Genomic DNA, 57,671 nt, shown 5'->3' with positions numbered 1-57,671 from the left:
TATAAATCAGCCGTCTCCCGAAAACGAAAATATGCCAAATGATGGCATCTACGCTCTTTTTGCCGATCAGCAACATACATTATGGATAGGCACTTCAAGTGAGGGTGTTTTAAAGTACGACAAAAATCTTAATGTTTTCCCCTCTTTTAAATCCTCACCCACTAATGCGCCATCGGCAAAAAATATCATCAGGGGTTTAGTACCCGATAGTAAGGGCAAGCTTTACTTAGCCACAGATGCAGGTTTGGTATACTTCAACCCGGCAACTGGTACCGGCATTACCTACTTCCATGATAGTTCGGCAAAAAACAGTCTGGTAAGTAACTACACCTCGTGTATTTTAATGACCAAAGCAAAGGATGCCCTATGGATAGGCACCTATAGCAATGGAGTTGACCGCTACGATCTTAAATCGAAGCTATTCAACCATTTTACAATGGGAAATAAGCCAACCGATATCAACAGCACCGCCGTTTATACTTTACTTGAGGATCGTAGCGGCAACATTTGGATGGGCACTTATCAGGGAGGCGTAAATACTTATGATGCAAAAACCAAAACAATAAAAAAATGGATTAATAACCCCAAAGATCCAAACTCGATAGCCGACAACTCGATACAAGCGCTGTACGAAAGCCATGATGGCCATATTTGGGTAGGAGGTTATTCAAACGGAATAAGTATCTATGACCCGGCCACCAGCAGGTTTTCAAGGCTGAACATTGAAAACAGCAAACTTACCAGTAATGTAATAAGTTATTTTTATGAAGATAACGAGCACATGTGGATAGGTACTATGGAAGGCGGTTTGAATTGCTATGATTTTAAAATAAAGAAAATAACTGCGTACACTGAAGATAATGGACTGATAAACAATACAGTAAATTACATAACTGCCGATAGCAAGGGATTTTTGTGGATTACTACCTTAAAGGGTATTACACGGTTTGATCCGGCTACAAAAACTTTCAGAAATTTTGGCGAACATAATGGGATCAAAAGCATGGAGTTTGGCTTGTCGAGCGGGGCCAGGCTGGCCGATGGCCGCATTGCAGTTGGCAGCATAAATGGTTTTAATATAATTGACCCGACTAAACTAAGTTTTAATAATAATGTTCCTGTTGTACGGATAACTGGCTTTAATTTATTTAACAAGCCCGCTCGCTTACCTGTATCAAACCCCGCTTTGAAACAAAACAGCTTTTCGGCCGGTCAAATCAAACTCGAGTATTTTCAGTCAGTATTCACTTTTGAATTCGCGGCACTTGATTATACAATTTCGCAGGAAAATAAATACGCCTACAAACTGGAAGGATTTGATCCCGAATGGCGATATATTGGAAATAAGCATACCGTTACTTATACCAATCTTGACCCTGGAACCTATACTTTTTTAGTTAAAGCATCCAATAACGATGGCGTATGGAACGATACTCCAACCACAGTTAAGGTAATAATTGTGCCTCCATTCTGGAAAACATGGTGGTTCCGCACAATGGCAACTATACTTATTTTGGGAGGGGTTTACATTGCGTATAAGCTAAGGGTTAATTTTTTTAATGCGAAAAAACACGAGCTCGAAAAATTAGTTGATGAGCGTACTGCACAGATAAGTAAACAAACCAGCGATTTAAAAACCTTAAACGAAGAGTTACAGGTGCAGGCCGAACAATACCAGGCTCAATCAGCAGAACTGCAATCGCAGTCGGAAGAATTAATTGACCAACGCGAAAAGGAACAAAAAGCCCGTGAAGAGGCTGAGAAGGCCAATATGGCCAAAAGTACTTTCCTGGCCACCATGAGTCATGAAATTCGTACCCCAATGAATGGTGTATTGGGCATGGCCTCGTTACTTTCAGATACGCGGTTGGATTCCGAACAAAGGGAATATACCGAAGCCATATTAAACAGCGGCGAATCGCTATTAACTGTTATTAACGATATCCTCGATTTCTCGAAAATCGAATCGGGCAACCTGCAGCTCGATCCACACAACTTTAATCTTAGAAAATGTATTGAAGATGTATTTGACTTGTTTGCATCAAAAACTGCAAGGGCCGGAATCGACCTGATTTATCAAATTGACGACGGGGTACCGCCCGATATTTTTGCCGATGGTTTGCGCTTGCGGCAAATTTTGATAAACCTGGTTGGCAACGCAATAAAATTTACCCACAAAGGCGAAGTATTTGTGTATGTAACCTCAACAGTATCTGACAACGATACTTTACAACTAATGTTAGGAATAAGAGACACCGGAATCGGAATTTCTGAAGACCAGCTTGGCAATTTATTTAAAGCATTTAACCAAATAGACTCATCAGTAACACGTAAATATGGTGGTAGCGGGCTTGGCCTGGTTATAAGTGAGCGTTTGACCAAATTAATGGGCGGTCAAATCACCGTTCAAAGTAAAAAAGGGATAGGGAGTACCTTTACCTTTAGCATTAACTGTAAAAAAGGTATTCAATTATCCCAGGCTACAACATTGCCAGATGGTAAGATAGCTGAAGGAAAAAAAATGTTGGTTGTTGATGATAATGAAACAAATTTAAGGATATTAAAAACGCTCCTCGAAAAATGGAAAATTGATGTAACAGCCGTATCCTCCGGACAAGAGGCATTATCAGTATTATCAGATACCAAGAATATCGACGTGGTTATAACCGATATGCAAATGCCCGATATGGATGGTATAACCCTGGCTAACCGTATAAAAGCATTAAGTGTTTTAAGCCCGATAATATTATTGAGCTCCATTGGCAACGACAGCAAAAAAAATTACCCACACCTGTTTACATCTGTACTTGCAAAACCAGTTAAGCAACAGCATTTTTATAACATTGTTGAAGCAGTGTTAAAAAATGAAGCAGTAGCCGGCGCCGAAAAGAAAACGAGTTTGTTATCAGAAAAGTTCGCGTTGGATTACCCCTTCAGAATGCTTGTCGCCGAAGACAACTTAATGAATCAAAAGCTCATCATCCGCGTATTAAACAAACTGGGCTACCAGCCTCATTTGGCAAATGATGGCCGGCAAGTGTTACACATGATAGCACAAGAGCACTACGAACTCATTTTAATGGATATCCAAATGCCTAATATCGACGGACTTGAAGCCACAAAGCTTATCAGGAAAAAATATGGCGCCAAACCCATTATAATTGCGCTTACCGCCAATGCGCTTAGCGAGGATAAAGACAATTGTTTTAAAGTCGGAATGGATGGATATTTATCTAAACCTATCAACATCGAACTTTTATTGGCTGTCTTGATAGACGCTTATAATAAAAACAAAAGGTAAAAGCCACTCCTGAAGCTACCTGATATTTTTTCGGATACGGCTTAACGACGTTGGCGTAACCCCTATAAATGAAGCCAGGTATTTTTGCGGAATTTTTTGCAAATATGGCGGTTTTGATAACAGCTGAAGGTAACGTTCCTCTGCCGAGTCTCTTTGCAGCGCGGTAAACCTGTCAATAAGGTTAAGTACGGCATCTTCCCAAAAGTTGCGCATCATTTCCTGCGTTTTGGGATGTGTTTGGTATAGTTTTAACAATTCGGCTTTGGGCAAGTACATCACTTCGCTATCTTCAATTGCCTGCAAAAAATACACCGAAGGTTTCTCGCTTATAAAGCTATAAATATCAATAGCCGATGAATTTTTAAAAGCAAACCAAACGGATATCTCTACATCGCCGGTAAGGTAAAACAAACGCAGACATCCCTCCTGAACAAAAACAAGATCGCTGCAAATATCGCCCTCCTTTAAAAGAAACTCATTTTTGCATACCTGTCTTTTTTTAAAACGGCCAACAATATCATCCAGTTCGGCATCTTCCAACTTTACATAGTTATTGATAAAGTTTTTTAGTTCTGTACTCATGTTCACAATAAAAGTTGGTCTAAGTTCAGCAATTCTGCTGTAGAATTAACGTTGCCTGATAAATTATTGCAGGCAAAAAGCAGATGCTATAAATCGCTACCAATTATCGTGATGATCTACCCTTAATATCCTTTTTACCAATTCCATGCTAAGCGGCTTCTTAACATATTCTTTCACTATGGCATTCCCAAGCGCACGGTCAATATCGTGCCTGAACCGTGACGAAGAGACCATAATAATTTCACTATTGCTTCCATCGCCCAACTTTAAACGGTGGTATTCGTCAAGAAACTTCCAGCCGTCCATTACCGGCATTGCAATATCTAAAAATATAAACCTGGGTAGCTTACCCGAGCTTTGTTTGATGCTTAGCAATTGTTCTATGGCTTCCTGTCCGTTTAAACAAATAGTAATTTCCGCGTCTTTGGCTGCTTTTTTAATAAGGGTTTCGGCAATAAAATTATTAACCGCATCGTCATCAATGATCAGCACATTGGTGGTTTGATTATAATTCATTCAAATACAACAAATTAAAATAAAATTGTTTTATATTTTTTCAAATTTCCGGTTCAATTGTCGCTATTTCATAATTTACCTTTTCGTGTCGCAGGGCTTCCCTTAATTTGTCGATAAAATAAATTAGGTAAATTGCCAAAAAATTGACAGATAGTTTAAAAGATAAATCGTCAGATGCGATGGAAAACAACCATTTTGATATTATCCCAAAATCAACACCAAAATTAAGGCCGCTACTCACAGTACCGGAACCATAACTTAACGTCAGTTCAACCGCAGCACCGGCATTATATTGGTATGCATAACCAATAAAAACAAAACTTACAATTTGCGGTACCTGGTTTAGGATGGATAAGCTTAGCCCCCTGCTATATTGTGCGCCCAGGAGTAATTTTCCGCAATAGATAGAGAAACTGTACAATGCGAATGCAAGTAAAAAAAGCAACGCAATCACCCAGGTAATTTGCTCTGTTTTTGATAATATCCAAAAGGTTACCAACACGCCGGCTATACCACCCACAATTTGATACCAGCCCAATAACTCAAGCCGGGTTTTGCGTTGTTTTGATATAAAATCGGGAATCATAATAAGGTTTGTTATATTTATTAAATATAGCATTTAATACTAAATTAAATGTGCCATTTGTTCCTGATACTCTTCGGCCCCCAACCTTTATTAAATATAAAAAGCATAATCAATTTATGCAATGCCGTGTTACAGGTATCATCAGCCGGTTTCAGGCCAAAGTTATTGTCAGTCAGTATTTTTGCAACGCCATTAACGATAATTTTCACGGCGCATACTGCTAAATCGCTTTTAAAATCCCGAGATATCATTAAATTTGGAGTAACCTATTGCTAATATCAACGTATACAAATTTTGTATATAAACCCGGTGCCAGGGGGCAGTTTTCTTAATTCAACACAGCATATTAACAACGTTCTATGTACAGGCCATGCCATAAGCTTAAACATATTATCAGTGCTTTACTTTTAATTTGCATTATAATACCGTTTAGCAGCTATGCTCAAAACGAGAGTCTTAAATTTTTGCATGTAGGCACTGCCGAAGGACTATCGCAAATAAACGTAAACTGCATTTTTCAGGATAGCCGGGGTTTTATGTGGATAGCTACCCGAAACGGCCTTAACAGGTATGATGGTTATCGTTTTATCACTTACCGATACGATGACAAGGACAGCAGATCATTAAGCAACAATACGATATCCGATATTGCCGAAGATAGTAGCGGCAATATGTGGCTGGCCACCCAGGGCGGCTTAAATATGTACCAGCGCTCAACCGGACATTTTATAAGGTACCTGCATGACATTAGCCGCCCAAATAGCATTAATGATAACATTATTAACCGTTTACTTTTTGATAATGGCAATTTATGGATAGCAACCCAAAACGGCGGGCTCGACCGCTATAATTTAAAAACCAATACTTTTTACCACTTTCAGCACAGTGATAAAGATGCCGGCAGTTTGAGCGAGGATAATGTACGTACTGTTTACAAAGATTCGGAAAAACGCATCTGGATAGGAACAGGCGGCGGAGGTTTAAACCTTTACAATCCTAAAACAAACAATTTTATTCATTTCCCTTATTATGACCCAGCAACAAAAACTATATTGGGTAAAATTATCCCTTGTATATTCGAAGATAAATTTCATAACCTATGGCTTGGCAGCCAGGGCGATGGCCTATTTTTGTTTGATAGTGCCCATAAAACTTTTAAACGTTTTGTGCAGGACAAAAGCCGCACAGGTGGCATTTCATCCAATACTATTTATGCCTTAAACAGCGATGCAGCAGGCAATCTGTGGGTTGGCACCGAAAACGGTGGCCTATGCGTATTAAATAACCAAACAGGCAAATTCAGCACTTACGAGCACGACGAGGTAGATAATAACAGTATTAATGGCAACTCTGTATACGGGATCTGCCGCGACCGGACGGGCAACATGTGGGTTGGCGCTTTTGGTGGGGGTATTAACCTGTCAAAAAAATCAACATCAAGCTTTACATTATACCGGCATAACAGCCACCCGCAAAGCCTTTCAAATAATTACGTACTTGATTTGGCCGAGGATAAAGATCATAAAATTTGGATTGGCACCGATGGCGGCGGCCTAAATAAGTTTGACCCGGCAACTAAAACGTTTAAGAACTATAAACAAGCAGCTGATGGAACAAACAGCATAACAGGTAACTATGTACTTACAGTTAAACCAGATTATGAAGGGAAGCTTTGGATAGGTACCTGGGGCGATGGGCTTAGTGTATATGATCCTAAAACAAATGTTTTTACCAACTACAAACATGACGATGCCAAGCCACAGGGAATTGGCGGCAACAATATTTATTACATTTTACATACCCGCGACCGGAAGACCTGGTTAGCTACCTTTAACGATGGGTTAGACTGTTACGACCACAACACCAAAATATTTACTCATTACCGTTTTAACGTAAACGATCTCAAAGGAATAAGCAGTCCAAGGCCCTATGTAATGTTTGAAGATAAAAAAGGCAACCTTTGGATTGGCACTTCCGACGGCGGTTTAGACCTTTTTAACCGCACTACAAATACTTTTACGCGCTTTGTTCATGACGAAAAAACAAACAGTATAAGCAATAATGGTGTAACCGATATTTTTGAAGACGATAAAGGCCGGCTATGGCTGGCTACCCTTTCGGGTTTCAACCTGTTTGATCCGTTGCACAACCACTTTACTACGTTTACAAAAAAAGACGGTTTACCCAGCGATATTATATACGGCATAAGGGCCGACGATACCGGTAACCTCTGGATAAGCAGTAACGGCGGGCTATCTAAGTTTAATCCCGAAAATAAAACCTTTTATAACTATACAACAGAAGATGGCTTGCAGGGCGACGAATATAAGCCTCACTCGGCCTTAAAAACAGATGATAAAACCCTTTATTTTGGCGGCATTAACGGGTTTAATTGTTTTTCGCCTGGCAAAGTATTAAAACAGGCCGGTTTTGCTCCCCTGGTTATCACGTCTTTTCAATTGTTTAACAAACCGCTTACCATTGCCACAAATGCCCAGGACCCATCGCCGTTAAAAAATGACATTACTGATACCCGCAACCTTACTTTATCCTACAAACAATCAGTGTTTTCATTTGAGTTTGCAGCACTTGATTATGCATCGGCAGATAGAAAGCAGTATGCTTATTATTTAGACGGCTTTGATAAAGAATGGAATTATATAGGCAACCATAATACAGCCTTATATACCAACCTTGGGCCTGGCACTTATCATGTACGGTTAAAATATCGTAATAGCCAGGGTTTATGGTCGCCGGTAACAACTCCGCTTCAGATAACTATTATACCACCCTTTTGGCTTACCTGGTGGTTTGATACGCTTGCCGTTATAGCATTTGCGGGCGCCATTTATGCCTTTTTCAGGTACAGAACGCATACAATAAGGCAACAAAAAGAATACCTTGAAATGCAGGTAAAGGAACGTACTGAAAGCATTACACAACTTACTATAGAAGAAAGAAGATCGCGCGAAGCGGCAGAGAAGGCCCGGGAGGAGGCAGAAAACGCCAACAAAGCCAAAAGTATCTTTTTAGCTACCATGAGCCATGAAATTCGTACCCCCATGAACGGTGTGATAGGCATGGCAACCTTACTGGCCAATACCGACCTTACCACGGAGCAGGCCGAATACACCGAAACTATTAAACACTCGGGCGACGCCCTGTTGACAGTAATTAACGACATCCTCGATTTCTCTAAAATCGAATCGGGCAACATGGAGCTGGAAGAGCATGACTTTAACATCAGAGATTGCGTGGAAAGCGTACTCGACCTTTTTGCCGATAAAGCGTCGAAATTAAACATCGACCTTATTTACCAGATAGCGCCCGGCGTACCAGAGCATATCATTGCCGATTCGATGCGCCTGAGGCAAGTATTGATAAACCTGGTAGGCAACGCAATTAAGTTTACCACCGAAGGCGAAATATTCATTGATGTAGAAAGGCTTTCGGGAGACGACGAGGATTTTAACTTGTCATTCACTGTCCGCGATACGGGCATCGGGATATCTGAAGATAAATTGTCGCGCCTTTTTAAAGCCTTTTCGCAGGTAGATTCAAGTACAACACGCAAGTACGGCGGTACCGGGCTTGGGTTGGTTATCAGCGAAAAACTGATTCACTTGATGGGCGGCCAGATTAAAGTAAGCAGCCAGGTTGCACATGGCACCACATTTAGCTTTAACATAAAAACCAGGGTGGGCATAAAAACCAATTCAAGCAATTTTAACCTGGATACCGCCAACCTTGAAAATAAGCAGGTATTGGTGGTGGATGACAATGCCACCAATCGCAATATTATGGAAAACCAGCTAAAGCATTGGAAATTTGTTCCTGTAATAGCCAGCTCCGGCGATGAGGCTTTAGCCATTTTAGAGGCCAACAATCAAATTGAACTTGTTATTACAGATATGCACATGCCGCAGATGGATGGCGCCCAACTGGCACGCAAAATAAAGGCAGCCCACCCCTCTCTGCCGCTGATTTTACTAAGCTCTATTGATAAACAAACCAAACGCGAGTTTGACCTGTTTAATGTAATATTAACCAAACCGGCCAAGCACAATATATTGCTTAAACACATTATCGATCAGCTTAAAAGTGATAAAGCTGTCGCCGCCGATCAAAAACCTGCAAAGGATGGCCTGTCAAGAGAATTGGCTATTAAATACCCCTTAAATATTTTGATAGCCGAAGACAATGCGATAAACCAAAAGGTAGCCAAACAGATACTCAATAAAATGGGCTATCAGCCCGATATTGCAGTAAACGGCCGGGAAGCTGTTGACGCGGTAGCAGCCAGGCCGTACGACGTTATCCTGATGGACATCCAGATGCCCGAAATGGACGGGCTGGAAGCTACCCGCCACATCAGGAAAAACATGGCCATACAGCCTATTATTATAGCCATGACGGCCAATGCGATGGTAGAAGACAAGGAAGCCTGCCTGCAAGCCGGCATGAACGATTACCTGAGCAAACCCATGAAGCTTGCCGAAATTATTGGTATGCTGGAAAAGTATGGAAAACTGGTGAATGCAGGAGGATAAACTTCACCTCATTTTTTTTCTTAGTATTTATTCCTCGATTCGTGGTAAAAAAGTTTTACCTTTTGTCTCATATTGAGTTACATCTAAAACTCTATAAATCAATATAAAACAAACCATTATGGCTTTACCCAATATCTTTTCGCAGCCCGTCGCTGATGGTATTATCGAAAGGATTAACACCCTTACCCCAGCCACCACTCCACAATGGGGTAAAATGAATGTATCGCAAATGCTTGCGCATTGCTGTGTATCGTACGAAATGGTTTACGAGCAGGAAAAACACCCCAAACCTAATGGCTTTATGAAGCTGATCCTGAAGTTGCTGGTAAAAAATAAGGTGGTAAGCGAAGTACCCTACAAACATAATGGGCCTACCGCCCCGGCCTTTATCATCACCACCGAAAGAGATTTTGAGACCGAAAAAGCAAGGCTGATTGGGTATATCCAAAAAACACAGCAACTGGGCGAAAAGGAGTTCGACGGAAAAATGTCACATTCATTTGGGCCGCTAAAGGTTGAGGAATGGAATAATATGTTTTATAAACATGTAAACCATCACTTAACCCAGTTTGGGAGTTAAGTAAAAAACGATAAAGCACTAATGTTTAACCCCATAAGGAGAAACAGAAATATAGGCACCTCAAAACAAGGGTATGGAAGTAACAATAAATTAAAAATCCCATATCCATGCTCAGTATCAAAAAGTTTTTTTGAACGGCTGGATATCTATACCAAAGTGACCAGGTTAATAAATGGGCACGAATTTATTTTTGTGGTTGAGGCAACAAGAGAACCCTGCAGACACGCTTGCTCTATAATCGACATAGAAAAAATCATTGAGCATATTCCTGTTTTTGATTATGGGAAATTAAAGCTGATTATTCTGAGGCAACCCAAAAGAAAAGAAGAAATAATTTCGCCTGTATGGGGCAGGCTAATTTATTCGTATGAATTTGAGGGCGACTATCATCCAGCTATAATAATTGAAGCAGCTAATTACGAAAAAAAAATAACCTGGAGTAAGAGTTTAACCGCTGATGACCGACAGGAACTCGATCGTCTAAAAGCTGATGGCCACCTGTTTTTAGAAGGCAAAACAAACTACACAGCTATCTTAGATATAGTTAATGTTAGAACCACCCAATTGTACCGCACCCTGCCACATGAATTTGGACATTACGTACATTATTTGGAAATAGTTGAACGCCCCGGAAACGATGAGGAAGATTACGAAGAATGGGGCAAACGCGATGACGTGTATCACAAAATCTCGAAAAACCAGAAAGAAAGCTACGCACATAGGTACGCAGATAAACTATTAAAAAAGCTTACAGCCGAAAAAATAGCACCATTTGATCTGCGGCCCTATCATCCGTCTACCCAAACCCCGTCCCTTTAATTAAAAAGGGACGGAATTATACTCAACCTGGTGGGCTTCCCAAAGCGCCGGTACTTCCAGTTGTAATAAACCAAATCAATTTACTACAGTCATACCTTTAAGTTTAACAACCAAGGCAACCTACCTATATTGTAAAACGTATTTTACATACCTGCCTGTAATAAACACGGGGGCATCTATTAATGTAAAAAGAAATAATATGAAAAAGATCACGTATTCGTTAATCGTCTTGCTGGTAATCAGCCTTTCGGCATTTGCCCTATCGCTTGTTACTTATAAAGTTAAAAGCCCTTATGAGGTTAAATTTGAGGGCGGCCGTATCAGCGGAAAATTTGAAACGTTAAAGGCCAATATCCAGTTTGACAAAGCCGACCCCGGGCAATCAAAAATTTCGGCATCTATTGATGTAGAAAGTATTGCTACCGGTTTCTTTATCAAAAACAATCACGCCAAAGATGCCCTGGATGCCGACAATCATCCCACCATAACCTTTACCTCAACGGCGGTTAGCAAAAGCGGTAACGCTTACCAGGCTGTAGGTAACCTGAATATGAAGGGTGTTACCAAACCAGTTACCATTCATTTTACTTTTGATGATAAAGGAAACGAAGGCCTTTTTAAAGGCAGCTTTAAAGTAAAACCAAAGGATTTTAATATCACCCGCAACGGATCACCGGAGGAGTTGACTATTAGTTTAACGGTGCCAGTTACCAAGGGCTAAATAGCAAGTACACAGCAACGGTGCCACGTTATATTTAATTATAGCGTGGCTTTTTTGTTTTGAGCCGGCTACATTTGTTGTGGAGTTGAATAACCAATAAACTTTTTGACCAGACACCCAAGGATAGGCGGAATGGCGAAGCCTTAATGAATATCTTTTTAAAACAATTATATTTATGAAGAATTTGTTAAAACGGGTAATGAGTTAGATACTGATCTGGACAGATGACTTTATGTGTTAAAGAATATGAGCCAACTGGACAAGATACCAGCATATCTGCGTAAACCCATATTTGAAAAATTATTCAGCATTGCAGAATATATAAGCCTGACAAAGGAGGAAAAAACGATGTACGATAGCAGCTTAAAATACAAATGGGACAATAAAAATGTGATGGATTACGCTGTATCAACTGCTGAGGCCAGGGGTGAGGCGAAAGGTATGGAGAAAGGTGAATATAAAAAGGCCTTAGATATTGCCCGTGAAATGAAAAAAGATGGTCTACCACTTGCCCAAATCTCAAAGTTTACTAAACTTTCTGTTGAAGAAATAGAAAAGCTTTAAATATCCACACTAAAAAAGGGGAGCGACAAAATCATCGCTCCCCTTTAGTTTAGCTTTCTGCTTTAAGCCTTAAGCTTTTGGCTTACAACCCAAAGCCATAAGCTAAACGCAAAGCCACCAGGCCTGTGTGATAATCCTTCATGTAAAAATCCTCATACCGCGCACTCAGGTCCCAGTGTTTGTTTGCGTACCCTATTCGTCCGGCCAGGTCGCGCCTGTGAAATGGCGCCCATCCCTGCCCATCTTCTAATTTTTCCCATGCTAAACCGCCCTCAACGCCAACATAAAGGTTGGGCATAAAAAACTGTTTAACACCTATTTTAACCGGAATTTCGCCGTAGCTATCAAATTTCTTGCCGGTATTTGGGTTTGTTTTCGAAAAAAAATGATAACCGCCGGCAGCAAATGTCGCCGCGAAATTATTGGTAATACCATATTGAAACTGGCCCGTTGCCCCCAATACAAAGCTACTGCCCTTGCGCGATATACCGGTTGGCAAACCTGTTTCGGCTCCCAGGCTAAAGGTAAATTGTTTAGCTGCAACTGTTTGAGCCTGTGCATTTGTTGTAAAAAATATAGCTGAGGCAATAATTGAAACGGCTATTAATTTTGATAGAACTTTCATTTGACGTGGTTTTAGTAAATAATCATTTACATGTATTACTGCCACTTTTACAAATACGTTGCCTGTAGTTCCCAATTTTTTTTCCATGGCTAAATCATATAAAGTAAAATCAGGATTTTTTATACCGTTTATATTTCTTAACGGGTACAATTACTGGCGGCTAATTATGATATAAACAATAAAATATATCATTATCAGCTAACCAAACAACGGTTACTATCGTATAAAAAGGTGTTATCAAACCCTTGTCGCTATAAAAATTTTCATCATAATAAGGTAACATTTATGCAACATTGGACAGGTACATTTGGGGAAACAAAAAAATTATCGATGCGAACAGCAATTTTTTGCCCTAAGCACCTTAAGTTATTGTTCCTGAGCCTGCTGATATTTCTCGGCCACAACGCCTACCCCCAAAATCCCACTATCTCCAATGGCTTTGCCCACAATGATTACTGGCACAAACGGCCTTTGTATGATGCTTTGGATAATGGTTTTACAAATATTGAGGCCGATGTTTATTTAAGGAACAACAAACTGATTGTAGCACACATCCTCCCCTTCTTCAAAAAACAAAGAACGTTGGAGCGCCTGTACCTGGCCCCGCTGATGGAATGCATCATAGGCACCAATAAAGAGATCAAATGCCCCACCTATCCGTTAACACTGATGATCGACATAAAATCTGACGGTGCTAAAACTTACCAGGCGCTGCAGTTGGTGCTCGAAAAATACAAATCTATTTTATCCGGCTACGAAAACGGCATTTACACCCAACGACAGGTAACCGTTGTAATTACCGGCCACAGGCCATATAACCTGATCAAAGCCCAAAACAGCAGGCTGGCCTTCATTGATGACGATCTTATGCAGGTAAGGCAGGATACGACTTCAAGAGATTTATACCAAACTGCAAGCTGCAAATACTCTCATTTATTAAAATGGGACGGCAAAGGCAACTTTTCGCCCTTTGAAAGGCAGCGCCTGCGTATGTACGTGTTGCTGGCACACAAGTTTGGCAAAAAAGTGAGGCTCTGGGCTTCGCCCGAGAATGAAGTGGTATGGCGCGAGCTGCTGAACTGTGGCGTTGACTTGATTAATACTGACAGGTTGGTTGAACTTAAAAACTTTTTGCAGGCAGGTACAAAAAGCTATGCAAAGGTTGATTGAGGAAAAGAATCAAGAGTTAAGATAATTAATGCCATTTATTCATTAAAGCTTATTGCAATAAGCCTTTCCGTTTTTTCTTTCTTGACTCTTGACTCTAATATCTTGACTCTCTACTTGCATTGTTAATAAATTCTTTTCCCAAAAACCACCTCTTAATAATTTCATAACGCTGGCTTCGCTTTATCTAAAAGTAGCGCGATTACTTTTAACAAATTATAAAGCAAAGCATTAGCCAGGCTTTATAGTTTAAATAAACAAGTAAAGCATTCAACCCTTGAGTTTAACTACACCGATAATTGAAAGTAAAGGAATGAAGAAGATATTATTCATTACCGGTTCAATTAACCAAACAACCCAAATGCACCAGATTGCAAATGAGTTACCCGAATTTGATTGCTGGTTTAGTCAGTTATTTACAGATAATACGCTCCTAAACTACCTGCTTGCTAAAACCCCCATTTTTAACGGCACGGTGCTATCGCGCAAATTCAAGTTAAAATCTGAAAGGTATTTATATCAAAATTCACTACAGGTTGATTTCAGGGCCCAAAAAAATCAGTACGACCTTGTAGTGTATTGTACCGATATGATTGTGCCCAGGCGCATGCGCCAATTTAAAACCATTTGGGTGCAGGAGGGCATGATAGACCGCTACACCACCTGGAGCAAAATTGTACGTACCCTTAGGCTGCCATCAACCATGTGCGGCAATACATCACTAAACGGTGCAGCCAATATATGCGATGTTTATTGTGCGGCGTCTGAAGGTTATAAGCAGCAGTTTGCCGATAAAGGCACCCATATAAACAAGATCATTGTAACCGGCATGCCCAACTATGACAACCAGCAGCAGCATTTAAATAACGATTTTCCGCACCGCGACTACGTAATGGTAGCTACAACCGATATGCGCGAAACCTTCCGGATAGAGCACAGGGTAGCATTTATCAAAAAAGCCGTTAAAATAGCGGCAGGCAGGCCCCTGCTTTTCAAACTTCATCCTAACGAGAATTTTGCCAGGGCCGAAAGAGAGATCCGTGAACATGCCCCCCTAACTACGATGATCTATAAAGACGGTAATACCGCCCATATGATAGCCAATTGCTGCGAATTGATTACGCAATACTCCACGGTGGTGTATACAGGCATAGCACTGGGCAAAAAAGTACATTCCTGGTTTGATATTAACGAGCTGCACGAGCTTGCGCCTTTACAAAATGAAGGAACATCGGCCAAAGCAATTGCCGCGCTTTGCCGTGAATACTTAAACCACAAGGGGACTAAAAAAAGTTTTGATCCGCAGCTGGCCATTTATAAATACCTGGTTGGCAAACAACAACCGGAATTAACAAACGAACTGATAGCAAACTGGTAATTAATAGTAAGTACCATGACAGAAAAAATTGTGATTATAGTGCAGGCCCGCATGGCGTCAAGCCGCCTGCCAGGCAAAGTAATGCTCCCCATACTGGGCAAAAGCCTTTTGGCGCGCATGATTGAACGGCTGCAAATGATGCAGCACAAAGCCGATATCATCATCGCTACATCCGAAAATGAAGAGGACGATATCATCGTGAAGGAAGCTTCGGAGATGAATATTCCCAGTTATCGCGGTAGCCTGGGCAATTTGCTTGACAGGCACTACCAGGCCGCCCGACGGTTTAAAGCCGACATTGTTTTAAAGATCCCATCTGACTGCCCGCTGATAGACCCCCGGATTATTGACCAGGTACTTGAATATTTTTTTGCCAACCGTGGCAAATACGACTATGTAAGCAACCTGCACCCGGCCACCTGGCCCGATGGCAACGATGTGGAGGTAATGACCATGGCCTGCCTTAAACAAGCCTGGGAAAACGCCGGCCGCCCGCTCGAGCTGGAACATACCACACCTTACATATGGGAAAACCCGCTAATTTTTAGCATTGGCAATGTAAGCTGCAAAACAGGTATGGATTACTCCATGTCGCACAGGTTTACGATTGATTACCCCGAGGATTATTATTTTATTGAAAAAGTATACAGCGAGTTATATCCTATCTGCCACCAGTTTTCCTGCCAGGATATTCTTAACCTGCTTAACCGCAAGCCCGAAATAATGCAAATCAACACACAGTACGCAGGCGTAAACTGGTACCGCCATCACCTGGATGAATTGCAAACCATTTTGCCCGATCAAACAAAAAAAGCACCGAAGGAAAACTCACAACAATTTGAACAAAGTGAAGCATAACACCCCAAACATCAACGAGCAGGAGTTAACGGCTATTGCATTAAACGTGCGCGAACACATTGTGCGCATGTCGACAGATGGCGGATGCTTTACAGGAGCATCGTTATCAGCTGTTGATTTGATAGTTTACTTATATAGCCGGTTTTTAAATATCAACAAGGATAATCTTAACCATCCCGACAGGGATTACCTGTTCCTTTCAAAAGGGCATGATGTGCCTGCCTTATACGGCACCTTTGCCGAGCTGGGCTTGCTGGATAAAGAACGGCTTAAAAATCACCTGTCCCTTAACGATCATATTTACTGGCACCCCAATACCCATATCCCGGGTATCGAGTTTCATTCCGGCTCGTTGGGCCATTTGCCTTCGGTAGCTATCGGCGTTGCGCTCGATCTTAAAATAAGCGGAGGCAGCAACAAGGTGGTATGTATTTTAGGCGATGGCGAACTAAACGAAGGGACCTGCTGGGAAGCCGTATTGGTAGCCAATGCCTACAAACTGGATAATTTGATATTCGTGGTCGACCGTAACCAATTCCAGGCCAATGTACGCACCGAAGACCTGATTCCGCTGGAACCACTCGCCGATAAATTCAGGGCCTTTGGCGCTGCCGTAAAACGTATAGACGGGCATAACTTTATTGACTTACAACACGCATTCGGCGCGTATCCTTTTGAAGAAGGAAAACTAAATGTAGTGATTGCCGATACCGTACGCGGCAAAGGGCTGCCCAGTATTGAAGAGCGTGCCGACCGTTGGTTCTGCAATTTTTCTGCAGATGAGATTGGTCAGCTTTTGCTTGAACTGCACGGCGACCAAAACACCCTATTGACATCAGAAACTTTAGTAGTGAGATAAATATGACCTACGAAGAATTATTAACAGAAACGGCATTGGCCAATGAGCAGATCATTGTGATGACTGCCGAAAACCGTGCGCTGGTACGTAACCTGCCCGGCATATTGGGCAAACGCTTTATTGACACCGGTATTACCGAGCAAACCATGATAGGCGTCGCCGCCGGTTTGGCCTTGCGTGGTCGCACCCCTGTAGTACATGCCCTTGCCGCGTTTTTAACCATGCGCGCCTTTGAATTTGTACGTACCGATTTGGGAATCCCTAACCTGCCGGTTAAGCTGAGTGGTTTTATTCCCGGCCTTTTATCAGATGGCAACGGCCCTACCCACCAGGCTATTGAGGATATATCAATTATGCGCGGCATTCCCAACGTAACCGTGTTTGCCCCGGCAGATGAAGATGACCTGGTAAAAATGCTGCCACAAATCTGGAACAGCGAACACCCTGCCTATACCCGTATCAACACCCGTAAAACCAGCTTTAATCACGCGCCCTTTGTTTTAGGCAAAGCCGAAGTGATAACCCAGGGCAACGACGTAACCATATTAACCTACGGCTTATTGTTTGAGCAGGCGCTTATTGCGGTTGACATGTTGCGCAGCGAAGGCCTTTCTGTAGGGCTGGTAAACATGCGCAGCCTTAAACCGGTTGATGAGCAGGCTATACTGCAGGCATGCGCCCAAAGCAGCCTGGTAGTAACCCTCGAAGATCATTTTGTAACAGGCGGCTTGTACAGCATTGTGGCCGAGGTATTATTAAAACATCAAACCACCGCAAAAGTACTGCCCATAGCCCTGAACAATAAATGGTTCAGGCCGGCATTACTGCCCGATGTTTTGCAGCACGAAGGCTTTACAGGCAAGCAAATTGCCGAACAGATTTTGGGTTACCAAACAGCCCACCACCAACCAGAGATTTTAACACCTGAATTTTCAGAATAAACAGCAATTAAAATGGCTAACAAAATAGCGCTCGACAATAATTATCCCGATATCAGCCAGTCTGACAACCTATACCAGCGCGCTTTAAAGGTACAAAAACCGGTTACCCAAACCCTGGCCAAAGGCCCCGGCCAGTTTACTAACGGCGTAGCGCCTAAATACATTGTAAAAGGCAAAGGATCGCACGTTTGGGATGCCGATGGTAACGAGTATATCGATCTTAATTCGGCCATAGGCCCTATCTCATTGGGCTACGCCTACCCTCCCGTTGACGAAGCTATCCGCAGACAACTGGAAGATGGCATTACCTTTTCATTGATGCATCCCTTAGAAGTTGAATTGAGCGAACTGGTACAACAGGTAGTACCTAATGCCGAAGCAGTTAAAATCAGCAAAACAGGAGCTGATGTATGCTCGGCAGCTGTACGCGTAGCCCGTGCTTTTACAGGCCGCGATAAAATATTTTGTTGCGGTTACCACGGCTGGCACGATTGGTATATAGGTATTACCAGCCGCAACGCGGGCGTGCCCGATGCCATACAGGATTTAACCTACACTTTTGAATATAACGATATCGAATCGGTAAAAGCCGCCCTGGATGAAACCGTGGCCGCCGTAATATTGGAGCCCTTTATTTTTGAAGCCCCTAAACCCGGCTACCTACAGCGGCTCGCCGAGGTATGCAAAGCAAATGGCACCCTGCTGATATTTGACGAAATGTGGACGGGTTTCCGTGTCGCTGTTGGTGGCGCACAGGAATATTTTGATGTTAAGGCCGACCTTGCCGTGTTTTCAAAAGCCTGTGCAAACGGAATGCCCATAGCCTTATTAACCGGCCGGGCCGATGTAATGGAACTATTTAATTCCGAAGTATTTAGCTACACCACCTTTGGCGGCGAGGCACTATCATTAGCAGCTTGTATCGCAACCATTAACGAGCTGCGTAATAAAAATGTGCCGCTGTATTTAGATACACACGGCGCGCTATTAAAAGATGGATACAACCTTATTGCAATTGAAACCGGCATGGATAAATACACCCGCTGCGTAGGTTTTAACTGCCGCAGTATGGTAACTTTTACTCCCGAAGCAGGCAGCGCCTTAGAGGTTAAAACCCTGATGCAACAGGAGATGATAAAACGCGGTGTGCTTTGGGCAGGCTTCCATAATATGTGTTACAGCCATACTTCCGAAGATATCGACTACATTTTGTTAGCATACCGAGATGTATTGCCCCTGGTAAAAGAAGCAATTGAAAGTGGCAACATCAAAAATTATTTAAAGGGCGAAGTACTGGAGGCTGTTTTCCGTAAGGTGAGCAACTATAACATTAAACCTAAAAGCGTTATAGCCGGGTGATTGAAGTCATAAGTCTTTAGTCGCAAGTCAGTAGCACAAATCATATAGAAATTTAGATGACGGGTTTATTTTCATTAAATCAAAAAACGGCAGTAGTAACGGGTGCACTTGGCCTTATAGGAAAAAAACACTGCGAAGCGCTGGCAGCGGCCGGTGCCAATGTGGTAGTGGCCGATATTGATGCCGAAGCCGCACAAACCTTTGCGCAGCAATTAGGCCAAAACCATATTGGGATAGGCTTAGATGTAACCAGCAAACAATCGTTAATTGACGCGCTTAATACCATACTGAATAAATACGATGGCCTGGACATCCTGGTGAACAACGCAGCCATCAACGATAAGTTTGAAGATCCTGCTATGGCCAAAGAGCTTTCGGCATTTGAAAACTATCCGTTAGAGGCTTTCCAGCGGTCACTAAATGTAAACGTAACCGGGGTATTTTTAAGCTCACAAATATTGGGTACACATATGGCCTTACAAGGCAGTGGCAGTATCATCAATATTGCCAGCACCTATGGCATGGTAGGGCCCGACCAAACGATATACCGTAATGCCGCCGGCGAGCAGACATTTTATAAATCGGCAGCTTACCCGGTAACCAAGGGGGCTATCATCAACTTTACCCGTTTTTTGGCTGCTTACTGGGGGCATACCGGGGTAAGAGTTAATACCCTATCGCCGGGTGGCGTCGAGAACGGACAAACAGAAGATTTTATAGGCAATTATTCAGCAAAAACTTTACTGGGCCGTATGGCCAAAGCAGCTGATTACCAGGGCGCGCTTGTATTTCTGGCCAGCGAGGCCTCGGCGTACATGACGGGTGCAAATCTGGTAGTTGATGGAGGATGGACAGCAATTTAATTCACACATAAAACATGAATGAAATTTTAAAACAAAAAGCGGCAGGCATCAAACTTTTGCTAACCGACAACGATGGTGTACTAACCGATGCCGGTGTTTACTATAACACCGATGGCGAACTGCTTAAAAAATTCAACATGCGCGACGGCATGGGTGTGGAGCGGCTGCGAAAATTTGCAGGCGTAGATACCGGCATCATCACCGGCGAACATTCCCCTTCCCTTATAAAAAGGGCCGCCAAATTGCAGATAGTTGAATTGCATACAGGAATTAAAGATAAAGTTGCTGTTTTAAAAGAAATTTGCAGCCGCTTAAACCTGTCATTAAACGAAGTTGCCTACATAGGCGATGATTATAACGACCTTGAAGTAATGAAACTGGCTGGCCTAACCGCCTGCCCTGCCGATGCTTTGCCTTTGATAAAAACAAAAGCTGATTTTGTAAGCACCCTAAATGGCGGCGAAGGCTGTTTCCGCGAGGTTGCAGAATTTATTATCGATGCAAAAGGTAATACTAATTTATCAGCCGGTACCCGCAATGGCACCATTACCCTGCAAAATGGCCGCGTAATTGGCAAGGGCCAACCAAGCTATATCATTGCCGAAATTGGCATTAACCATAACGGCTCATTGGAAACCTGCAAAAAGCTGATTGACGAAGCGGTTGCGGCCAAGGCTGATGCTGTTAAATTTCAGAAACGCACACCCGAAATTTGTGTACCTAAAGACCAATGGGAAATTATGCGCGATACCCCCTGGGGCCGCATCACCTACATCGATTACAAACGCAAAACAGAGTTTGGCATTGCCGAATATGCAACTATAGATCACTATTGCAAAAAGCTGGGAATCGATTGGTTTGTATCAGCCTGGGACGTTCCCTCCGTTGATTTTATGGAGCGCTTTGATACCATTTTATACAAACTGGCATCTGCATCGTTAACAGATTTCGACCTGATCCAGCGTATCCTGGAAACCGGTAAGCCGCTGATGTTATCAACAGGCATGTCCACCATGAAAGAGATTGAGGCCACCATGGATTTTGTGAATGCCTTTGATGAAAACTACCCGTTGTTCATAGCGCACTCTACCTCGGCCTATCCATGCGCCCCGCAGGAATTAAACCTTAAAATGATCCAGACGTTGGAGGCCAAATATCCGGGCATACCTATTGGTTATTCGGGCCACGAAACCGGTTTGGCTACAACGGTTGCCGCGGTGTCATTAGGTGCAACTTTTGTTGAACGCCACTTTACGCTCGACCGTGCCATGTGGGGATCAGACCATGCAGCGTCTGTTGAGCCACAAGGCCTGCAACGCCTGGTACGCGATATCCGCGATGTGGAAACCGCCACCGGCGACGGCGAAAAAAGAGTTTATGAATCTGAGCTGGCCCCTATGAAAAGATTAAGGGTTAACATCAGCGATGAGTATAAAGAAAAACCATTAGTTTAGGAATGCCCCTGCAAAAAGTATACACCATAACAACCATTATCCTTGCCTGCTGGGTGGTTTTCATCATCTCCTGGGAACGTATTTCGCCTTATCGCAAAGGCCTCGCATTTTTCAGGGAAGGATTTTGGGTTGATTTGGTTTGGTATACTTTGATTCAGAGCTATTTTTTGAAGATCCTGATCTTCAGCTATATCATTGCGCCGCTACAACAGCATTTCGATCTATCGGGTTGGAGTGCTGTTGGCAGCTGGCCGCTGGCCGTCCAGGTATTATTTTTTGTGGTAACACATGACTTATACATCTACCTTTTCCACCGTTTTCAGCACTCCAATAAAGTGTTCTGGCGCATTCATGAAGCGCACCATTCCGGTAAAGAGGTTGATTTTTTAGCAGGCTCACGCTCGCATTTCATGGAGATAGTAATTAACCAAACCATCGAGTTTGCCCCCATCATTTTGTTAGGGGCAAACCCCATGGTAATACCTATCAAGGCACTGATAGATGCGATGTACGGCATGTTTATTCATGCCAACGTTAAAGTAAAATTCGGCAGGTGGAAGTACATTTTTAACACCCCCGAATTGCATTTATGGCACCATGCCAATTACCAGGAGGTTTTTCATGCCAATTTCGCAACCAAACTATCCGTTTGGGACTATCTCTTCGGCACCGCTTATGATCCGGGCCACGCACCGGGTAACAATCCCGAAAACTGGGGGCTTTATTATAACTACCCGAAGGATTACTTTTTACAGCACGCCTTCAGCATAAAACGTTTTGAAGAGCAAAAGCTGCTTAAGTATCCCTGGTTTAAATGGTATTATACCCTACGCCCGAGGGTGATTAGCTGGCTTACAAAAAGGCTGCCGGCTAAATACAATGAGCCGGTGATTGATTTGCAGCCAACACCTCTACCTATAAAACAAGTATCCACTGAAGATAACCTCATACAACAAAACTAACATTGGCCTGGATATACCTCATCATAGCAGCCGCATTTGAAGCCGCCTGGACATTTTCGCTCAAGTTCATGAAATTCAGCGATCTGAAAGCCCTGCGCTGGCATTCGGCTTTAAGCTTACAATACGGCTTACCTGTTTGGCTGCCTTTTGCCGGCTACGTACTGTTCGGGATAGGCAACATCTATTTCTTCTCGCTGGCCATCAAGTTGGTGCCCACGGCGGTGGCCTATGCCGTGTGGACAGCCATTACCCTTGTACTCATCAAAATTGCCGAAATGGCTATCTTTCACCAGAAACTATCCTGGATGGAGGTATTTTTTATGACACTGATTATGAGCGGAATATTAGGACTGAAGTTTTTCGGAGCGGAAGTGAAATAACAAATCGACCGTTTGAAGTACTTTAAGATTCTACGTTAAGGATAAGGTATATTTTACCTTCATCATTTTTAAAAACATCTATTGAACTTAAATCCAGGTCGGACAGATCATGGCAACAAATCCCATATTTTCCGTTAGTATTGCTGTTGATCAATATATCCGGCAATGGTAGCAACGCTAATGCCACCTTTAACGTTGAAAAAAAACAGACTTAATTGTAGTATTAGATTAATATTGTTTTAGTTAATTTAGCGGTATCTAAACATCCTGCTACTTATGAAAATACAAAAAAAGATTACCACACTCGTCGCATTTATGATTTACGTTGCTGCCGCCCAGGCCCAATTTGGAGGGCTTGGTAAAAAAATATTGGATAAAGGCACCGAAATAGCCTCGGGTGGTGGTTTAAACAAAATCCTGAAACAGCCACAGGCCATTACAACCAGTTTTAAAGATGTAAACAAAACAGGTTCTAAACCACCATCATTTATTGAAGGGCAGCAACCCGATCCGTTGTATCTTTTACCCAAAGCGCCCGGTGGCGGTTTTAAACTATGCGCCGGCTTTTTTGAAATGACCAATAAAAGTTATTGCCTGCATGCCGGTACACATGGCCCAAGTACCGGCGACGGCTATATGCTGGCACCGGTATTGGGCCCCAAGGCTGATGTTGTAATACTGATACTTAAAAATGCAGAAAAACATCCCGAAGTAAAACAGCGCAGTATACAGGTATTACTTTGGGCAATAATTGCCCGTACCCGTTTTGCCGATTTTGGTACAGATATTAAACTAACAGCAACCACCCTATTATCTCCGCAGGAACTGCTTATGCTGGAGGGTGGCGCATTGGGCGTACTTCCGGCAGGCCTGATAGCAAAAGCCAAAGACCAGCTGCCACCCGCCGCCCAAAGTGTTTTTGAGGCCGAGAATAACATCCGCCAGCTGGCTGCATCGGGCAACGCATCATATGAAGAAATGGAAAAGTACGCCATGCTGGCCGGCATAGCTCCGCAACCTGATCCGGAAGTGCCATCGGGCATATGGTCGTTACACCCGGATGGTTATTATATCCGTTATTTTCCGAGGGGATATTCGGTTACCAACGTACAGATATATGTACCTAAAGAATTGATTAATACCAAACCCGACCTGGTTTATGACGGCCCTAAAGGCATTGCCTGCCCTGCCAACGTAGGATCACAGCGGCTTGCCCAAACCAACGAGCCGCTAAATGCAGATTATAGCAAAAAACTAAAAACGATTTGCACTCCGTAATGCAACAATCATCGAGAGAGTTATTTCTTAGATCTGTTTAAATTTGGTTTGCTAATGTTTTTATGCTTTTATGAAGGGACAACAACGTATCTCGCATGGTGGCGAAGACTCACCCGGCGAGGCTGCGCCCGCCACCCTCTCTTCGGCTTTGCCGGAAAGAGGGACTTGGAAATTTACATTTCTTAATTACCTTATTATCAACAAATAAAATACCACTACCCTCTTTCCACCGCAGGTGAAGAGAGGGTGGTCTGGCGTAGCCTCGACCGGGTGAGTCGTAGCCTGCGTTCAAGCGAATGTTTTGTAAATTCCAACACATGTGCGTAGGTATGAAGCAATAACGATCAGTTTTTTATTTTTAAACTGCTACTTAGATCTGTTTAAAAATGAAGTTTATTCAATGCCGTTGGCTAAGCCAACGGCATTGCTTTTTGCTTAATACATAAATATTCTAAATCACATTTAAACAGCGACCCAGAACTAAAGACTTATAACTAACACCAGGTCACAACCTGAAATTAAGCGATATATAGGGATACCAGCCTTCTTCGGAGTGCCCGGCAAGCAGCTGCAATACGGTTAAACTTGCGGGTGCAAAATAGAGACCACCACCTGCGCCTGTGTGCCATTTATCGGAGTGTTCGCCACTGACCCATACCCTGCCGGTATCATAAAAACCGGTAATGCCTAATTGTCCCGGTAAAATATAACTGGCTATATCGGCAATTTTCACCCGGCCCTGCAGGTTATTAAAAAACATATTTTGCCCGGCAAACCTATTTTGCAGGTATCCCAAAAGGTTCCCCTGGCCACCCAGGAACATGGATTGATAAAACGCCGGTTTGCCAAAGCTGATGCCGCCGCCTATGCGGTCGGATAGTACGATGTTTCCTTTGGCATCCAGTGGCAGATAGTATGTAAACTCGGGTTTAATTTGCACAAAAGCTTTTGAATAATCATTAAGCCCCTTGTACCCGGTTAAAGTAACTTCAAAATAGTACCCTTTAAATGGCAATACGTTGTTATTGCGTTTATTGCTTGTAAAATTCAGCATCAAACCCAGGTGGGTTTTGTTTTTATTTACACTTGCACTATCATAGGAGTTGATAAGCGATGGCTGCGAAATAAACCTGCCCGTGTTATCGTCGGGGCTGTAGTGATAGTACTGTGCAGATGGCCCTGCGCTAAAAAAGCTTCCTTTGCCGGTTTGCCAGCGTAACGCAGCGTCAAATTCCAGGGTGTTAAACCTTGCCCTGTAATATTTGCGGTATCCTTCGCTTTTAACTAATACGGTTTCGTTTCCGCGGCCAAAAAAATTGGTGGTATTATCGGGCGCCAGGATATTTCCTTTCATTACAAAATCGGCTTTCCCAATAACCTGCGCCCATTCGCCGCTGTAATTAAGTCTGAAAGCATCGGTAGCAAAAGCATGGCTGATCATCAATTGTTGCCGGGTAGCATAAGGCAACTTGCGGAAACCATCATACCCCGTATACTTAAAGCCCAATCCTAACAGAAAACCATCATCGGCATTAATGGCAGCTGTTGCCAGCGGCATCCAAACGTTATATAAATTAGTTGGCCTAAACCTGGTGGCATTTGTATCGGCCGACAAGCGGTTGCTTAAACGATTGGTTTTGCCGGTGAAAGTAATACTATCTTTTGAGCCGTAAACAGGTATGGTATTTACCGAGTTTTTGATATCGTAAGTTTTATGGCCGGTACTATCAACAAACCTTAATTTGATGGGCGACGTATTGTTATCAACCGCAATATGATCGTCGCCTCCCGAAACATAAATCCTGATTTCTTTAGTGATGGCCGGATCATAGGCTATATCCATATATGGTCCTTTTACATCGTCGCTTTTGTTAAGCTTGTCAATTTTAACCCGCAGGGTTTTATCCGGCTCTCCCGTAATGGTAAGCAGTTCGTCTTTATTAGTTGTACGGATATCAACAATCCTGTTTACAAAATAAAAATATTGGCTCATGGCTGCCGGAATGTTGTCCCTGCGTTTTTTTAATATCGCCAGCAACTCATTATGCCTTAGCCGGTAGTTTTCTTTGGGCAGCAGTTTAAGGCCGGCTTCCAAAACATCATCAGTTTCGGCTTTAACAAAGTCATTAACAATCTTCATCCACTGCGCGTAGGTAAACTGCACATCGGGCGCTGCATTCAAAAATTTTGTTTTAAATATCGAATACTTTACGTGAGGAATATCGGCAGTAAAATTTCCTAAAACGGGATCTATCCAGGGCAGCGCGGCTATGGATGGCAACAAACCCTGGTTAACGTGAAATACCTGGTCCCTATCGCGCGGTACCGGCAAATAGGCTTTTTGCTTGCCATCAATGTCGCCTGCCCATCGCCATTGATCTTCATGACGGTCCCAGTCGCCTATCAACAGATCGAGCATCCGGGCACGCAAAAACATTTCACCATCTAATCTGCTGTCATAGCTCTTGATTAGGGCACGCTCCATCTTAATCGTGTTATCTGATGGGCCTGCCGGCTCACGTTCTTCCAACAGGCAAATTAAACCTGTAAAAACCTTGCTATACTGGCCCAAAGCAGCATCATCGGCTACAACGCCAATCACCGGGTTGGCATGCGGCACACGGGCGGCATCGGCCAGCGGCGGCACAATCAGCGCCGAATAAGGGTGCTGGCCGCTAAACTCATCTCCTATCCAGTCAACAGCAAAAGTTCCCTGCAAATTTTCGGGCAGCAGTTTATCCGGGGCTTTCTCTACACTGCGCAGCACCCACTCTTTTCCATCTTTATCCTCCAGCCGCAGCGATTTCGATTCCATACCGCCACCTTGTTTTAAGGGAGAAAGTCCTCCTTTAAATTTTGATAGCCGGATGATAGGCAGCTTAACCGGCTGGGCCCAGTCTTTACGGAAGTTTTCGCCAAACAGCCAGCGATGCACCCCGGTTACATCATCATATTCCGGATGCGCACTTATGGTAATACTGTCACCAGTCATTTGAGTTTTATTTGCGCGGGCGCTACTGGTTATTTGTGCATTAGACGCTAAGGAGCCCACAGCGAATAAAAGGATCAATGGTAGTTTTTTCAACATAGTAGTGTAGGTATTGTTGCCAATCTCCGTTCAATTTACGAATTGAGCTCAACAATCCGGAAAAAAAACTGGAGGCAGTTTGTCATACCAAAGCTACAAAATTCGAACCCTATCATAAATCACTACAAACCAATTAATTAAACAAAGCCAGCAATATATACGTAACGATATTTCGCCAATTGATTAAAATATCGTTTTTATTTCGGTAAAAAATAGAAAAGCGGGCTGCTTTTACTACTCGATTAAAACACAGACAGCGCAGGCAGTTTAATATTTCAGGTTCGGAAAATCTACCTGGGCCTGTTTAAACTGGGTTTCCCATTCGTCTTTCCAGCCGAAGGCAATGGTGGCCTGCGCTTTCAGATTGGCACCGGCAGCCCCGCTCCAAAAATGGATAAACTCGCCCCAATTAAGATCATGGGCGTATTCTTTACCGTTTTTGGGATAGTATTTGGCCAGCAGGTCGAAATATTTGTTCAGTAATTGGGCTTTGCCATATTTGGAATAGATTGGGTAGAACCAGTTTTTGAACCATTGTACATGCGGCACAGGGAAATCATCGTACTGCGACTGCATTTGATCATATACCCGGCCTGCTTCATCTTTCATACCAATGTTCATGAGTACATCGTAGTTGTAAATCTCCATAAATTTGCTGTCGCCCCAAAGTGCGTCAGATGGTGAACCTTTAACGCCATGGCTGGCGCCGCTTACAATGTGCCCGGTTTCGTGAATGGGCATGCCTATTTGCTGGCCGGTGGGCGCTGTCCAATCATCAAGGCCGCAATCTATGGTATTCCGGTAATCATGGCTATCGTCAAAATACGAAGCGGGATGACCACCGCCATAGGTACCTTTATGAAAAACGCAGTATAGCTTTGTAGAATCGCCAAACAAGCCGTAAGTTTTTTTGGCATAAGCCCAAACAGCCGACATGGTTTTATATGGCCAGGTAACTGAAGTTTCCATGTTATCGTCGTAATAAACGGCAGTATTTTTATCATAATAAACCAGGTGCAGCAAAAGCTTATGCTCAAACCAATGTTCCTGCCATGTTTTAGGCGGTACGCCTATTTTATTGGTATCGGGTTTAACAACCGTAACCGGCGCAGGGGCAACATTATTTTTTGATTTACCGCATGAATTATGCACCGTGGCTGCTGTTATTAATGTGCATAGCAGTATTATTTTTTTAAATTTCATAGTAGTGTAATGAAGGGTAGTCTTGAGTCGAAAGTCTTAAGTTCTAAGTCAGAAAAGAATAAATTTACCTTAAGACTTAGTACTATTAAATTAACAGTAGCTAATGTTTACAAGAGATTGAGAACCACAAGAACTTTATGAACACATAGGCCTTATATAAAGGCAGATAAAAAGATTAAAAAATGGGACCAGCCATTACAGCCGGCCCCGGATTCATAGGTATAGAAAAAATCTTAGGTGCGGTTACCAACCTGTATTTTGTACCAGTTGCTTATCGCTATCCACATCATTTTGTGGTATTGGATAAAAGTAATTCCTTTTTTCAAAAACACGGTTTTCAAATGTTACCACGTTATAAAACTCAGGCGGATTGGTGCTGATGTTTAATGCCTTAAACGGACCGTTATCGGTGGTTTCGGCTATTTTCCAACGACGGGTATCAAAGAAACGGGTATTTTCAAAAGCAAGTTCTACGCGGCGCTCTTTCCTGATGGCTTCCCTAACGGCAGCCTGCCCTGCCGGTGCCGGCAGTGATGGGCTACCGTATTCGGGGATGCCTGCACGGTTCCTGATAAGGTTAACATATTTTAAAATATCGGCATTGCCCGGCGAAGCTTCATTTAAAGCCTCGGCGTAGTTCAGATAAATTTCGGCCAGCCTTAACATTACCCATGAGCGGCCGCCTGTGCGCCAATCGCCTATCGGCTCGTTTTTGCGTACAATATAACCCGTTGGCGAATAATCATTACCACCAGTTTGCTTGCCAGAGTTGCCGGTGTTATAGGTTTGGGTAATAACCTCGCCGCTATTGGTGTTTAGCCATTTGCTGCCGTTATAAGTAATGCCTACATAAAAGCGCGGCTCGCGGTTTGTCCATTGGTTATAGGTACTCCGGGCCTGATCATCATAGGGTGCCTGAAAATTGGAGAAGCCGGTAGCAACATAACCCGAACCATTATCGGTTATTGAACGGCCGTTTGCCATAAAGTAGGCATCAACCATGGTTTGCGTGGCGCCCAAGCCGCCGCTGCCCCTTACCTCATCGGCATAACCGGAGTGGTAAGGTGTGGTTTCATACTGCCTGTTGGTTACGCCGGCATCAATCCTGGCGTAAATGATTTCCTTGTTCCAGTCAACCAGCATTACGTCGCGGCATGACAGGTATGGGCTAAAGTTACCCGAAGCATCGTTTTCGCGGTACAAATCAAAAGTGCCGGGTACAAACTGATCAAGAAAGGCTTTCGCTGCGTCGGCTGCTTTTTGCCATTTGGTAGCATCGTAAGTTTGGTTAATAAGCTTTTTTCCATCGGCATTTATCATACCGGCATAGTCTGTATTACCATTAAACAACGGGCTGGCAGCATACAACAACACCTGCGATTTTACTGCCGTTGCAAAAGCTTTGTTAATACGGCCAAGGTTATTGTTATTTGCGGCTTTCAGGGGCAAATCGGCAATGGCAGCATCAAGCTCGGTGGTCACATAGGTTACGCACTCATCAAACGAGCTGCGGGGTAATTGCACATCGGCAAATGAAGCATCAGGGGCTATTGTTTTATCACCGGTGATAACAACCGGGCCGTAAATACGCATCAGCCAAAAATAATAGATAGCCCGTAGCGCCCTTGCTTCGGCTTTGTACTGCGTTTTCAGCGAGGCAGGCATATCAGAAACCTTATCTACATTATCCATAAAGATGCCGGCCGAGCGGATACCGCGGTAATAGGTTGTCCAAAAACCGCTTATAAAACCGCTGGACGCATCGTAATTGCCATTGTTGATATTCTGGGTGGCCACAAAACCCCAATCATACTCTGCTTCATCAGATCCGCCTGTCCACTCGCCAATGCTGTTGTCTGATCCGGGAAAACGTTGTGATGCTTCATCGGGTATGGCAGAGTATACGTTGGCTAAAAACTTTTCGGCTGTGTTACGGTTTTTAAAGGTTTCATCAAGGGTAAGCCTGTCATCGGGCACCTGGTCTAAAAAGCCTTTTTTGCATGATGAGCTAACAGTTAACATACATGCCAGCGTTAAGGCTACTATAATTCGTTTCATTTTATTATCTTGAATTAAATGTTACTTCTGTTAATTAAATTGAGCGCTCAGGCCTAATGATATGGTTTTAACATTTGGGTATGCAGTGCCATTGCCGGTATTCAGCTCAGGGTCCCAAAGTTTAAACTTGCTGAAAGTAAGCAGGTTGTAACCCATAATATAAATACGCGGGTTACTCATGCCAATTTTGCTCAGTGAAGCTTTGGAGAAGGTGTAACCAAAATCAAGCGTTTTAAGGCGGATAAACTGTACGTCTTTTACCCACCATGAACTATGCTGCGTGTTGTTGGTATTGTCACCATCGCCATAAGCTAAGCGGGGGTAAAACACATCCTGGCGCGGGCTTGCTTCTGTCCACCTGTCGGTGATGTTGGCATAGGCGTTACTGATGCCTCCATTGGTTGAAAATGGCTGGATAGCATTACCCGATATATACCGCGACGCATGCCCGGTTCCAACAAAGAACGCGCCCAGGTTAAAGCCTTTGTAAGCTACGTTAAAGCCTAAACCATAGGTCAGGAAAGGCACATCGCCTTTGCTTATTTCCGTTTTATCGTAAGCGTTAATAATACCATCGTTATTTAAATCTTTGTATTTGATATCGCCTGGTTTAATGCTGGCTTTGGCGCCGGGGGTGGCGCTGCTGTTTATCTCTTCCTGGGTGGTAAATAAACCTTCGGCTATGTAACCAAAATCTGCCAGTACGTTATGACCGCGCTGATCATTCCATGCATATTTGGGGGTTGGCTGGTCGTTTTCTACAACAACATCTTTGTTATAGGTGATGTTGCCTCGTAAATTTAATACAACCTTACCTACATTAATACGCTGCTCGATGGTTGCATCAAAGCCTTTATTATTAACTATACCAAGGTTGGCGTAGGGTGACGATGACAAGCCAACATATCCGGGTACCGCAGCCCTTTGTAAGAAGATGCCTGTACGGTGCTCCTTAAACAAATCGAAGGTAAGTGAAAACGAATCGTGCAGGGCGCGGATATCCAAACCCAAATCTTGTTTGTGTGACCGCGACCAGCTTACATCAACCCCATAGTCGGTTATGCTGATACCACTTATTCCGTTGGTATTGCCCAAACCATAAGTGAAACCCGATGAGCCGTCAGACAACAAAGTAAGGTAACCAAAACGCCGCCCTAAACCAATATCGCCACTACCCACAATACCATTGCTGTAACGGAATTTGAAGAACGATATAGCGTCTTTTAAAGGCTCAAAAAAGTGTTCTTCAGATACAAGCCATCCCACACCAAATGCAGGGAAGTATCCATAGCGTTTTTCGGGAGCAAAGTTTTCCGATCCGTTGTACCCCACATTAAACTCGGCAAAATACCTGTCGGCAAATGAATAGGTTACCCTTGCCGCCAAACTGCGGATGCGATAAGGAATAGAGGTAGCAAAACTACCGGCAGGAAAATCCGACCTGTCTTCCTGGTTAAATAACAATAACCCGCCTACGCGATGTTTGCCAAAGGCATGGTCATAGTTAAAAGACGACTCGGTATAAATTTTATTTGAGCCACCGCTTGATGCGTTATAGCTGAGGTAATTTCCGTTACCTGTATAGGTGCGTACCAGGTTTAAAGTACCATCGGCGTTATAGGGCGTATTTTGGTCGGGATACCAGGTATCTTCGCGTTTTTGGCGTAAAATGCTGTTGCTGTTGCTGGCATCAAACGCAAATAAGGTATTGAAAGATAAACCCGGCAGCCAAAAGCCAAAATCCTGTGTAAGCCTGATGTTGGAGTACAACTGGTTGGTAAAAGTTGTGCTGTATCCGCGCCTGGTTAAATCGGCATAAGGGTTACGCTGGTCGCCATTAGGGTTTACGCCCGGAACGTAGCCGCCCGGATACTCAATAGGGAATACCACCGGCGATACGATCATGGCCTGCCCAAAAATATCGCTTGCCGATATTGCCGGATAATTGCCCTTGCCCACATAACCCTGAACGCCTAATGCCACTTTGGTGGTTTTGGTGATATCCACATCAACGTTACTGGTAAAGTTATACCGGCTGTAATCGATATTTGAATTATAGGTAGATAGCTTATCTGTTTTTAAAAGCCCACCCTCGTTATAATAACTTGCAGATATGTAATACCTTGAATTTGGCCCGCCACCTGTCATGTTCACATTGGCCCGCCTGTTGCGGCTGGTATTTTTAAATACAGCATCAATCCAGTTGATGTTGGGATAAAGCAACGGGTCTACATTATTTTGCGTGTTTTGAATATACTGCTGCGAGTATTTGGCAACGCCACCCCTGGTGATGTTGGCTTCATTTACAGCATTCATGTAAGTAATACCATCGGCCATTTCGGGCTTGCGGGTAAATGAGGTAAAGCCTTCATAATAGTCGGCATCTATCTTCGGCTTGCCAACTTTGCCCCTTTTGGTTTGCACCAAAATAACACCGTTTGCACCACGCACACCATAAACGGCTGTTGCCGATGCATCTTTCAGGATGGTAAATGACTGAATATCCTGCGGATCGAGGTTATTGATTGACCGGGTAACACCATCAACCAATACCAGCGGACCAGTATTGTTATTGGTAAATGTAGATATACCGCGAATCCAGATATCAGCCTGGTTGCTGCCCGGTTCGCCTGAGCGCTGAACACCAACTATACCTGATAAACGGCCGGCCAGCATAGTGCTGATATCGGCAACCGGTTGTTTAAGTTCGCCCACATCAACTGTTGATTGCGCGCCAACCAAACTCACCTTGCGCTGTGTACCATAAGCAACTACGGCAACTTCCTTTAACTCATTTTGCGGCATAGGCACCATTTTAACGTCAATGACTTTGCTGTCCTTTGCCATTATTTCCTGGTTTTGGTAGCCAATAAATGCAAACACCACAACCTCTGCATCGTTATTAACCTGTATCTGGTATTTACCGCTGTTATCGGTAATGCCGCCACGATCGGTTCCTTTAATCCTCACGGTTACGCCGGGCAAAGCCTCGCCTTTTTCGTCAACAACCTTACCCGTTAAAATGCGCTGTACTGCCTGGATAGGTTCGGGGATTATCTCCACGTACCGTATCAATATCTCATCATCAAGCACAGTGTATTTATAGGGTGTTTGTTTTAGTGCATTATCCAGCACTTTGCCCAACTCCTGGTTAGATACCTTTGCCGATATTTTTATTTTACTATTAGCTACTGTGCCGTTGTAAGTAAACTTTACACCAGATGCAGCAGAAATATTATCAAGCGCTTTGCTTAATGTAATATTTTTTAAATTGACGCTTACGTGCTTCTTCAGTACATCCTGGCCATTTGCAAAACTTGCGGCCATTGATAAACTTGTGCTGCACAAAACCGCTATAATTACTGTGCTAATCCTCATAAAAAGCATATACTTGTGTCCCCTATTGCGGGATACATTAATTTTCATATATTCACTTCAATAAAAATGTTAAAAAAACAGCAGGTACCTCCGGGGCTTCCAATCCATTGGGGTATTGCTTTTGACTATGACGTTTTTTGATTATCAGTACAATGCCCCCTTGCCCGGGGCATTACTGATATATAGAGCGTAAGAATTTTAACTCAAATGTCTCCTCCTCCTTTAATGATCCATAAATTATCTTTGCTGATGAGCGATGCATGAACCACCAGCGCCATTTTCTTTAAAAACTGCACGGGGCTTTCACCCGGCTTTATCCGCCCAAAAAACAGGGTGTTCTTTACCTCGCCAATTACCTGTATTTTCATGTTAAAGTTTCTGCTCACATCTTCGGCAATATCCTTCACCAATACATTGCGGTATTCATAATACCCGTTGCGCCTGCCCATTACCGCTGCCAAATCAGGAATTGGCAATATTTTGGTTGTTTTTTTGAGTTTATTATACACTACCATGTTGGTAGGCGATAGCAAAACACCCGATCCGCCATCGGTAAATGAAACCTTACCCGTTACCAATGCAACCACAATTTCTTTATGCGATTTAAATGACGAGATATTAAATGTGGTACCTAAAACCCTGGTACTGGTTGTGCCTGTGTGTACAATAAACGGATGGTGCTTGTCTTTGGCGATATCAAAAAAGGCCTCGCCCTCAAAGCTGATCTCCCGGGTTGTGCCCACAAAGGCCAGAGGATAAGTAACCGAACTTCCGGAACCCAACCAAATCACCGATCCATCTACAAGGTTAATTATTTTACGTTCGCCCGGTTTGGTAACTACGGTGTTGCTTTGCGGCTTTACCGGTTTGCTGTTGTTATGCCATAGCAATCCAATGCAAACGGCCACTACAACAGAAGCTGCAGCAGCTATTTTATAAAAATAATTTCTTGTTGTGGGTTCGGCAGCTTTGGCGGCTTTTATGCGTTGCTGTAAACCATCAAATATCCGTGCTTTGGCCTCATCCTCTTCCAGTTGGTTTTCATATGGCCACTCAAAGTCTTCCTCGCCTTTGGCCCGGTACCACAACAACAATTCGTCCCGCTCGGCTGGTGTAGCCGTTCCGTCAAGGTATTTTTTTATTAAGTACTTCTGATAAAGCTCGTCCATATTAAGCAGCAATTAAAAGGGAGTACACTAAAAAGGCATTTACCCTTAGTGCATTTAAAAAAAAGTGATAAAAAGCGATTTTTAATAAAAAAAGCAGCGGCTAATCAGCGCAAACGCATAAGGCAAATTGAAATGATTGTGATTAAGCTATGACACATAGTCCTAAGTTGAAAGTTTTGGGTTCTAAGTCAAAAAAACAAATTGGGCTTTTGACTCAAAACTTAGTACTATTAACTTAACACTAATGGTGCTTAAGGAAAATAATGAGCAGCATAATTTCCTTTAAATTTAAGCGCAGCACCTTAAGGGCTTTTGTAAGGTGGGCTTCTACCGTTTTTTCGGCAATATTCATCTCGGCGGCTATTTCCTGGGCCGATAGGCCTTGCTGGCGGCTGTATTTATATACCTGCCGGCATTTTTCGGGCAATTGCTCAACAATGCCGTTAACGTACTCTTCTAAAAATTTGGCATGTACCAAATCTTCGGGTAAATCGGCCATCACGGTTTTGGCTATCCCTTCAATGATCTGGGCTTGCCTGTTCCTGGTATATACACTTTTAAAAACTGAAAATTTGATTGCCGTGGCCAGGTACGAGCTTAAGGTTTCTATTTTAAGGGTGCCTTTGCGGTTCCATAAACTAAAAAAAACCTCCTGTACAATTTCTTCAGCGGCATATTTATCTTTAGTATAACTATATGCCAGGGCGACCAGCCTTTTCCAGTAACGGTTATAAATTTCAGTAAATGCAAACTCTTTACCTTCGGCAAGAAGATTGAGCAATTCATTATCAGCAAAACCTACGGTCGAGTTCATTACGTATTACCAAACTTATTGCCTAAATTATTAATAATTTGTTAAGAATACGGCATATTTTTTGTTTTATCAATAGATTGACCGCAAAAAGCTTAACATTTAATATTTTCAAAAAATTCCGGTCTGTTTCATTTGCCTCTTTTTTTATGTTGATACCAACATAGTTACAAACCGCAATTGCCCATAAAGTAAAAAAGCCGCCTTGTAAACCACAAGGCAGCCTATTAACTTATTATTAACTGTTTAGTTTAAAGCAATGGTTTCGGCAATGCGCCTGTCGCCGGTTCCTCCAACATATTTATAGTTTAAGGTAAACGTTTTGGTGGCCGGGTCATAAACGCAAACGCCGTTATTTTGGATAGTTTGATTTGCCGCACCGGCTGCAGATGTTACTGTAACTGTATTATCGCTGTTTACTTTCAAATTCATAAAGTAATTACTGCCGCCCAAATCGGCAGCCTCGCAACGTACGGTATTACCATCAATGGTAGTTAATGATTTGGCTCGTGCGCTCCATGTTCTGTCGCTGGCCGGGTTGGGGAATGCAATTGAGCCGTTGGCTGTGTAATCGCCCTGGTACTTGCTGGCTACATTTATAATATAATATACTGCTTTATAATAGTTGATGGCCTGGCCCTGCGCATCTTTTATGGCAACAGGCAACATGTATTTTGTGCCCAGTACCAGGTTTGCAGTGGTAATATTAATTACATAGCTGGCTGTTAGTTGCCCCGCCGGGATGTTAACCGTGTTACTGGGTATGGTAAAGTCGGCGGCGGGCAGCGGTACATAAGTATCGTATTTTGATTCAGACGGATCTGGAAGGCTGGTGGCATTTGCTACAGCCGCGGTACTATCGGCAGTATAAAGCGACCTGTGTAACGTATTTAACTGCGTTACAACCGCATCATCAACCGCCATAGTAACTGTTACCGCGCTGGTTAAAGGCTTTACTGCCGATACCAATACAGTGGTAGCCAATGGCTGCGGTGTTGAACTGATAAACTGCGAGATATTGTATTTAAAGCCACCGTTTTCGAATGACGCAGGACCGGCATGGGCGGCAATAGGTAATTCTATCGAGGTAGCCATCTTTTTATAATCGTAATTATCTGCAACTTTTGAGCAGGAATTTAAAAGTACCGTAAGCACCATAATGGCCAAAGAAAGTTTAGTAAAGTTTTTTTTCATGGGTTAACTGTAAATTTTATGGATTTGTGATTTGCCTTATTTATAGGGGAGTACATTAAACAGGCATATACCCTTAGTTACCTGATCAAAAAGCTGCAAATAATTTATCGGGGGCGAAAATTCGCACCCGGCCCATAAAAAGGATACCCGGACGGCAGAAGGACACGGCTATAGTTGGATGCCGGAAATGAAGGCTTGCAATATAAAAAGCCGCTAAGTACGCGGGAGCGTACTGCAAATGTCTGAATTAGAAGAGCCCCAAATTTGGGGCCCTTCTCACCTATCTTTAAATAACAAAAGAATTGTTGCCCGCTTTTAACATATATTGTTTGGCCTTCCACACCAATATGCCGGTAGTGGTATGCGGCAAATTGACATTTATTTGCCAGCGGCCGTTTTCAAATTTATATCCGGCAAAAACCTTTCCGTTTGGATGGGGTATTTCGCCGCTGATATCTTTTAGAGCACCTAAATGGGGTTCTATTTTTATTTTGGCAAAACCCGGCGCGTAGCTATCGATACCTAAAACCGTTCTGAAAAATTCGATGTTGGGGCTTGCTCCCCAGGCATGACAGTCTGAACGGGTAGTATTAACATCAGAATACTCGGCCCAGGTAGTAAGGCCCATGGCTATATTTTGCCGGTAAATACCCAGCCAGTTCATATAATCGTTACCTAAACCTGCCTTTACCAGCGCCTGGTTAAGGTAATATTTAAAGTAAACCGAGCATTGGGTTAAACTGGTATCCTTAAGCATCCCCCTGGCCACCGCAGGCATGTAAGCATTGCTCACCGTGCCGGTAAGTATGGCCAAGGCGTTAACATGCTGCGAGAAGCCTTTTCTTTCCTTAGCATCGGCATATAATTTTCTGCCGGCGTCCCAGTATTTACGCTGTATGGTAGCCTTTAGCTGGGCGGCTTTTTTATGGTATAAAACGGCATAGTCATGCAAACCTATTTTGGCTTCCATTTCTGCCGCCCATTGGTATGCCCACAGCAGTTGCAGGTCATAAATAGCGGCGCTGCCATCTTTGCCTTTTACCTCGCCCCACATGTTACCGGCCCAGTCAACAAAGGCCCAGTACGGGGTATCTTTTAACGAGCCGTCGGCTTGTTGATATTTACTAAAAAAATCGAGTACGCCTCTTTCGCCCAGCAATTTATTTTTGATAAAGTTGTTATCGCCACGGTACATCCAGTAATCATGCAGCATGCCTATGTACCATAACGAGAATGGTGAAATAACCTGCGTACCTCTTGATGGATAGCAACTGGCGGTTACACCTTCGGGCAAGCGCGAATGATCCATCTGGTTAAGGGCGTTGCGTGCCAGCCGGTTATCGCTGGTGTTATAGTACGATATCATGGCCTGGATACGCGTATCGCCAATGTATTGCAGCTGCTCGTAATACGGGCAGTCGGTATAAGTTTCCCATGCATTAAGCCTTACGGTGCGCCAGCCAATATCCAGCATTTGCTTCATTTCGGTATTATCTGTATTCAATACCGATGCGCGTTTAAAAGGATAACCTGTAAAAGTGCCATACAGGTCATCAACTACCAGCGGGTCGTTTTTAGTTTGCACAATAAGCCTGATGTAACGATACGTGCGAAAATTAAGCGTTGTGAATGATTGCCCCTGGCTGCCATCGCCAACCAGGCTGTCTATCCTGGCTACAAACTCCTTGCCCTCCACATCATTACGGTTACCTTTAATAACGCCCTTGCTGCCTTTTGCGTAAAGCGATTCGGCATAGCCAAGCGATATGCCTGCATCCTTGCCGCCGCTAAAATTTAAGGTTACATAGGCATTTGTTTCAAAAGTTTGATCGAGCACCAGCGTAGCCGTAGTGTTTGCGGGAATGGTTAAGGGAGTCTTTTTTTCCGGAAAGCCCGGCGCAACGGTTACACCATCCGCTCTGCGTAATTGAACAAGCCGCTGGTAGGTCATTTCCCTTGGGGGCAGGGACGATGGCACCAATGCCCATTCTATGCCCCAGGCTGTACCTTTAAGCCTTCCGTCGGCCACTTTACCGGCGGCAAACCAGGCGCTGTCATCGTAACCGGTGGCCGTCCAGTCGCCTTTTACGGCCTGCCGCATATCTACCATCTCTCCCCTGCTGGCAGCAAAAAAATACCCCGGTACTGGCTGATGCCCCATATCACGGATGCACTTCCAGGTATTGTTGGTGTTTAATATATCTTCCTTTGCCGAATTACCCTGTAAAATAAAACCTGTGCGTACGCTTATTTGGGCCGCGGGGCTGTATTGGGCCTCATTCCAAACAAGCGCAGCTATGGTGTTCTTCCCTTGCGATAGATACGGTGCCAAATCAACAGTTTCGTAATTCCAATAATAGGTATCGCCCCGCGCGGGCCCCAATGATACCAGCTTGCTGTTAACATACAATTTATAACGGTTATCTGCCGATATATGCACGATGAAAGTTGCCGGTTTACCTGCAATATCAATGTTTTTACGAAAGTAGTAAATGCCATAATTCAGGCCGTTGTCGCCAGGCAAAGCTATCCAGGCGGCATTCCATTGCCTTGGGGCGACATTGTTAACCGACGATTGAGCACCGGCGTACTTTGCCGGGAATATACCAAGCGCGAGTATTATAGTAACAAAGAAAATTTTCATTAGGACTATCTGATTGGTTGAGCAATAATATGCATTTACTGCATAAAAAGCAAAATAAATCGTTTTAGCATAAATTTATATTTTTTACTTGAAAACCACGGCCTGCTATCCAAAGTAATATGCCAGGCGCAGATTTAAATCAGGGGCAAAACCAACACAAAGGATTTCATTTAAAGCCTTTGTGTTGATGGGACGATAAAATTCAGACGGCGTTTTTTAGAGACGAGTTCCTGATCTTCAGATCGGTTTTTAAAATAATAGATTGCGCTTTATCAGGCGCCGCATTGCTATTGAGCCTCTCCAGCAAAACACTAATTACGTTATCGGCTATTTCCTCAACGGGTTGTGCTATCGCTGTTATGGGCGGCGAGTGGAGTTTGAAAACATCATAATCATCAAAGGAAATAACAGCTACATCCGCAGGGACTTTAAGGCCCATTTCATGCATTACCTTCAGTCCGCAGGTACCGATGTGGTTGGTACCAAAAAGGATGGCATCTACATCGGGATTTCCTTTAAAAAAATCGCGAAGCGGCCCCATGATCTGCTCCTCATCCTGGTTAAAGACAACCTCTTTCACGATGGTGGGCTTCAGTCCGTCGCTTTTCATGGCATCCTGGTAACCTTTTACCCTATCCATCATTTGAGTTTGGTGCGATGCGAAGGTTACAAATGCTATGTTCTTGAAGCCTTGTTCCTTTAAATGTTTGGTGGCGTTATAGGTGCTGAAAAGATTATCAACCTCAATAAAATCAGTTTTAACGCCGGGCAGGTGCCTGTCGAACAAAACCACGGGCATCCCATCTTTTATCAGCGATTCAATATCTTCTTCTATCCCCTCAGGCGGGGCCATGATGTAACCATCTACATGCCTGTCGCGAAACATGGCTATCAGGTCGCGGGTTTTGCTGGTATCGTTATCCGTGCTGCAATAAATAATTTTGTAGCCGTTTTTGTAAGCACGGTCTTCAATCAGGCGCGCAATACTGGCGAAGAAGGGGTTGGAGATATCTTCCACCATTAATCCAATGGTGTTTGATTTGCCGGTTCGTAAACTTTTGGCCAGGGAGTTTGGCTTATACCCTACTTCGGCCACATATTTCATCACTTTTTCAACCAGGTCGGCACCTATACGTTTTTCCTGGGCCCGGCCGTTTAAAATAAATGATATCGTAGTTTTTGATACGTTTAACGCGTTCGCGATATCAACGATAGATAATTTCTTTTTCACCCGTTTATATTAGTTATTTCAAATATAGGGGAATATATCAAATTATATGAGTATGGCCAAAAGTTAATCGATTTATTTTGGCAGTAAATCGATTAACTGAACGCAATTTGATGGGCTGTTATAAAAAGACGCGACAGCTATGCCGATTTTTTGTTTAACCGCGGATAGCTAAAACCAAATGCAAATATAACAAGGTAGCAAATAATAGGCAAATAATAGGCAGTAGCCACGTTATGGTTGGCGATTAAACCCATAAAATAGGGAAACAACCCTCCACCTACTACGCCCATTACAATAAGGGATGATGCCAACTGGGTATGAGGCCCCATATCTTTTATACCCAGGCTAAATATAGTAGGGAACATGATACTGAAGAAAAAGTTAATGAATAACAAAGCAATAAATGATGGCCAGCCAAAACCTTGTGCCACAATAATACACATGATGATATTGCAAAGCGCAAAAGCGGCAAGCAGCTTGTAAGGTTTTATAAACCTCATCAGGAAAGTACCTGCAAACCGGCCGATGATCATCATCACCATACTTAACGAAAAATAATAACCTGCGTTTTCATCAGAAAAATGCATTATTTCATGGCCGTAATTAATAAAAAATGCCCACGTCCCCCCCTGGGCCGCAACGTTAAACAACTGCGTAAAGGCGGCGAAAATAAAATGGCGGGGCCTGATATGCTCTTTCTTTTCATCTACGTTAATCAATGAATCATTGGCATAGGAATCATCCGAAATGATATGGGGATCTGTTAACGGTGGCACTTTTATAAACGAAAAAAGTAAAGCTACCAGTGCTATAACGGCACCTATGATAATATAAAGCTGTTTCACAGATACCAGATCATTTGAATGTTCCTGGCCTGCCCTAAGTATAAAATAACTTCCGATAACCGGACCAATTACCCCGCCTACCCCGTTAAATGCCTGCGAAAAATTGATACGCTGATCGCTGGTACGCTGATCGCCAAGTGACGCTATGAATGGATGGGCAACGGTCTCGAGCGTGGCCATCCCACAGGCCAGTACAAATAACGCTACTCTGAAAAATGTAAAAGATTCGGCGTTGGCAGCCGGGATAAATAAAAACGCACCTATGGAATAAAGGATGAGCCCCAATAGCACCCCACTTTTATATCCAAACCTTTTCATAAACATCCCTGCGGGAATCCCCATTATAAAATATGCACCGAAGATGGAAAACTGCACCAACGCCGACCGTGACTTGGTAATATGCAGCACTTTTTGAAAGTGCCGGTTCAGCACGTCGCCAAGCGTCATGGATACGCCCCACATTAAAAACAGGGAGGTTACAAATATTAATACCACAAGGTATTTACGTTCGGTAAATTTTACTGGAATGCTCATTATTCAGGTTTAATCAGTTTTTCGATTGGTGGCCGTAAATTAATTGAAATGTTTGAAATTGTAGGATACTAAATCGATTTATTTTTAAATCTTATTTTTAACGAAATTGAAAGTATGCTAACATTACTCTGCTTTAACAGGATCGTTATAAGGCTGTACCAATAATACCGGGCTATCATTACCCAATACATCGGCATCAAACTCTATTTTAATACTTTTCGACTCGCCCCGCATCAAACTAAAATAGTTATCGTTCATCAAGGCAGGTAATACTTGTTCGCCGTTACTTTTCCTCACCGCCTGCGCCCGTATAGCAAATGCTGCCGCCGGGGATGACGCCGGGTTGGTAATGGTAGCATTGATATAGTATTTACCATCGGCCCTGGTTATTTTCGAGGTTACTTTCAGATTAACTTTGGGCAGGCTGTTAAGCGCGGTAAAATCGGTACGCTTGTTACCCCGCCAGTAAAAGCTATCGGACACCAGTTTGCCTGCTTTATCGGTTAGTTTTAGTTTGATGAAATGCACCTCGCTTAAACCGTTGCTTTTAGGCTCGCCGCCATATACTTCAAAATCCCACAGCGAGTAGCCCCAGCCCGAGCCGCGGTGTATGCCCTGCATTTTAACATAGCGGGCCTTGGTTTCGTCAAAAGTAAGCTGCTGTATGCCGGTTTGGCCATCTTCGGTATCATATACATCGCGCCATTGTTTAGCATCGTTGGATACCTGGATTTTAAAGGCTTTGCCGTAAGCTTCTTCCCAGTTGAGTTTTACACCGTTCACTACCTGCTCGCTACCCAGGTCAACATAAATCCACTCATTATCGTTTTGCCTGCTGGCCCAGCGGCTGCCGCTATTGCCGTCGGTTGCCAAAGCAGCTTCCATGTTTTCAAACGAGGATGCTACCGTAGGTTTGTTCAAAGCTAAATTGGTGTGTTCTTCTTTAAAATTGATGGTAAAGCAATTCACAGCGGCGTTGGCAATGGCATCTACCTGTTTGGTTTGGTGGTAATCGCTTACAGGTTTACCGTCGGTGTTGTAAACCGCCACTTCGGCTGTCAGGTCGTTTACATTGCTGCCTGTCGTATTAATAACCTTAACCGAGTTGTTTACCGGGTTCCATTGAATGTGCAACGGCTCGCAGGCTTTTTTTGCCCCCCAGTAGGCCCCTGTGAGGTCGTAATAGTAATCATAGGTTTGCCATACCAGCGATGGGTAGGCCGATTGGCTCATCCAGGTCATGATGCCCGATGCATCTTCCCACATGTTATCTTCCCAGCCCTCGTACATGGCCTTATTGGTTTCGATATTGAGCAGCTGCGCTTTGCGGCAATAATCCTGTATGCCTGTTGCCGTGCCATAGCGCTTATTAATGCCTTCATCATACCTGTCCGGCCCGGCATTACCTGCCGATGGACCAAAGAAATGCAGGTTCCACATTTCGTTACGGGGCCATAGTTTGTCCTTAGGGATAAATTTTTTAAAGCTATCGTAATTGGTAAACACCGCCGTACCAATCTCGCTGCGCAGGCCCCAGCCCGGCGATCCGCCAAAACCATTTGGGAACCGGCTAAAATACCAGCGGGGATCAAAGTTAGTCCAGGGGCCGCTGCCGGTTAAGCTGCCGGCGTGCGAGTTGGGCTGATAGCGCCTGTCGCCTCCATCATAATTGCTGATGTCTTCGGCCAGCCAGCCGTTTAATGGCGGCATGGGGGTGCCCTCGTTATCGCCGCACCAAATGGCTATGGATGGGTGATTGCGGAAACGTTTAATTTTTTCTATCGCGTTGGCGTTAAAATTATTGACATCATTGGGCAGATTGGGGATGGAGTTGAGCCAAAAATCGTCCCATATCATCATGCCATATTTATCGCAGGCATCGTAAAATTCATCATCGGTGGTCGATCCTATCCAGTTGCGAACGATGTTGAAGTTCATTTCCCGGTGCAATTTAAGCTTGGTATCGTACTCGTTGCCGCGGCAGCGCAGCATGTACTCGGCCATGCCCCAGTTGCCGCCTTTTAAAAACACTTTGGTTCCGTTCACAAAAACATGCAGTACATTACCTACAGTATCGTAACTGTATTTTTTGATACCGAATTTAATGACCTGGCTATCAGATACCTCGTCGCCCAGTTTAAGGCTCAGCTTGCAGGTGTATAAATTCGGCTCGCCATAGCCGTTTGGCCACCATAGTTTGGGGCTGTTGATGGCTAACTGCTCAAAGCGTTTTTTATCCAGTTTAATTTCTGAGGTGGTATTGGCCCCCACAAACACCTTTTGCGAAAACTCAATATTGCCCGGCTGAATAGTGCCTGTTAATACCCCGGTTTGAAATTTAGACGTGCTGTTTTTTACACCGACCGCTATCGAGACATCGGCCCTTGCGTTAGTTGGCAATTCGGTGCGGATCCAGGGATCCTGTAAGGTAATACTGCCGGTATTGCTCAAGTATACTTTATCCGTTATCCCCGAATTTAATCCCGGAACATAAGGCATCCAATCCCAACTGGCTGATGGGATATAGGTTGGGCTTGCATAATTAACCAATGGATTAACCGGGCAGTACACCAATACGGCTAAAACGTTTGAGCTACTTTTGCTCATTAAACCTGTAACGTCAAAATTGCCGCGCTGCATAAAGCCATCCAAAACACCAATTTGTTTGCCATTGAGGTAAATCTCGGCTTTGCGATTGATGCCCTTAAAGTTTAACCAGATTTTTTCTTTGGTATAATTTTCCGGGATCTTAAATTCGGTACGGTACCAAAAATTGCGGTCGTATTTAGCCTTATCAACCTTGTAAATATTATCGCCAAAGTTGGGGTTTTTCTCCAGACCGGCTACCACGTAGGCATTAAATACGGTACCGGGCACCACACCTTTAACCCAGCTGCCTGCGTCATAACCGGGTTTGTAAATATTAGCGCTATCGGCGCCCACCTCGGCCTGGGCTTTTACCTTCCAACTGGTTTGCGGATTGGCACTGCCGAGGTAAACGATATCTTGCGCCGATGCCCCGGTGCAGGCAGCAACACAGATCATGAAAACTGATCGCTTTAAAAATGGGGGAAAATTAAAAGGCATTATGGGGTGATGTTTAGTTTGAAATAATATATCGCATGGCGGCGAGTCGACTCACCCCGACGAGGCTACGCCCGTCTGCCCCTCTCTCCGACTGCGTCGCATAGAGGGGCGAAAAAACAGAAAAAAAAGAGCTCAACCCTCTTTGCGGCGCAGCCGGAGAGAGGGTGGTCGGGCGTAGCCTCGACCGGGTGAGTCGTAGCCGGCGTTCGACCGAAATGTTTGGGTAAACCCCAACATATCAGGGATAACTCATCGAAGTACACGGGCAAAGACCTCTGCGCGCGCCCTTCGACAGGCTCAGGGTGACAGTCCCACCCAACTCAAAAACACAAAAAGTAATTAATAAACACGAAATAATTACGTTCATTTTTTTTAGTTTGATGTGTTTTTTGAAAGCGAAAATGGTTTATCCTCAGCAGCCAAACCACGATTCATATTTGGCTTATCCCCCATTTCAAAACGGAGGATACCGCCGGCCATAATATCGCCGTGTTTAATAAAATTGTGCGTATAAGGCTTGCCATTGAGCGTAGCCGATTGGATGTATACGTTTTGCTTGCTGTTGTTATTGGCCTCGATGATGAACTTATTACCATTCTCTAAACTGATGGTCATTTTTTTGAAGGCCGGGCTGCCTATCACATACTCATCAGTGCCGGGGCACACGCTGTAAATACCCGCCGCGCTTAGCACATACCATGACGACATCTGGCCTTCATCCTCATCGCCGGGGTAGCCGTTTTCGCCGGCGTTGTACATTTTATCCATCACCTCGCGTAAGTGCTGCTGTGCTTTCCAGGGTTGGTCGGCATAGTTATATAGGTATAACAGGTGATGAATAGGCTCGTTTCCCTGCGCGTACTGGCCCATTTTAAAGGCAGCCATTTCGGTCATCTCGTGAATTACCTGGCCATAGCCTCCAACTTTAATGGTACCCGGCTCGGTAAATACGGAATCGATCTTATCAGTAAAATTCTTATCGCCACCCATCAGGTTAATCAAGCCCTGCACATCCTGGAAAACCGACCAGGTCCAATGCCAGGCGTTACCCTCTGTATAGGGGCCGCCCCAATCCATCGGGTCAAAGGGTTCAATCCAGTTGCCTTTGGCATCTTTGGCCCGCATAAAGCGTGTTTTGGGGTCGAACAGGTTTTTGTAGTTGTACATCTGCCGGCCAAATACATTTTCATAGTAGGCGTTACCGGTTTGTTTGGCCAGCTGGTAACCGCAAAAATCGTCATAGGCAAATTCCAGTGTCCAGGCGGTTGATCCTTGTGTTTGAGGCGTGAAAGGCACATAGCCATCGGCAAAATACTCCTTCCAGCCGGGCCTGCCGTTGGCGCTGCCCCATGGGCCTTTGTTGGTAGCCTCGTGGTAGTAAGCAGCCAGTGCCTGCTTTGGATCGAAGGTGCGGATCCCCTTAACCCAGGCATCCGTTAACAGGGAAATAGAGTGGTTGCCCAGCATCCCTCCTGTTTCGGCCGGGAACGACCAGGCCGGCAACCAGCCGCATTGCTTCTGGGCATCTAACAGGGCCTGCACATACTGCCCCTGCATTTTTGGGTGAATAATGGTATTCAGCGGAAATTGTGCCCTGAAGGTATCCCAAAAGCCATTATCGGTATACATATACCCATCATGCGTTTTACTATCGTAAGGACTGTAATAATAAGGTTTACCATCTTTACCGTACTCAAAAAACTGGTGCGAGAATAGGTTGGCATGGTACAAACAGCTATAAAAAGTGGCCTTATCATCCTCGGTAGCACCTTCAATTTTCATGCGACCAAGCAAGGTGTTCCAAACCGCGTCTGCCGCTTTGCGGGTATCGTCGAAGTTCTTGTATTTACCTAATTCGGTTTGCAGGGTAAGTTCGGCCTGTTCGGGGCTGATGTAGGATGATGCGACTTTGGCCTGCACGGTTTCGCCATCTTTAAATTTGAGGTAGGCGCCAACGCCATCACCTTCGGCAGCTAAGTTTTTGGGCGATAGCTGATCTTTCTTGTTTTCCCAGGTACCGTAAGTGGCAAAAGACTTATCAAAGGTGATCACAAAATAGTTTTTAAAACCCTGCGGCGCCCAACGGCAATTGTTAACCCAGCCTATGACCTTACGTTCGCCTGGGATTATCTTTACCATGCTCATTTTGGTGTAGCCATCCAGCACCAGGTAAGCACCCTGCCCCTTGGGGAAGGTGAAGCGTAAATGTGCACCGCGCTCGGTCGGCGTCATTTCGGTGGTAATATTGTTATCCAGCTTTACTTTGTAGTAGCTGGGTTGGGCAGTTTCGTTTTCGTGCCTGAAGCCGGCAGCTCTTTTATCCTCATTAACCACCAGATTACCGGTTACCGGCATTAGCGAAAACACAGCGTAATCATTAACCCATGAACTGCACTGGTGCGATTGCTGGAAACCACGGATGGTATGCTCAAAATACTGGTACTTCCAGCCGTCGCCGTTTTTGCCGGTTTGGGCCGTCCAGGTGTTCATGCCAAAAGGTAGCGCGGTGGCCGGGTAGGTGTTACCGTAGCTAAACTCGTATTTGGTATTGGTACCCTGTCGGGTGTTTACGTATTTAACCAGGTTATCGCTTTGCGCAAATAGCGCACTGGCCCATAAAAGCGCCGGAACGCATGTAAGTAACCGTATTTTCATTTGGCGTATATAATGGTTTATGCCGATGATGGATATCGGCATTTGATAAGCAAATATAATTAATAAATCGATTTAGCAAAAGATTAATTAAAAACCTTATTCTATTTGAATAAGGTTTTATAAAATATATCTGCCACAAATTTATTGCCCTCATCGTTCAGGTGCACACCATCTTTGGTCAGGATGCCTTCGCCTTTGTTGGTGGGGTTATTTTTAACGTTATATTCATGAAACAGGGTGCGGAAATCAAAAAGGTCGCAATTGTTTTGTTTGGCCAGGTCGCGGATGGAGTTGGAATATTTGTTCAGGTCGCCATCAAGCTCGTTGCTGTAATCAGTTTTTTCGCCCACGCCGGCTGGCGTACATACAAGTACTTTGATATTTTTTGCCTGTAATTTTTTGATAAGCGCGGTATAAAAGCGGCCAAACTTATCCCAATCTGTGCCGGTACCAAACATGCGCTTGTGCCATACATCGTTCACCCCCACCCAAATCACCACCACATCGGGATTTTTGGTTAGCACATCATCTTCATAGCGGAGGTACAAATCATATATTTTATTACCGCCAATGCCTGCCCCGGCCACTTCATAATCCTGCTCCTTTTTTTCGGTTTTGAGGCGCTGTTGGATCAGTGTGATAAAGCCGTTGGGCTGCACAGCATACTCGGTAATGGAATCGCCAAAGAACACTACTTTGGTTGGCTTTTTAGGTTGAAAACTGCACAGCATGATCATGCCGGCAAACAGTAAGAATTTTTTCATCTGGTTAGCTAAATTGATTTAGCGAATATATAATTTTGAGTTGCAAGTAGCAAGAATGAAAGTTGTTTAATTTTTTTCAGGATAGAAATACGATTTCCGTCCCCGCGGGGTATCTCCAATGCTATTAAGTTAAGGAAAATATTAAAATTTCAGTTTCGCGCAAAGACGCCAGGACGCTAAGAAAAAATAAGCAAATCACTTTGCGCCTCTGCGTCTTTGCGCGAAAAAACGCTTAACTTAATAGCACTGGCGACATCCTGAAGCGACTGTAAAACATGGTTAACACATGTTAACCATGTTTTTTACTTAATATATTGATTATAAATTATTTAAGTAAAAATAAATCAAAATTGTGTTAACCTTTGTTAACCATGTTTGCTTGCGTTGCGGCCATCTTAATGATATTAAGGGGACAGTAGATTTTAAAAATCTTGATACTTGATACTAACTACTTGCTACTAATCTTCATCCTGATAAACCTTGGCCTGTACAGGTTGGGCTTCTTCATCAAATCGGGGATAAAATCAACAGAGTTAATGTTATAGCTGATCAGCAGTTCGCCGGGGGCGGATAGGCTTGGGTGCGCTTTGGCGTTGTAAACTACAAAGGTTTTCTCTTCCAGGTCGGGTTTGCAATCCCATATCTTTATTACCGGGCCAAAGGGGCCGTAGGGTGTCGCGCCTATGCGCATACCCACATTGGTGCTCATGCCTCCTACCTGGAAAATGAGCGCATAACGGCCATCAGGCAGCGCGGTGAGGCTTAGCTCATTGGATACGCTATTGGTAACATCGGCTACTTTGTTCATGTTTTTTTTCCAGTTGATGCCATCGTAAAAAGTCCACCTGTCAAACTTTTCAAAATCCTTGGGTAAAACACGGGCAACCATCAAATTTTTGCCGATGCCGCGCACCCCGTAAACGTAAATGTAGCCATCGGGTTTGGGTGCGCCGGCTTTTGTGGTATTCACATAAATACCGGCCCCGAACGATCCGATGTCACCTTTTGCATCCGTGAGGTAAAATGGCGTATCCATTTGCTTAAGGTCTTTGTACGGCGGCTGCGATTCGGCCGGAATTTTTATCAGCGTGTTGCCAACCTCCCTGAACCCGAAGGCGCCGGTGCCCACATTCCGCACCCTATAGCCAAAAATATAAATGGCATTATTCAATTCCTGGTTTACAAAGCCATCGCCAAGCCAATAGTAATCCCCGGCAGCGGTTTGGGCAGTGTGTGGAATAAATAGGGATTCGGCGGCGCCTGCCTTATCGGTATCCCAGGCAAACTTCATTTCGGCATCCGCAGGCTGGTTGCCATGGAGTACGGCCGCCGAATTATGGATCATTTTAAAGCCCGGCACCATCGTGCCGTTTTCTATTTTGCCAATCATCGAATCGCTGAAAATAAACAGGAGTTTATCGCTGGCTTTCGCCTGCTTGTTTTCTACTCCGTTTAACGGGATAGTATAAATCCCGTCGCCTCCAAACCAGCCGGTTTCGCGCTTTAACAGACTGCTCCACTCGGGGGCCGCCTCAACAGTGAAATTAAGATCGGTAAGATTTACCGTTTTACCATCGGTTTGTGCTATTGTTTGCAAGTTTGCTGCAATGCAAAAAAACAAGGTGATGATTGCAAATTTTTTCATAGAGTATTTCAATTAATAGGGCGTACAACCTAAGTTACGGGTTGTAGCTTCCCCGTTTTTTTAGTTTTTATAATTAAACATACAAAGCCAACCAGGCCGCCAACTACCATTAATAAACCAATATAGCCAGCCTGGGTAAAGTTCATTCCCAAAATTTGATATTTGGGGTTAATGCGGATCAGTTCGATCAAAAACCTTTCGCCGCCGTTAAGCGCCAGGTATAAAAAAAACATGAAACCAGGTATGATAATCTTATTCCTGAACACCCACATTAGCGTAAAAAACAGCAGGCAAATAGTAGCCTCGTAAAAAGGCGTGGGGTACACGCCATGTAACAATTGGTTGCAGTAATTGCCGGCACAATCGGGTATTGGAAGGCCCGCGTTAATGGCATTGTGCGGATAGGTGAACGACCACATCCAACCCGGTATTAAACCTGGCTTAGGATGGCTATTGGTAATACCCCAGTCGCCATCGCCGGCAAGCTGGCAACCTATACGGCCAATGCCATAAGCCAGCATCATGCCCGGCGAACCGATATCGGCCAGATGCACCAGCTTCATCTCCTTTTTATGGCCGATGTACAGGTATGTTAAAGCGCCAAATATCAGTCCCCCATAGTAAGAAAAACCGCGCACATTGAATAAAGTACCCATAGGGTCGTACCTGAAATTACTCCAGTGTTCTACCGTGTCAAATAACTTTGCGCCAATAAAGCCAAAAAAACCTACCGAAAAAACAATAAGCCCCATCAGCTGGTAAGGATGAACCGTTTGCACCTCGGCCTTAGGCTGTTCCAGCTCCTTTTCCTTTTTATCCGCATAAACCCATAAACCAAATACAGCACCGGTGAGTATGGCCATTACCAGGTTACCTTTAAGCGACAACAGGTACCCTTGTGGATTGGCGCTGAACACCGTATAGTTAAACATGGCCCCAAAGGCCTTGAAACCTAATAAAAAGCCGAGAATGGAGTTGATACTGATTTCGGCAACCGACGCCCTCTCTCCTACCACTGTGTTACGGGTAAACGCTTTAATTTTATCTAAGGCTTCGTACCGTTTAAACTCCGAGCTAAATACAATATACGAGAACAAAAAAGACAATGCCACAAACAAGCCCAGCGTTTGAACAGGAAACGTGAAATTAATGCCGAAAAGGTAATAAATGAGGTGGCCTATAGTTGGAAACATTGCACTAATTTAATTATTAAATGATTCCATAAGCAAACAATATATCGTGGGTAATAGTAAATTCTGAAGGAAAGTACATTCAAAAATAAAAGCTGTCATGCTGAGGAACGAAGCAATCTATTCGCGAACCTTTCTATCGGTCATGCTCTGCTTATAGATCCTTCGTACCTTAGTATGACAGGGAAGGTGAATATAATGGCAGCGGATTGAACACTGGCTAAGACTCACCCGGCGAGGCTTCGCCCGCCACCCTCTCTTCGGCTTCGCCGGAAAGAGGGGCTTGAAAATTTATCACTTATTTTTTATATAATATATTGATATTGAACGTTCAATACCCTCTTTCCACCGCAGGTGAAGAGAGGGTGGTCGGGCGTAGCCTCGACCGGGTGAGTCTTCGCCGGTATGCCTTCCCCCCCACTATTAAAACCCGGCCTGGATACCAATATTAAGCACCCGTTGGTTAATGTATGCATCACCCGCGGTGTTGGTGGCAACCTCAGGATCCTGCTGGTATTTTTTAAAGTTTGTCCATGTAAACAGGTTGTATGCGCTTAAGTAAATACGGGCATTATTAATTTTAAATGGCAGCAATTTGGTAGGCAGCTGATAACCCACATCAATTGTTTTTAAGCGGATGTAATGCGCGTTAATAAGCCAGTAATCTGAGAAATAAGATGTAGGGCTGTTAACCGATGTAGGGTTGGTGGTTAACCTCGGAAAATTGGCGGTGCCTGCGGTTGCCGGCGTCCAGCGTTCCTGGTGGATGGGCTGAAACTGGCTCTGAAATGGCTCGATACCGGTGCCCAGCACCGCGAAGCTATAGTTAAACGAACCGGCAAACAGTGCACTGATGCTGAATCCTTTGTATACGGCCTGCAGCGACAAGCCCAGGGAGGTATTAGGCAAATTAGGATTGCCAATTGCGCGTTTATCAAACACATTGATGATGCCATCGCCGTTCAAATCCTGGTAACGCAGGTCGCCGGGTTGCAGCGGCAGGCCGTTATCGGGCACGGCTATAGGGTTACCCGCGTTTGATCCGCCATGGGCAGCCTGGTAGGCGTTTATAGCCGATATATCATTAGCCGTGTAATAACCCAGGTAATGGTAGCCAAACTGCTGCCCTATCGGTTTGCCGGTTGAAGCCAGCCATGGATAGGCAGGCGATGCCTCGTCCTGGAACAGGATTTTGTTTTTGGCGTATGAAAATACCAGGCCTACATTGTATTGTACTTTTCCTAAAGTGCTGTGGTATGATATCTGCCCATCGAAACCCTGGTTGCGGGTTTTACCGATGTTTACCGCAGGCAAGGCCACACCAATAATTTCGGGTACACTGCCTGGAACAATCAATTGATCGTAACGGATATCGTGGAAAAAGTCGATAGTGGCCGAGATCTTATCGTTAAACAAGTTCATGTCCAAACCTACGTCGGTTTTTTTGGCACGCTCCCAAACTACATTGGGGTTGCTCAGGGCATCTTCATAAATGGTGCCGTAGCCCTGCGGGTTTTCGTTAAAATAATAGCCACCGCCCTGTTTATAAACCTGGTTGTACACGTAGCGGTTACCTGGTGCAGCATCTGAGCCAACAAGGCCATAACTGCCCCTTATCTTGAACAGGCTAAACACCGGGAACTTTTCAGTAAAAAACTTCTCTTTCACCAGGTTATAGCCAACGCTTATCGCCGGGAAATATCCAAACCGGTGATTGGCAGCAAACCTATCGGTACCGTTGTAAGCAATATTAAACTCCAACAGGTACTTCTGCTTATAATCGTACCCTAACTTGCCGGATATCCCCTGGAATTTTTGCGGAACCGCAACCAGCGAGGCATCCAGCAGCGACTGTGCATTGTAGGTTTGCGACGTTTGGTTAAACAACAACAAGCCGGTTACATGGTGCGAGTTGCTAAAATTATGATCGTAGTTGGCATATAGCTGTACATCATAATTGTTGCTGTTGATATCCGTGTTACCGGTAAGCGCGTAGGGCGTATACACATAAGTAGCACCGGGCCTTAAAGCATATTGATTGGTTGTTGGATCAAAGTGATAAGCCGGGATACCGCCATTAAAAATCTGTTTGGTAAACTGCTCAATGCTGGAGTAAGCAACCCGGCCGGTTAATGATAAGCCTTCGGTTAACGCATCCAGTTTCTGGGTAGCACCAAACAGAAAGTTAAAGTCGGTACGGCGCGAGTGCTGGTAGCCACCTGTTGCCAACCTGGCATTCAGCGTTGGCAAATGCTCGGGGTTAAACGGCGAGTAAGCATAAGAGTACGAACCATTGGGGTTGATGTAGGGTGCGGTAAATGGCGTCTCTTTAGTAAAATTATAGATCTCGCCCACGGCGTTTTCGTTATAAGGCTGATTTAAGTCAGAAAAACGGGTGGTGACATCCAAACGAAGGTCTAACGTTTTATTGGCTTTTAAATCGAGATTGGAGCGGAAGTTATACCTGTTGAAATAATAGTTGGTGTTTACCAAACTTTGCGGATCGGCAAAGTCACGCACCAATCCATTTTGTTTCAGGATACCACCCGAGATAAAATACTTAAGCGCGTTATTACCGCCCGATATATCCAGGTTGGTATTGGCCTGGTAGGTATTTTTCTTGAATATCTTGTTATACCAGTCAACATCCGGGTGCCCGTAAGGATCGTCGCCGGCCTTGAAATGGTCAATATCTGCCTGCGTGAATGGCTTGTTGAGCCCATCGTTACCGTAGGCTTCGTTGATTAACACTGCTGAGTTGTATGAATTTAAAAAGGTTGGCGTTTTGGTTGGCGCCTGCAAGCCGGTCTCGACCCTTAAGTTAACTTTTGGCGCGCCGCTTTTACCGCGACGGGTAGTTACTACCAATACACCATTGGCACCCTTAATACCGTAAATAGCCGTGGTTGAGGCATCTTTTAATATCGATATACTTTCAATTTCGTTTACGTTGATCTGCTGCAGCTGGTCATAACTATACTGAATATCATCAACAATAATTAGCGGCTGGTTACCAGCGGGGTTTAATGAACTTACGCCACGGATATAAAAGTCAGATGCATCCTTACCAGGCTGGCCCGATGCCTGCTGCGAGAAAAAGCCCGGCAATTTGCCGGTTAAAGCATTCTGCACGTTGGCCGTTGGCACAGTACGTATATCAGCCGCCGAAATGGAACTTACAGCGCCTGTATTGGTAGGCCTTGATCTTTTGCCATACCCTACTACTGCAACCTCATCTAAACCGTTGCTGTTGGTTTGCAGGATAATATCGGCTGTGTTGCCATCCTTAAACGTATAGGTTTGCGGTATATAACCTATGAATTTAACAATGATAGCGTTTGACTGCCCTTTAAGTGTAAGGCTGAATTTACCGTTGCCATTGGTAATTACCCCGTTGGTTGGCAATCCTTTTTCAACCACTGATGCGCCCGGCAAAGCGCCGGTAAGGTCGCGCACGGTACCGGTTACGGTTTTGTTTTGCGCAAATACCACCACCGGGAGCATGGCTATTATTATTTGAAAGAAAAGTATGAATTTTCTCATAACTGCTTAATTAATTTGGTTAAATTGATTGAAGGATTACCATCCGGGATTTTGTTTCATATTCGGGTTCTTTAACACTTCATCGTAGGGTATAGGGTACAGGTACATAGCCGGCTGGTTAAATTTGGTATCCAGCGCTGTAACTATATTGTAGGTTAAGCTCGATCCTATTTTATTGATAGACATACCCTGCAATGGCTGGTTCATGACCACATTGGCGGTTTTCCAGCGGCGGATATCCCAATAGCGGCTCTCTTCAAAGGCAAATTCTATCCGGCGTTCGTTGTGGATAGCATCGCGCATCTCATCTTTGGTCATACCTGCCTTTAAGCCGTATAAGCCATTGCCACCTGCTGCTATGCCTGCCCGCTTGCGAATACTGATCATGTCGTTATAAACATCGCTGGTAGCGCCGTTCACTTCGTTTTCAGCCTCGGCATGCCCTAATATCACATCGGCATAGCGTATCACCAGCCAATCGGCGTTGTGGCCCTGGAAACTGTTCGCATTTTCTTCGTTACCCATAAATTTGCGCATGTAGTACCCGGTTTTAGTTTGCTGCAGGCTGGTGTTTGGCTTGCTTTGGCCGCCCTCATAAAGTTGCAGGTCGCTGTTAAGCCAGCGGGCTCCATTATAAAACACCGTATAAGTAAGGCGCGGATCGCGGTTAGCGTACGGGTTATTGCTGTCGTAGCCAGATGCCGGGTCGGTAATAGCCAGGCCGTTACTCATCGGGAAAGCATCTACCAGTTGCTGGCTTGGGCTGGTTTGGCCTTTGGCAGCCGCGCCCGGGAAACCTATCGGTGCGTTGGCAGTTTCAATCCCGTTATCAGAACCCGTTTGCCTTATCAGGATCATTTCGCTGTTATTCTGGTTCAAAAACACACCCTTAAAATCGTTCGGTAACGAGTATGCGCCCAGGTTCATCACATCCTTTGCCGCCGCCGATGCCGCTGCCCAGCGGGCCAGGCTATTATCGGTATAACCCGTAAGCGGGTTTGCCGCATCAATATTACCGCCATTAAACAACGGGCTTGCGGCATATAACAACACCCTTGCTTTTAAAGCCAGCGCCGCGCCCTTGGTTACCCTGTGCGCATCTGCATTCGGGTTATCAACCGGGGCGGTTAGTAATGTATCTTTAATGGCATCACACTCGCTTGTAATGTATTTAATGCAATCGGCAAATGAGTTGCGTGGTAACGATACGTTATCGCTTATGGTAAATACTTTATCGCCAAGCAATGGCACACCGCCATAGCGTTTTACCAGTTCAAAGTAAAACAGTGCCCTTAAAAAACGGGCCTCGCTTTTCCAAACATACTTTTGCGAGTAGCCTTTGTATTTAGCCATCACCGGCACTACGCCAATGTTATTCACAAAAATATTGGCCTTGCGGATGCCTGCATAATAGTAGGCCCAAAGGTTTTCATCGGCAGGAATGGTGTAGGAGTTGTATGCGGCTGTACCCAAAATGGTTACCTGGTTTGTTGGCCCCGATGCTGATGACATAGCATCGTCAGATGCGGCATCCAGGTAATCGCCGCCTACACGGTTATGACCGCTTTTCATCACCGGGTAAATGCCATACAAAAATTCCTGCGCGCTGCTGCCTAAGGAATCCTTAGGATCAAACACATATTGAATGCCTACCTTATCAACCGGAAATTGCTCATATTTTTTACAGCCTGCCAGTATTACCAAAATGAGTACGGCCGCTATGTGTATATTTTTAATTCTCTTCATGATCATAATTTTAATGTTGGCCAATAATTAAAGCTTAATGTTTATACCTGCATTAAACACGCGCTGTATGGGGTACGCCAAACCATACACTTCCGGATCCACACCCTTGTAGCCGTAAAATGTGTACAGGTTTTCGCCATTGGCAAATACCCTGATGCCCGATAACCTTAGTTTGCGTGCCCACTCCAGCGGCAGGCTGTAGCCTACCTCGGCATTTTTAAGCCTCATGTAATTTGCCGACCGGATGTACAGTGTTGATAGCAAACCATTGTTAACATTGCCGGTTGATGATAAGCGCGGCAGGGTAGCTATATCGGCTGTTTCTGGTGTCCACCTTCCGGTTAGGGCGTCATAGCCCTGTCCCTGGTAAATGTTGCCAAACTGACCAAGGCCGGCAAAGCCGTTTACCAGGTTGTTGTTGTAAATAATCTGGTGGTTGGTAACGCCCTGCATAATTACGCTTACACTGAAACCTTTATAGTTAACACCAAATGATAAGCCGTAATAAATTAAAGGTTTGGTATTGGCTATGGCCGATTGATC

Annotated in this window: 39 protein-coding genes and 1 pseudogene (2 of these 40 cut by a window edge); 18 read left to right on the top strand and 22 right to left on the bottom strand. The window is 44.1% G+C overall.

The genetic code is table 11. From position 1 onward, the window contains the following. Window positions 1-3,301, top strand: the 3' portion of a protein-coding gene (locus PQ469_RS08545) for a hybrid sensor histidine kinase/response regulator (protein ID WP_274212578.1). Its footprint begins 839 nt before the window's first position; the window shows 3,301 of its 4,140 coding nt (coding positions 840-4,140); its start codon lies off the left edge, out of view; its stop codon occupies window positions 3,299-3,301. A gap of 15 nt (window positions 3,302-3,316) precedes the next feature. Here PQ469_RS08545 and PQ469_RS08540 read toward each other — a convergent pair whose 3' ends face one another. The 3 genes from PQ469_RS08540 to PQ469_RS08530 form a co-directional block, all read right to left on the bottom strand. Beyond that, the gene (locus PQ469_RS08540) at window positions 3,317-3,883 is read right to left on the bottom strand and encodes a Crp/Fnr family transcriptional regulator (protein ID WP_274212577.1); all 567 of its coding nucleotides are present in this window, start codon (window positions 3,881-3,883) and stop codon (window positions 3,317-3,319) included. Between the two features lie 96 nt (window positions 3,884-3,979). After that, complete coding sequence (locus PQ469_RS08535) at window positions 3,980-4,399, bottom strand: response regulator (RefSeq protein ID WP_090649184.1); 420 nt, start codon at window positions 4,397-4,399, stop codon at window positions 3,980-3,982. Window positions 4,400-4,439: 40 nt separating this feature from the next. After that, window positions 4,440-4,985 carry a hypothetical protein gene (locus PQ469_RS08530; RefSeq protein ID WP_274212576.1) on the bottom strand — a complete coding sequence of 182 codons (546 nt, stop codon included), beginning with the start codon at window positions 4,983-4,985 and terminating at the stop codon, window positions 4,440-4,442. Window positions 4,986-5,344: 359 nt separating this feature from the next. On the opposite strand from PQ469_RS08530, the gene PQ469_RS08525 reads away from it, so the two are divergent. The 5 genes and pseudogenes from PQ469_RS08525 to PQ469_RS08505 all read left to right on the top strand — a co-directional run. Continuing rightward, a complete protein-coding gene (locus tag PQ469_RS08525) occupies window positions 5,345-9,535 on the top strand; it encodes a hybrid sensor histidine kinase/response regulator (protein WP_274212575.1) in 4,191 nt (1,396 codons plus the stop codon). Window positions 9,536-9,653: 118 nt separating this feature from the next. Then, window positions 9,654-10,115 (top strand): DUF1569 domain-containing protein, encoded by a 462-nt coding sequence (locus tag PQ469_RS08520; RefSeq protein ID WP_274212574.1) that lies wholly within the window; start codon window positions 9,654-9,656, stop codon window positions 10,113-10,115. Between the two features lie 156 nt (window positions 10,116-10,271). Next, window positions 10,272-10,934, top strand: coding sequence for a hypothetical protein (locus PQ469_RS08515; RefSeq protein WP_274212573.1), 663 nt, complete (start codon window positions 10,272-10,274; stop codon window positions 10,932-10,934). A gap of 199 nt (window positions 10,935-11,133) precedes the next feature. Beyond that, complete coding sequence (locus PQ469_RS08510; RefSeq protein WP_274212572.1) at window positions 11,134-11,655, top strand: YceI family protein; 522 nt, start codon at window positions 11,134-11,136, stop codon at window positions 11,653-11,655. Between the two features lie 180 nt (window positions 11,656-11,835). Continuing rightward, window positions 11,836-12,219, top strand: a pseudogene (locus PQ469_RS08505) (PD-(D/E)XK nuclease family transposase); the annotation flags it as partial. 82 nt (window positions 12,220-12,301) lie between these two features. Here PQ469_RS08505 and PQ469_RS08500 read toward each other — a convergent pair. After that, on the bottom strand, window positions 12,302-12,931 hold the full coding sequence (locus PQ469_RS08500; protein WP_143065446.1) for a hypothetical protein: 630 nt from the start codon (window positions 12,929-12,931) through the stop codon (window positions 12,302-12,304). 243 nt (window positions 12,932-13,174) lie between these two features. Between PQ469_RS08500 and PQ469_RS08495 the strand changes: the two genes are divergently transcribed. From PQ469_RS08495 to PQ469_RS08440, 12 genes are all read left to right on the top strand, one after another. Beyond that, window positions 13,175-14,014, top strand: a complete 840-nt coding sequence (locus tag PQ469_RS08495) for a phosphatidylinositol-specific phospholipase C/glycerophosphodiester phosphodiesterase family protein (protein ID WP_274212571.1) — start codon at window positions 13,175-13,177, stop codon at window positions 14,012-14,014. Between the two features lie 310 nt (window positions 14,015-14,324). After that, window positions 14,325-15,389 carry a hypothetical protein gene (locus tag PQ469_RS08490; protein WP_274212570.1) on the top strand — a complete coding sequence of 355 codons (1,065 nt, stop codon included), beginning with the start codon at window positions 14,325-14,327 and terminating at the stop codon, window positions 15,387-15,389. A 15-nt stretch (window positions 15,390-15,404) separates the two neighbouring features. Beyond that, window positions 15,405-16,247 carry a glycosyltransferase family protein gene (locus PQ469_RS08485; protein WP_274212569.1) on the top strand — a complete coding sequence of 281 codons (843 nt, stop codon included), beginning with the start codon at window positions 15,405-15,407 and terminating at the stop codon, window positions 16,245-16,247. Further along, window positions 16,237-17,106, top strand: a complete 870-nt coding sequence (locus PQ469_RS08480; RefSeq protein WP_274212568.1) for a transketolase — start codon at window positions 16,237-16,239, stop codon at window positions 17,104-17,106. The genes PQ469_RS08485 and PQ469_RS08480 overlap by 11 nt, the downstream gene beginning before the upstream one ends. A 2-nt stretch (window positions 17,107-17,108) precedes the next feature. After that, a complete protein-coding gene (locus tag PQ469_RS08475; protein ID WP_274212567.1) occupies window positions 17,109-18,047 on the top strand; it encodes a transketolase family protein in 939 nt (312 codons plus the stop codon). A gap of 12 nt (window positions 18,048-18,059) precedes the next feature. Then, entirely contained in the window at window positions 18,060-19,406 is a 1,347-nt protein-coding gene (locus tag PQ469_RS08470) for an aminotransferase class III-fold pyridoxal phosphate-dependent enzyme (RefSeq protein WP_274212566.1), read from the top strand. 56 nt (window positions 19,407-19,462) lie between these two features. After that, the gene (locus PQ469_RS08465; protein WP_274212565.1) at window positions 19,463-20,269 is read left to right on the top strand and encodes an SDR family oxidoreductase; all 807 of its coding nucleotides are present in this window, start codon (window positions 19,463-19,465) and stop codon (window positions 20,267-20,269) included. Window positions 20,270-20,283: 14 nt separating this feature from the next. Beyond that, window positions 20,284-21,723, top strand: a complete 1,440-nt coding sequence (locus PQ469_RS08460; protein WP_274212564.1) for an N-acetylneuraminate synthase family protein — start codon at window positions 20,284-20,286, stop codon at window positions 21,721-21,723. A 2-nt stretch (window positions 21,724-21,725) separates the two neighbouring features. Then, the gene (locus tag PQ469_RS08455) at window positions 21,726-22,685 is read left to right on the top strand and encodes a sterol desaturase family protein (RefSeq protein ID WP_274212563.1); all 960 of its coding nucleotides are present in this window, start codon (window positions 21,726-21,728) and stop codon (window positions 22,683-22,685) included. A gap of 2 nt (window positions 22,686-22,687) precedes the next feature. Further along, window positions 22,688-23,065, top strand: a complete 378-nt coding sequence (locus PQ469_RS08450; RefSeq protein ID WP_090649138.1) for a DMT family transporter — start codon at window positions 22,688-22,690, stop codon at window positions 23,063-23,065. Window positions 23,066-23,341: 276 nt separating this feature from the next. Continuing rightward, entirely contained in the window at window positions 23,342-24,343 is a 1,002-nt protein-coding gene (locus tag PQ469_RS08445; RefSeq protein WP_274212562.1) for a hypothetical protein, read from the top strand. A 70-nt stretch (window positions 24,344-24,413) separates the two neighbouring features. Further along, window positions 24,414-24,551: a hypothetical protein gene (locus PQ469_RS08440; protein ID WP_274212561.1), complete on the top strand. Its 138-nt coding sequence runs from the start codon at window positions 24,414-24,416 to the stop codon at window positions 24,549-24,551. A gap of 297 nt (window positions 24,552-24,848) precedes the next feature. Here the strand turns inward: PQ469_RS08440 and PQ469_RS08435 are convergent, their stop codons facing one another. From PQ469_RS08435 to PQ469_RS08350, 18 genes are all read right to left on the bottom strand, one after another. Further along, window positions 24,849-27,431 (bottom strand): BamA/TamA family outer membrane protein, encoded by a 2,583-nt coding sequence (locus PQ469_RS08435; RefSeq protein WP_274212560.1) that lies wholly within the window; start codon window positions 27,429-27,431, stop codon window positions 24,849-24,851. 267 nt (window positions 27,432-27,698) lie between these two features. Beyond that, entirely contained in the window at window positions 27,699-28,634 is a 936-nt protein-coding gene (locus tag PQ469_RS08430; protein ID WP_274212559.1) for a hypothetical protein, read from the bottom strand. 243 nt (window positions 28,635-28,877) lie between these two features. Further along, window positions 28,878-30,692, bottom strand: a complete 1,815-nt coding sequence (locus tag PQ469_RS08425) for a RagB/SusD family nutrient uptake outer membrane protein (protein ID WP_274212558.1) — start codon at window positions 30,690-30,692, stop codon at window positions 28,878-28,880. A gap of 30 nt (window positions 30,693-30,722) precedes the next feature. Next, window positions 30,723-34,070, bottom strand: a complete 3,348-nt coding sequence (locus PQ469_RS08420; RefSeq protein WP_274212557.1) for a SusC/RagA family TonB-linked outer membrane protein — start codon at window positions 34,068-34,070, stop codon at window positions 30,723-30,725. A 203-nt stretch (window positions 34,071-34,273) separates the two neighbouring features. Continuing rightward, on the bottom strand, window positions 34,274-35,239 hold the full coding sequence (locus PQ469_RS08415; protein WP_274212556.1) for a FecR family protein: 966 nt from the start codon (window positions 35,237-35,239) through the stop codon (window positions 34,274-34,276). A gap of 241 nt (window positions 35,240-35,480) precedes the next feature. After that, window positions 35,481-36,053 (bottom strand): RNA polymerase sigma-70 factor, encoded by a 573-nt coding sequence (locus PQ469_RS08410; RefSeq protein ID WP_274212555.1) that lies wholly within the window; start codon window positions 36,051-36,053, stop codon window positions 35,481-35,483. A gap of 243 nt (window positions 36,054-36,296) precedes the next feature. Then, entirely contained in the window at window positions 36,297-37,244 is a 948-nt protein-coding gene (locus tag PQ469_RS08405) for a BT_3987 domain-containing protein (protein WP_274212554.1), read from the bottom strand. Window positions 37,245-37,530: 286 nt separating this feature from the next. Continuing rightward, window positions 37,531-39,888 (bottom strand): alpha-L-rhamnosidase-related protein, encoded by a 2,358-nt coding sequence (locus PQ469_RS08400; RefSeq protein ID WP_274212552.1) that lies wholly within the window; start codon window positions 39,886-39,888, stop codon window positions 37,531-37,533. Window positions 39,889-40,090: 202 nt separating this feature from the next. Continuing rightward, window positions 40,091-41,119 carry a LacI family DNA-binding transcriptional regulator gene (locus PQ469_RS08395; protein ID WP_274212551.1) on the bottom strand — a complete coding sequence of 343 codons (1,029 nt, stop codon included), beginning with the start codon at window positions 41,117-41,119 and terminating at the stop codon, window positions 40,091-40,093. A gap of 137 nt (window positions 41,120-41,256) precedes the next feature. Then, window positions 41,257-42,498 (bottom strand): L-fucose:H+ symporter permease, encoded by a 1,242-nt coding sequence (fucP, locus tag PQ469_RS08390; RefSeq protein WP_274212550.1) that lies wholly within the window; start codon window positions 42,496-42,498, stop codon window positions 41,257-41,259. A 123-nt stretch (window positions 42,499-42,621) separates the two neighbouring features. Then, window positions 42,622-45,543, bottom strand: coding sequence for a discoidin domain-containing protein (locus tag PQ469_RS08385; protein WP_274212549.1), 2,922 nt, complete (start codon window positions 45,541-45,543; stop codon window positions 42,622-42,624). 414 nt (window positions 45,544-45,957) lie between these two features. Further along, the gene (locus PQ469_RS08380) at window positions 45,958-48,240 is read right to left on the bottom strand and encodes a GH92 family glycosyl hydrolase (protein ID WP_274212548.1); all 2,283 of its coding nucleotides are present in this window, start codon (window positions 48,238-48,240) and stop codon (window positions 45,958-45,960) included. A gap of 101 nt (window positions 48,241-48,341) precedes the next feature. Then, entirely contained in the window at window positions 48,342-49,004 is a 663-nt protein-coding gene (locus PQ469_RS08375; RefSeq protein WP_274212547.1) for an SGNH/GDSL hydrolase family protein, read from the bottom strand. Window positions 49,005-49,452: 448 nt separating this feature from the next. Beyond that, a complete protein-coding gene (locus PQ469_RS08370; RefSeq protein ID WP_274212545.1) occupies window positions 49,453-50,649 on the bottom strand; it encodes a DUF5005 domain-containing protein in 1,197 nt (398 codons plus the stop codon). Between the two features lie 29 nt (window positions 50,650-50,678). Beyond that, on the bottom strand, window positions 50,679-51,842 hold the full coding sequence (locus PQ469_RS08365) for a prolipoprotein diacylglyceryl transferase (protein WP_274212544.1): 1,164 nt from the start codon (window positions 51,840-51,842) through the stop codon (window positions 50,679-50,681). 420 nt (window positions 51,843-52,262) lie between these two features. After that, the gene (locus PQ469_RS08360; protein WP_274212543.1) at window positions 52,263-55,382 is read right to left on the bottom strand and encodes a SusC/RagA family TonB-linked outer membrane protein; all 3,120 of its coding nucleotides are present in this window, start codon (window positions 55,380-55,382) and stop codon (window positions 52,263-52,265) included. Between the two features lie 36 nt (window positions 55,383-55,418). After that, window positions 55,419-57,128 carry a RagB/SusD family nutrient uptake outer membrane protein gene (locus tag PQ469_RS08355; RefSeq protein WP_274212542.1) on the bottom strand — a complete coding sequence of 570 codons (1,710 nt, stop codon included), beginning with the start codon at window positions 57,126-57,128 and terminating at the stop codon, window positions 55,419-55,421. Between the two features lie 27 nt (window positions 57,129-57,155). Beyond that, window positions 57,156-57,671, bottom strand: partial view of a SusC/RagA family TonB-linked outer membrane protein gene (locus PQ469_RS08350; RefSeq protein WP_274212541.1) — the 3' portion only. 2,580 nt of this gene lie beyond the right edge of the window; the window shows 516 of its 3,096 coding nt (coding positions 2,581-3,096); the start codon falls outside the window, past its right edge — the gene reads right to left on this strand; its stop codon occupies window positions 57,156-57,158.

The organism is Mucilaginibacter sp. KACC 22773 (genome assembly GCF_028736215.1).
Taxonomy (GTDB): Bacteria; Bacteroidota; Bacteroidia; order Sphingobacteriales; family Sphingobacteriaceae; genus Mucilaginibacter.
This window is presented reverse-complemented; position numbering and strand designations above follow the sequence as displayed.

Coding starts and splice junctions, on each gene's coding strand:
- PQ469_RS08530 (WP_274212576.1), bottom strand. CDS start 4,985: ATGATTCCCGATTTTATATCAAAACAACGCAAAACCCGGCTTGAGTTA.
- PQ469_RS08375 (WP_274212547.1), bottom strand. CDS start 49,004: ATGAAAAAATTCTTACTGTTTGCCGGCATGATCATGCTGTGCAGTTTT.
- PQ469_RS08365 (WP_274212544.1), bottom strand. CDS start 51,842: ATGTTTCCAACTATAGGCCACCTCATTTATTACCTTTTCGGCATTAAT.
- PQ469_RS08405 (WP_274212554.1), bottom strand. CDS start 37,244: ATGAAAAAAAACTTTACTAAACTTTCTTTGGCCATTATGGTGCTTACG.
- PQ469_RS08520 (WP_274212574.1), top strand. CDS start 9,654: ATGGCTTTACCCAATATCTTTTCGCAGCCCGTCGCTGATGGTATTATC.
- PQ469_RS08510 (WP_274212572.1), top strand. CDS start 11,134: ATGAAAAAGATCACGTATTCGTTAATCGTCTTGCTGGTAATCAGCCTT.
- PQ469_RS08360 (WP_274212543.1), bottom strand. CDS start 55,382: ATGAGAAAATTCATACTTTTCTTTCAAATAATAATAGCCATGCTCCCG.
- PQ469_RS08355 (WP_274212542.1), bottom strand. CDS start 57,128: ATGAAGAGAATTAAAAATATACACATAGCGGCCGTACTCATTTTGGTA.
- PQ469_RS08460 (WP_274212564.1), top strand. CDS start 20,284: ATGAATGAAATTTTAAAACAAAAAGCGGCAGGCATCAAACTTTTGCTA.
- PQ469_RS08445 (WP_274212562.1), top strand. CDS start 23,342: ATGAAAATACAAAAAAAGATTACCACACTCGTCGCATTTATGATTTAC.
- PQ469_RS08475 (WP_274212567.1), top strand. CDS start 17,109: ATGACCTACGAAGAATTATTAACAGAAACGGCATTGGCCAATGAGCAG.
- fucP (WP_274212550.1), bottom strand. CDS start 42,498: ATGAGCATTCCAGTAAAATTTACCGAACGTAAATACCTTGTGGTATTA.
- PQ469_RS08430 (WP_274212559.1), bottom strand. CDS start 28,634: ATGAAATTTAAAAAAATAATACTGCTATGCACATTAATAACAGCAGCC.
- PQ469_RS08470 (WP_274212566.1), top strand. CDS start 18,060: ATGGCTAACAAAATAGCGCTCGACAATAATTATCCCGATATCAGCCAG.
- PQ469_RS08385 (WP_274212549.1), bottom strand. CDS start 45,543: ATGATCTGTGTTGCTGCCTGCACCGGGGCATCGGCGCAAGATATCGTT.
- PQ469_RS08485 (WP_274212569.1), top strand. CDS start 15,405: ATGACAGAAAAAATTGTGATTATAGTGCAGGCCCGCATGGCGTCAAGC.
- PQ469_RS08465 (WP_274212565.1), top strand. CDS start 19,463: ATGACGGGTTTATTTTCATTAAATCAAAAAACGGCAGTAGTAACGGGT.
- PQ469_RS08380 (WP_274212548.1), bottom strand. CDS start 48,240: ATGAAAATACGGTTACTTACATGCGTTCCGGCGCTTTTATGGGCCAGT.
- PQ469_RS08455 (WP_274212563.1), top strand. CDS start 21,726: ATGCCCCTGCAAAAAGTATACACCATAACAACCATTATCCTTGCCTGC.
- PQ469_RS08440 (WP_274212561.1), top strand. CDS start 24,414: ATGAAGGGACAACAACGTATCTCGCATGGTGGCGAAGACTCACCCGGC.
- PQ469_RS08495 (WP_274212571.1), top strand. CDS start 13,175: ATGCGAACAGCAATTTTTTGCCCTAAGCACCTTAAGTTATTGTTCCTG.
- PQ469_RS08525 (WP_274212575.1), top strand. CDS start 5,345: ATGTACAGGCCATGCCATAAGCTTAAACATATTATCAGTGCTTTACTT.
- PQ469_RS08490 (WP_274212570.1), top strand. CDS start 14,325: ATGAAGAAGATATTATTCATTACCGGTTCAATTAACCAAACAACCCAA.
- PQ469_RS08370 (WP_274212545.1), bottom strand. CDS start 50,649: ATGAAAAAATTTGCAATCATCACCTTGTTTTTTTGCATTGCAGCAAAC.
- PQ469_RS08435 (WP_274212560.1), bottom strand. CDS start 27,431: ATGTTGAAAAAACTACCATTGATCCTTTTATTCGCTGTGGGCTCCTTA.
- PQ469_RS08500 (WP_143065446.1), bottom strand. CDS start 12,931: ATGGAAAAAAAATTGGGAACTACAGGCAACGTATTTGTAAAAGTGGCA.
- PQ469_RS08415 (WP_274212556.1), bottom strand. CDS start 35,239: ATGGACGAGCTTTATCAGAAGTACTTAATAAAAAAATACCTTGACGGA.
- PQ469_RS08535 (WP_090649184.1), bottom strand. CDS start 4,399: ATGAATTATAATCAAACCACCAATGTGCTGATCATTGATGACGATGCG.
- PQ469_RS08400 (WP_274212552.1), bottom strand. CDS start 39,888: ATGAAAATTTTCTTTGTTACTATAATACTCGCGCTTGGTATATTCCCG.
- PQ469_RS08420 (WP_274212557.1), bottom strand. CDS start 34,070: ATGAGGATTAGCACAGTAATTATAGCGGTTTTGTGCAGCACAAGTTTA.
- PQ469_RS08425 (WP_274212558.1), bottom strand. CDS start 30,692: ATGAAACGAATTATAGTAGCCTTAACGCTGGCATGTATGTTAACTGTT.
- PQ469_RS08540 (WP_274212577.1), bottom strand. CDS start 3,883: ATGAGTACAGAACTAAAAAACTTTATCAATAACTATGTAAAGTTGGAA.
- PQ469_RS08410 (WP_274212555.1), bottom strand. CDS start 36,053: ATGAACTCGACCGTAGGTTTTGCTGATAATGAATTGCTCAATCTTCTT.